The organism is Collimonas silvisoli (genome assembly GCF_018305005.1).
GTDB lineage: Bacteria > Pseudomonadota > Gammaproteobacteria > Burkholderiales > Burkholderiaceae_D > Collimonas > Collimonas silvisoli.
In genome coordinates this window covers 1-54,612 of the sequence record NZ_JAGQEG010000034.1, presented here as the reverse complement: position 1 = coordinate 54,612, position 54,612 = coordinate 1, and the positions used below count along the sequence as shown (strand labels likewise).

The 54,612-nt window shown below is 57.8% G+C and carries 49 protein-coding genes, 2 tRNA genes and 2 pseudogenes; 40 read left to right on the top strand and 13 right to left on the bottom strand.

Translation table 11 applies throughout. The features are described from left to right. The first annotated feature begins 125 nt into the window (after window positions 1–125). The 7 genes from KHU33_RS11555 to rmuC all read left to right on the top strand — a co-directional run bounded on the left by KHU33_RS11555 (window position 126) and on the right by rmuC (window position 9,670). Complete coding sequence (locus KHU33_RS11555; protein WP_211462991.1) at window positions 126–2,012, top strand: MFS transporter; 1,887 nt, start codon at window positions 126–128, stop codon at window positions 2,010–2,012. 68 nt (window positions 2,013–2,080) lie between these two features. Beyond that, the gene (locus tag KHU33_RS11550; protein WP_230414200.1) at window positions 2,081–3,151 is read left to right on the top strand and encodes a nucleoside hydrolase; all 1,071 of its coding nucleotides are present in this window, start codon (window positions 2,081–2,083) and stop codon (window positions 3,149–3,151) included. A 127-nt stretch (window positions 3,152–3,278) separates the two neighbouring features. Beyond that, window positions 3,279–4,370: a chorismate synthase gene (aroC, locus tag KHU33_RS11545; protein WP_211462990.1), complete on the top strand. Its 1,092-nt coding sequence runs from the start codon at window positions 3,279–3,281 to the stop codon at window positions 4,368–4,370. Between the two features lie 205 nt (window positions 4,371–4,575). Continuing rightward, window positions 4,576–5,160 carry a DUF4126 domain-containing protein gene (locus KHU33_RS11540; RefSeq protein ID WP_211462989.1) on the top strand — a complete coding sequence of 195 codons (585 nt, stop codon included), beginning with the start codon at window positions 4,576–4,578 and terminating at the stop codon, window positions 5,158–5,160. Continuing rightward, window positions 5,160–7,661 (top strand): ABC transporter permease, encoded by a 2,502-nt coding sequence (locus KHU33_RS11535; protein ID WP_211462998.1) that lies wholly within the window; start codon window positions 5,160–5,162, stop codon window positions 7,659–7,661. The genes KHU33_RS11540 and KHU33_RS11535 overlap by 1 nt, the downstream gene beginning before the upstream one ends. Before the next feature lie 59 nt (window positions 7,662–7,720). Continuing rightward, window positions 7,721–8,158, top strand: a complete 438-nt coding sequence (locus tag KHU33_RS11530) for a group II truncated hemoglobin (protein WP_211462988.1) — start codon at window positions 7,721–7,723, stop codon at window positions 8,156–8,158. A 39-nt stretch (window positions 8,159–8,197) separates the two neighbouring features. Beyond that, window positions 8,198–9,670, top strand: a complete 1,473-nt coding sequence (gene rmuC / locus KHU33_RS11525) for a DNA recombination protein RmuC (protein ID WP_211462987.1) — start codon at window positions 8,198–8,200, stop codon at window positions 9,668–9,670. 19 nt (window positions 9,671–9,689) lie between these two features. Here rmuC and KHU33_RS11520 read toward each other — a convergent pair whose 3' ends face one another. From KHU33_RS11520 to KHU33_RS11495, 6 genes are all read right to left on the bottom strand, one after another. Continuing rightward, window positions 9,690–11,090 (bottom strand): MFS transporter, encoded by a 1,401-nt coding sequence (locus KHU33_RS11520; RefSeq protein WP_211462986.1) that lies wholly within the window; start codon window positions 11,088–11,090, stop codon window positions 9,690–9,692. A 142-nt stretch (window positions 11,091–11,232) separates the two neighbouring features. Continuing rightward, window positions 11,233–12,054, bottom strand: coding sequence for an ATP-binding cassette domain-containing protein (locus tag KHU33_RS11515; protein WP_211462985.1), 822 nt, complete (start codon window positions 12,052–12,054; stop codon window positions 11,233–11,235). Between the two features lie 30 nt (window positions 12,055–12,084). Then, window positions 12,085–13,194 carry a FecCD family ABC transporter permease gene (locus tag KHU33_RS11510; RefSeq protein WP_211462984.1) on the bottom strand — a complete coding sequence of 370 codons (1,110 nt, stop codon included), beginning with the start codon at window positions 13,192–13,194 and terminating at the stop codon, window positions 12,085–12,087. 4 nt (window positions 13,195–13,198) lie between these two features. Continuing rightward, window positions 13,199–14,158 (bottom strand): heme/hemin ABC transporter substrate-binding protein, encoded by a 960-nt coding sequence (locus KHU33_RS11505; RefSeq protein ID WP_211462983.1) that lies wholly within the window; start codon window positions 14,156–14,158, stop codon window positions 13,199–13,201. Next, a complete protein-coding gene (locus KHU33_RS11500; RefSeq protein ID WP_211462982.1) occupies window positions 14,098–15,192 on the bottom strand; it encodes a hemin-degrading factor in 1,095 nt (364 codons plus the stop codon). The genes KHU33_RS11505 and KHU33_RS11500 overlap by 61 nt, the downstream gene beginning before the upstream one ends. Window positions 15,193–15,243: 51 nt before the next feature. After that, window positions 15,244–17,520: a TonB-dependent hemoglobin/transferrin/lactoferrin family receptor gene (locus KHU33_RS11495; RefSeq protein ID WP_407928273.1), complete on the bottom strand. Its 2,277-nt coding sequence runs from the start codon at window positions 17,518–17,520 to the stop codon at window positions 15,244–15,246. A 531-nt stretch (window positions 17,521–18,051) separates the two neighbouring features. Between KHU33_RS11495 and KHU33_RS11490 the strand changes: the two genes are divergently transcribed. Beyond that, window positions 18,052–18,315 (top strand): hypothetical protein, encoded by a 264-nt coding sequence (locus tag KHU33_RS11490; protein ID WP_211462981.1) that lies wholly within the window; start codon window positions 18,052–18,054, stop codon window positions 18,313–18,315. Window positions 18,316–18,443: 128 nt separating this feature from the next. Here KHU33_RS11490 and KHU33_RS11485 read toward each other — a convergent pair whose 3' ends face one another. Beyond that, window positions 18,444–18,839, bottom strand: a complete 396-nt coding sequence (locus tag KHU33_RS11485; RefSeq protein WP_211462980.1) for a VOC family protein — start codon at window positions 18,837–18,839, stop codon at window positions 18,444–18,446. A 32-nt stretch (window positions 18,840–18,871) separates the two neighbouring features. Here KHU33_RS11485 and KHU33_RS11480 point away from each other — a divergent pair, with 32 nt between their 5' ends. Continuing rightward, complete coding sequence (locus KHU33_RS11480) at window positions 18,872–19,291, top strand: DUF1810 domain-containing protein (protein ID WP_211462979.1); 420 nt, start codon at window positions 18,872–18,874, stop codon at window positions 19,289–19,291. A 37-nt stretch (window positions 19,292–19,328) separates the two neighbouring features. On the opposite strand, the gene moeA is transcribed toward KHU33_RS11480, so the two are convergent. From moeA to KHU33_RS11460, 4 genes are all read right to left on the bottom strand, one after another. Continuing rightward, window positions 19,329–20,660 carry a molybdopterin molybdotransferase MoeA gene (gene moeA / locus KHU33_RS11475; RefSeq protein WP_407928272.1) on the bottom strand — a complete coding sequence of 444 codons (1,332 nt, stop codon included), beginning with the start codon at window positions 20,658–20,660 and terminating at the stop codon, window positions 19,329–19,331. A 4-nt stretch (window positions 20,661–20,664) separates the two neighbouring features. Continuing rightward, entirely contained in the window at window positions 20,665–21,285 is a 621-nt protein-coding gene (mobA, locus tag KHU33_RS11470) for a molybdenum cofactor guanylyltransferase MobA (protein ID WP_230414196.1), read from the bottom strand. An 11-nt stretch (window positions 21,286–21,296) separates the two neighbouring features. After that, window positions 21,297–22,421 (bottom strand): GTP 3',8-cyclase MoaA, encoded by a 1,125-nt coding sequence (gene moaA / locus KHU33_RS11465; RefSeq protein WP_211462977.1) that lies wholly within the window; start codon window positions 22,419–22,421, stop codon window positions 21,297–21,299. A 264-nt stretch (window positions 22,422–22,685) separates the two neighbouring features. Further along, complete coding sequence (locus KHU33_RS11460) at window positions 22,686–25,799, bottom strand: Rne/Rng family ribonuclease (protein ID WP_211462976.1); 3,114 nt, start codon at window positions 25,797–25,799, stop codon at window positions 22,686–22,688. Between the two features lie 603 nt (window positions 25,800–26,402). Here KHU33_RS11460 and KHU33_RS11455 point away from each other — a divergent pair. The 4 genes and pseudogenes from KHU33_RS11455 to KHU33_RS11440 form a co-directional block, all read left to right on the top strand. After that, window positions 26,403–27,503, top strand: a complete 1,101-nt coding sequence (locus tag KHU33_RS11455) for an RluA family pseudouridine synthase (protein WP_211462975.1) — start codon at window positions 26,403–26,405, stop codon at window positions 27,501–27,503. Between the two features lie 95 nt (window positions 27,504–27,598). Further along, a pseudogene (locus KHU33_RS11450) lies at window positions 27,599–28,239 on the top strand (HAD-IIIA family hydrolase). 36 nt (window positions 28,240–28,275) lie between these two features. After that, window positions 28,276–28,647: a Rieske (2Fe-2S) protein gene (locus tag KHU33_RS11445; protein WP_211462974.1), complete on the top strand. Its 372-nt coding sequence runs from the start codon at window positions 28,276–28,278 to the stop codon at window positions 28,645–28,647. Window positions 28,648–28,816: 169 nt separating this feature from the next. Then, a pseudogene (locus KHU33_RS11440) lies at window positions 28,817–29,584 on the top strand (S49 family peptidase); the annotation flags it as partial. A 399-nt stretch (window positions 29,585–29,983) separates the two neighbouring features. Here KHU33_RS11440 and KHU33_RS11435 read toward each other — a convergent pair. After that, on the bottom strand, window positions 29,984–30,736 hold the full coding sequence (locus tag KHU33_RS11435; protein WP_211462973.1) for an SAM-dependent methyltransferase: 753 nt from the start codon (window positions 30,734–30,736) through the stop codon (window positions 29,984–29,986). A 6-nt stretch (window positions 30,737–30,742) separates the two neighbouring features. Continuing rightward, entirely contained in the window at window positions 30,743–31,384 is a 642-nt protein-coding gene (locus KHU33_RS11430; protein WP_211462972.1) for a Maf-like protein, read from the bottom strand. Between the two features lie 136 nt (window positions 31,385–31,520). On the opposite strand from KHU33_RS11430, the gene KHU33_RS11425 reads away from it, so the two are divergent. The 27 genes from KHU33_RS11425 to KHU33_RS11295 all read left to right on the top strand — a co-directional run bounded on the left by KHU33_RS11425 (window position 31,521) and on the right by KHU33_RS11295 (window position 54,599). Beyond that, a complete protein-coding gene (locus tag KHU33_RS11425; protein WP_211462971.1) occupies window positions 31,521–32,021 on the top strand; it encodes a YceD family protein in 501 nt (166 codons plus the stop codon). 189 nt (window positions 32,022–32,210) lie between these two features. Next, window positions 32,211–32,393: a 50S ribosomal protein L32 gene (gene rpmF / locus KHU33_RS11420; RefSeq protein ID WP_014006864.1), complete on the top strand. Its 183-nt coding sequence runs from the start codon at window positions 32,211–32,213 to the stop codon at window positions 32,391–32,393. 150 nt (window positions 32,394–32,543) lie between these two features. Next, a complete protein-coding gene (gene plsX / locus KHU33_RS11415) occupies window positions 32,544–33,659 on the top strand; it encodes a phosphate acyltransferase PlsX (RefSeq protein WP_211462970.1) in 1,116 nt (371 codons plus the stop codon). Continuing rightward, entirely contained in the window at window positions 33,656–34,642 is a 987-nt protein-coding gene (locus KHU33_RS11410) for a beta-ketoacyl-ACP synthase III (protein WP_211462969.1), read from the top strand. The genes plsX and KHU33_RS11410 overlap by 4 nt, the downstream gene beginning before the upstream one ends. An 82-nt stretch (window positions 34,643–34,724) precedes the next feature. Further along, window positions 34,725–35,657 (top strand): ACP S-malonyltransferase, encoded by a 933-nt coding sequence (gene fabD / locus KHU33_RS11405; protein ID WP_211462968.1) that lies wholly within the window; start codon window positions 34,725–34,727, stop codon window positions 35,655–35,657. After that, complete coding sequence (fabG, locus tag KHU33_RS11400; RefSeq protein WP_211462967.1) at window positions 35,654–36,424, top strand: 3-oxoacyl-ACP reductase FabG; 771 nt, start codon at window positions 35,654–35,656, stop codon at window positions 36,422–36,424. Before fabD ends, fabG begins: the two co-directional genes overlap by 4 nt. A gap of 180 nt (window positions 36,425–36,604) precedes the next feature. Next, window positions 36,605–36,847, top strand: coding sequence for an acyl carrier protein (gene acpP / locus KHU33_RS11395; protein ID WP_011871492.1), 243 nt, complete (start codon window positions 36,605–36,607; stop codon window positions 36,845–36,847). Window positions 36,848–36,877: 30 nt separating this feature from the next. Continuing rightward, window positions 36,878–38,119 carry a beta-ketoacyl-ACP synthase II gene (gene fabF, locus KHU33_RS11390; protein ID WP_211462966.1) on the top strand — a complete coding sequence of 414 codons (1,242 nt, stop codon included), beginning with the start codon at window positions 36,878–36,880 and terminating at the stop codon, window positions 38,117–38,119. A gap of 64 nt (window positions 38,120–38,183) precedes the next feature. Next, complete coding sequence (locus tag KHU33_RS11385) at window positions 38,184–38,687, top strand: flagellar hook-length control protein (RefSeq protein ID WP_211462965.1); 504 nt, start codon at window positions 38,184–38,186, stop codon at window positions 38,685–38,687. Window positions 38,688–38,768: 81 nt separating this feature from the next. Continuing rightward, a complete protein-coding gene (rpoE, locus tag KHU33_RS11380; protein WP_014006857.1) occupies window positions 38,769–39,371 on the top strand; it encodes an RNA polymerase sigma factor RpoE in 603 nt (200 codons plus the stop codon). A gap of 55 nt (window positions 39,372–39,426) precedes the next feature. Further along, window positions 39,427–40,056, top strand: a complete 630-nt coding sequence (locus KHU33_RS11375; RefSeq protein WP_211462964.1) for a sigma-E factor negative regulatory protein — start codon at window positions 39,427–39,429, stop codon at window positions 40,054–40,056. A gap of 1 nt (window position 40,057) precedes the next feature. Continuing rightward, window positions 40,058–41,092 carry a MucB/RseB C-terminal domain-containing protein gene (locus KHU33_RS11370; RefSeq protein ID WP_211462994.1) on the top strand — a complete coding sequence of 345 codons (1,035 nt, stop codon included), beginning with the start codon at window positions 40,058–40,060 and terminating at the stop codon, window positions 41,090–41,092. A gap of 12 nt (window positions 41,093–41,104) precedes the next feature. Beyond that, the gene (locus tag KHU33_RS11365; RefSeq protein WP_407928274.1) at window positions 41,105–42,595 is read left to right on the top strand and encodes a DegQ family serine endoprotease; all 1,491 of its coding nucleotides are present in this window, start codon (window positions 41,105–41,107) and stop codon (window positions 42,593–42,595) included. A 93-nt stretch (window positions 42,596–42,688) separates the two neighbouring features. Beyond that, window positions 42,689–42,967 carry a glutaredoxin family protein gene (locus tag KHU33_RS11360; protein WP_211462963.1) on the top strand — a complete coding sequence of 93 codons (279 nt, stop codon included), beginning with the start codon at window positions 42,689–42,691 and terminating at the stop codon, window positions 42,965–42,967. A 361-nt stretch (window positions 42,968–43,328) separates the two neighbouring features. Continuing rightward, window positions 43,329–45,122 (top strand): translation elongation factor 4, encoded by a 1,794-nt coding sequence (gene lepA / locus KHU33_RS11355; RefSeq protein ID WP_211462962.1) that lies wholly within the window; start codon window positions 43,329–43,331, stop codon window positions 45,120–45,122. Then, on the top strand, window positions 45,119–46,036 hold the full coding sequence (lepB, locus tag KHU33_RS11350; RefSeq protein WP_211462961.1) for a signal peptidase I: 918 nt from the start codon (window positions 45,119–45,121) through the stop codon (window positions 46,034–46,036). The genes lepA and lepB overlap by 4 nt, the downstream gene beginning before the upstream one ends. A 19-nt stretch (window positions 46,037–46,055) precedes the next feature. After that, window positions 46,056–46,424 carry a DUF4845 domain-containing protein gene (locus KHU33_RS11345; protein WP_211462960.1) on the top strand — a complete coding sequence of 123 codons (369 nt, stop codon included), beginning with the start codon at window positions 46,056–46,058 and terminating at the stop codon, window positions 46,422–46,424. A gap of 62 nt (window positions 46,425–46,486) precedes the next feature. Beyond that, window positions 46,487–47,518: a ribonuclease III gene (gene rnc, locus KHU33_RS11340; protein ID WP_211462959.1), complete on the top strand. Its 1,032-nt coding sequence runs from the start codon at window positions 46,487–46,489 to the stop codon at window positions 47,516–47,518. Continuing rightward, window positions 47,515–48,435 (top strand): GTPase Era, encoded by a 921-nt coding sequence (gene era, locus KHU33_RS11335; RefSeq protein ID WP_211462958.1) that lies wholly within the window; start codon window positions 47,515–47,517, stop codon window positions 48,433–48,435. Before rnc ends, era begins: the two co-directional genes overlap by 4 nt. 27 nt (window positions 48,436–48,462) lie before the next feature. Continuing rightward, window positions 48,463–49,332 (top strand): DNA repair protein RecO, encoded by an 870-nt coding sequence (gene recO, locus KHU33_RS11330; RefSeq protein WP_211462957.1) that lies wholly within the window; start codon window positions 48,463–48,465, stop codon window positions 49,330–49,332. A 51-nt stretch (window positions 49,333–49,383) separates the two neighbouring features. Further along, window positions 49,384–50,142 carry a pyridoxine 5'-phosphate synthase gene (pdxJ, locus tag KHU33_RS11325; protein WP_211462956.1) on the top strand — a complete coding sequence of 253 codons (759 nt, stop codon included), beginning with the start codon at window positions 49,384–49,386 and terminating at the stop codon, window positions 50,140–50,142. Window positions 50,143–50,153: 11 nt separating this feature from the next. Continuing rightward, window positions 50,154–50,546 carry a holo-ACP synthase gene (gene acpS, locus KHU33_RS11320; protein WP_211462955.1) on the top strand — a complete coding sequence of 131 codons (393 nt, stop codon included), beginning with the start codon at window positions 50,154–50,156 and terminating at the stop codon, window positions 50,544–50,546. After that, complete coding sequence (nagZ, locus tag KHU33_RS11315) at window positions 50,543–51,589, top strand: beta-N-acetylhexosaminidase (protein ID WP_211462954.1); 1,047 nt, start codon at window positions 50,543–50,545, stop codon at window positions 51,587–51,589. Before acpS ends, nagZ begins: the two co-directional genes overlap by 4 nt. Window positions 51,590–51,631: 42 nt before the next feature. After that, on the top strand, window positions 51,632–53,494 hold the full coding sequence (gene uvrC, locus KHU33_RS11310) for an excinuclease ABC subunit UvrC (RefSeq protein ID WP_211462992.1): 1,863 nt from the start codon (window positions 51,632–51,634) through the stop codon (window positions 53,492–53,494). A gap of 127 nt (window positions 53,495–53,621) precedes the next feature. Next, window positions 53,622–54,215: a CDP-diacylglycerol--glycerol-3-phosphate 3-phosphatidyltransferase gene (gene pgsA, locus KHU33_RS11305; protein ID WP_211462953.1), complete on the top strand. Its 594-nt coding sequence runs from the start codon at window positions 53,622–53,624 to the stop codon at window positions 54,213–54,215. A gap of 114 nt (window positions 54,216–54,329) precedes the next feature. Beyond that, window positions 54,330–54,405: transfer RNA gene (locus tag KHU33_RS11300), tRNA-Gly, on the top strand. Window positions 54,406–54,525: 120 nt separating this feature from the next. After that, window positions 54,526–54,599 (top strand) — tRNA-Cys (locus tag KHU33_RS11295). Window positions 54,600–54,612 lie beyond the last annotated feature (13 nt).

Genomic DNA, 54,612 nt, shown 5'->3' with positions numbered 1-54,612 from the left:
CACCACACGTTTTGGTTTGAACGCATCTCCCAAATCATATGTCAACAGGCCCTAGAATAAGCTTCAAAAATACCAAAACAATAATTCGTCGTCGCTGCCCTGGCGCGCTTTCCATTAGCTCATCTATGTCCAAATCCAGCCAATTCACTTTGCTCCGCCAGCGACGCTTCGCTCCTTTCTTCTGGACCCAGTTTCTTGGCGCATTCAACGACAATGTATTCAAGACCGCCTTGCTGACGATTTTGACCTACGAAGCGTTGAGCTGGACCAGCATGGACGTCAATCTGCTGAACAACCTGATTCCCGGCTTGTTCATCCTGCCGTTTGTGGCGTTCTCGGCGACCGCCGGCCAGTTGGCCGACAAGTTCGAGAAATCACGCCTGGCGCGCTACGTCAAAGTGCTGGAAATCATCATCATGGCGGTCGCCGCCGCAGGCTGGATGACGCATACCTTGTGGCTGCTGATCCTGGCAGTGGTCGGCATGGGTGTCCATTCGACCATCTTCGGGCCGGTCAAGTACGCCTATCTGCCGCAGCAGTTGCGCCAGGATGAACTGGTCGGCGGCAACGGCATCATCGAAATGGGCACCTTCGTCGGCATCTTGCTGGGCGAAGTGCTGGGCGCGGTACTGGTGGTGCACAAGCCGCTGGGCATTGAGCTGGTGGCCGGCGGCACGCTGGCGATTGCAGTGCTCGGCTGGCTGTGCAGCCGCGGCATTCCGTTGACGCCGGCAGCCGAACCCGGACTGAAAATCAACTGGAACCCGATCACCGAAACCGCGCGCAACCTGGGCTTTTCCCGCAAGAACCGCCCGGTGTTCCTGGCCATGCTGGCCAACTCATGGTTCTGGTTTTACGGCGCCATCGTGCTGGCGCAGTTTCCCTTGTACGCAAAAAATTATCTGCATGGCGACCATAGCGTTTTTGTGCTGCTGCTGACGGTATTCTCGCTCGGCGTCGGCGCCGGCTCGTTGTTGTGCGAGCGTTTGTCGGGCCACAAGGTGGAAATCGGGCTGGTGCCGTTTGGCGCGATCGGCCTGTCGGTATTCGGCCTCGATCTGTTCCTGGCCAGCCTGGCTTACACCAATACCGCAGCGGTCGACATGGCAGGCTTCGTGCAGCAGCACGGCAGCTGGCGCATCCTGTTCGACTGCGTGATGATCGGCCTGTTCGGCGGCTTGTATATCGTGCCATTGTTTGCGGTGATCCAGACCCGTTGCGACCGCCGGCATCTGTCGCGCACGATTGCCGGCATGAATATCATGAACGCGCTGTTCATGGTGGTGGCGGCGCTGGTGGCGATGGTGCTGCTGCAAGCCGGGTTTACCATCCCGCAGATTTTCCTGGTCACCGCGACTCTCAATGCGCTGGTCGCGCTGTATATTTTCACGGTGGTGCCGGAATATCTGGTGCGTTTCGTGGCCTGGATACTGATTCACACCATCCATCGGGTCCATACCGTCAACCGCGACCGCATCCCGGACGAGGGCGCCGCGGTGCTGGTCTGCAACCACGTCAGTTATGTCGATGCGATCGTGATCATGGCGGCCAGTCCGCGGCCTATCCGGTTTGTGATGGATCACCGGATTTTTAAAATCCCGGTGCTGGCCTGGCTGTTCAAAACCGCCAAGGCAATTCCGATCGCACCGGCCAAGGAAAATCCGGAGCTGATGGAGCGCGCCTTTGCGCAAATCGCTGCGGCCCTCGAAGACGGCGACCTGGTTTGTATTTTCCCGGAAGGTAAATTGACCAGCACCGGCGAAATGAACGAATTCCGCGGCGGCATCAAGAAAATCGTCGAACGCACGCCGGTGCCGGTGATTCCAATGGCCTTGAGCGGCTTGTGGGGCAGCATGTGGACCCGCAGCGCCGGCAATCCTTTCCATCGCTCGTTCAAGCGCGGGCCGCTATCGGCCTTGCAACTGGCGGTGGGCGAGGCGGTCGCGCCGGCTCAGGCGACACCGGAATATTTGCAGCAGCAAGTGCAGACTTTACGCGGCGCCTGGCAGTAAATCGGACAGCCTGCGACTGCCGCCTGTGCCTGAATGCGTTAATCACAGACTTGATGAAAGAACCGAGAATGAAGAAAAGCTCGCTGGAGGAGGGCAGCATGGCTCGCCGTAGTTTCCTGACCCAAGGCGGCAAGCTGCTGAGCGGCGGCCTGTTGTTAAGCGCGATGCCGATGACCTCGGCGCTGGCGGCGCCGGCCGTGTCCGTACCCTTGATTATCGACACCGATCCCGGCGCTGACGATGTGATCGCCTTGCTGCTGGCCTTGTCCGCGCGCGACAAGCTGGACGTGCGGGCGCTGACCACGGTGGCCGGCAATGTCCAGCTGCGCTACACCTCGCGCAACGCGCGCATGGTGCGGGAATGGGCCGATCGTCCGGATGTGCCGGTATATGCCGGCAGTGCCCGACCGATGCTGAGGACGCCTATTTATGCCGCCGAAGTGCATGGCGCTGAAGGCGTTACCGGCGTCCAGATATTCGAGCCGAAACAGCCGCTGGCCAAAGGCAATGCGGTGCGGTACCTGATCGATACGCTGCTGGCGGCCAAGCCGCAAAGCATGACAATCGTGACGCTGGGGCCGCAAACCAACCTGGCCATGGCGCTGATCGAAAATCCCGAGATCAGGCAGGGTGTCAAGGAAATCGTGATGATGGGCGGCGCTCATTTCAACGGCGGCAATATCACGCCGGCGGCGGAATTCAATGTATTTGCCGATCCGCACGCCAGCGACGTGGTGTTCAAGAGCGGCTTGCCGATCACCGTGATTCCGCTGGATGTAACGCACAAGATGCTGACCAGCCCGGAGCGCATAGAGCGCTTGCGCAAGATCGGCAACCAGGCCGGCAAGATCGCCGCCGACATACTCGACGCCTATGTCGAGCACGACATCAAGCAATACGGCCTGCCCGGCGGCCCGGTGCATGACGCCACCACCATCGGCTATCTGCTGCGGCCGGAGCTGTTCAAGGGGCGGATGGTCAACGTCGAGGTCGATACCCGGGAAGGGCCGACTTTCGGCCAGACCGTGGCCGATTATTATCATTCGAGCAAGCGTCCGGAGAATGCGCGCTGGATTACCGAAGGCGATACCCAGGGCTTTTTCGACTTGCTGACGGCGCAATTGGCAAAGCTGCCTTAAGTCCGCCGGCCGGGCGCAGTTGAATCCTGGAATGGCAGAAAAGCAATGATTGCAGCGCCCGACTTACTATCAAGGCTGCGGCGCTGGTAAAATCACATTTTTCAGCCTCTTTCTCTGGATTATCACCATGCCCGGCAATACCTTCGGCAGTCTGTTTAGCGTCACCAATTTCGGCGAATCCCACGGCCCCGCCATCGGCTGCGTAGTGGATGGCTGCCCGCCGGGCCTGGAGCTGTCCGAAGCCGATATCCAGCCCGACCTGGACCGCCGCAAACCCGGCACTTCGCGCCATGTGACCCAACGGCAGGAGCCGGACACGGTGGAAATCCTGTCCGGCGTCTATGAAGGCAAAACCACCGGCACTCCGATCGCGCTGCTGATCCGCAACCAGGACCAGCGCAGCAAGGATTACGGCAATATTGTCGATACTTTCCGTCCCGGCCACGCCGATTTTACCTACTGGCAAAAATACGGCATCCGCGATCCGCGCGGCGGCGGCCGTTCCTCGGCGCGGTTGACGGCGCCTATCGTCGGCGCTGCCGCCATCGCCAAGAAATGGCTGTTGCAGCAATACGGCACGACTTTCAAGGGCTGCATGAGCCAGCTGGGTGAAATCCCTATCGCTTTCGAATCCTGGGAGCATGTGCCCAACAACCCGTTTTTTGCCGCCAACAGCAGCCAGATCGCCGAACTTGAGGCGTATATGGACGCCTTGCGCAAGGATGGCGATTCCTGCGGCGCGCGCATCGATATCGTCGCTTCCAAGGTGCCGGTCGGCCTGGGCGAGCCTTTGTATGACAAGCTGGACGCCGAAATCGGCTACGCCATGATGGGCATCAACGCCGTCAAAGGCGTGGAAATCGGCGCCGGGTTTGCCTCGGTGGCGCAAAAGGGCTCGCAGCATGGCGATGAAATCACCCGCCACGGCTTCCTGACCAACAATGCCGGCGGCATTCTGGGCGGCATTTCGAGCGGCCAGGACATCACCGTATCGATTGCCATCAAGCCGACTTCGAGTATCCGCACGCCGCGCCAGTCGATCGACAAGCAGGGCAATCCGGCTACGGTGGAAACTTTCGGCCGCCACGATCCATGCGTGGGCATCCGGGCGACGCCGATTGCCGAGGCGATGCTGGCTTTGGTGCTGATGGACCATGCCCTGCGCCATCGCGCCCAATGCGGCGATGTGCGGGTCGCGCCGCTGGTCGATTCCAAGTAATCCCAAAATAAATCCAAGATAAATCCACACTGCGCCGCCGGGCTCCGGCGGCGACCTTCTTTTCTTTCTCCTCGCTTCTGTGGCCCCGTGGCCGATTTGGCCGGCGAGACGACTAATCTTGCGCGGCTATTGCAGGTTTACGTTACGCTAGTCACGAGTGTGCTGAAATCTGAACAATGGACCGCATCCGCCGAGAGGGGACATCATGATCGATACACTATCTAGCGCTGCGCTTGCCGGTGGCTTGTCCTGGGCCAGCGGCATCCGCCTATATATGGCGCTGTTCATCGCCGGCTGGTTCGGCCGCCTCGGCTGGATCGATCTGCCGCAGGCGCTGCAAATACTGGAATCGCCATGGGTGATCGGCGTTACCGGCTTGCTGGCCACCATCGAGTTTCTGGTAGATAAGATTCCCGGGCTCGATTCGGTCTGGGACGCGGTCCATACCTTTATCCGGATTCCGGCCGGCGCGATCCTGGCGGTTGCCGCCATGGGCCACATGGACCCTGCCTGGACCACCGTGGCGGCACTGATAGGCGGCACTTTCGCATTGGGCGCGCACGCCACCAAGGCCGGCAGCCGGGCCATGATCAACACCACGCCGGAACCGTTAAGCAACTGGGCCGCCTCGTTTTCCGAAGATGCAACCGTGCTGGGCGCCTTGTGGGCGGCGTTTTTCCATCCCTGGTTATTGTTTGCATTTCTGCTCCTGTTTTTCCTGTTTGCGATCTGGCTGCTGCCTAAACTTTGGCGCGGCCTGCGATGGGTTTTTCATAGGCTCGCCACATGATATTTATGCAGTCTCTACGCATGACCCGGCGCGATTGGCGCGCAGGCGAATTACGTTTCTTGCTGATCGCTTTAATCGTGGCCGTTGCCTCCTTGTCGGCAGTCGGCTTTTTTGTGGACCGGATGCGCGCCGGCCTGAACCGCGATGCGCATCAGTTGTTAGGCGCCGATTTGCTGATCTCTGCCGATCAGCGCATCACCCCAGCCTGGCGCAGCGAGGCTGAACGGCGGCAACTGACCCTGGCCGATACGGTAGTGTTTCCCAGCATGGCCATCGCCGGCGATGGCGACAGCGCCAGATCCCAGCTGGCCTCCTTGAAAGCTGTCACCGCCGGCTATCCCTTGCGCGGCAGCCTGGTGGTTGCTGATCGGCTGGGTGGAACTGACGAAAGCACCCGCCAGATTCCCGCAGCAGGGACGGTATGGCTGGACCCCAATATGCTGACCGCGCTGAATCTGGCGGTGGGCGATCCGCTCAAGCTCGGCGACCGCACTTTCAAGATCGCCAAAGTGCTGGTGGTCGAACCCGATCGCGGCAGCGGTTTCATCAACTTTGCGCCCCGCGTGATGTTGTCCATGGCCGATCTGGCGTCCACCAACCTGATCCAGGACGGCTCACGCGTTACCTATCGCTTGCTGCTGGCCGGCGCATCGCAGCAAGTGCAGGATTTCCAGAAGTGGGTAGAGAGCGATATCGGCCGCGAAAATCTCAAAGGAGTGCGCATCGAGGGCCTGGAAAACGGCCGTCCTGAAATGCGCGCAACGCTGGATCGCGGCCAGCAATTTTTGTCGCTGGTCGGGCTGTTGTCGGCGCTGCTGGCGGCGGTTGCGGTGGCGATGGCGGCGCGCCGTTTCATGCTGCGTCACCTGGATGCTTGCGCCATGTTGCGCTGCCTGGGTTTGACGCAGAACCAGGTGACGCAATTATATTTACTGGAATTCCTGCTGGTCGGCCTGGCTGGCAGCCTGATTGGGGTAGGGCTGGGTTTCGGTGCGCATTTCATGTTGCTCGATCTGCTGGGTAAATTTGTCGCCCGCGATTTGCCGGGCGCCAGCGTGATGCCGGCCCTGCAGGGCTTGATCACCGGCCTGCTGCTGCTGATCGGCTTCGCCTTGCCGCCTATCCTGCAACTGCGCAATGTGCCGCATAACCGCGTGATCCGGCGCGAACAGGATGCGCCGCAAGCGCTGGTGCTGCTGACCTACCTGCTCGGCACACTGACATTTGTCGGCTTGCTGTTATGGCAGGCGGGCGATGTGAAACTGGGTTTGCTGACGGCGCTCGGGTTTTTGGGCGGCTTCGGTCTGTTCGCCTTGCTGGGCTGGCTGGCGCTGAAAGGTTCGCGTCATGTGCGCAGCTTGTCGCGCCATCCGAGCTGGCGTTTTGCGCTGACCGCGCTGCAGCGGCGGCCGGTGGCAACCATCGTCCAGATCGTCGCCTTGTCGCTGGGTTTGATGGCGTTGCTGCTGTTGACGGTGATCCGCGGCGATCTGATCGGCGCCTGGCGCCAGGCGACGCCGGTCGATGCCCCCAACCGTTTTGTGATCAATATCCAGGACGATCAGCGCGCCGATATTACGCAGCGCTTGCAAGCGATCGGCATCGCCCAGCCGCAGCTGTTCCCCATGATCCGCGGCCGTCTGACCCAGGTCAACGGCAAGCCGATCACCGCCGACACTTATCCCGACGACAGAGCCAAGCGCCTGGTCGACCGCGAGTTCAACCTGTCCACCATGAACCAGCTGCCGCCGCAGAATACGTTGACGGCCGGCCGCTGGCTTGACGATAGCCAGGCCGCCGCCTCGGTGGAAGAGGGCCTGGCCAAGACCTTGAACCTGAAGCTCGGCGACAAGCTGCAGTTCGACATCGCCGGCCAGCTGGTGAGCGCGCCGATCACCAGCTTGCGCAAGCTGGAGTGGGGCTCGATGCGCGTGAATTTCTTCGTCATTCTCAATCCCAGGTTGATGGCCAACATGCCGCAAACCTGGATCACCGCTTTCAATTTGCCGGATGCCCACGCCAATTTCGGTAATGCATTGACACGCGATTTTCCCAATCTGACGGTGGTCGATATCGGCAGCGTCATCAAGCAGATCCAGGGTGTGATCGATCAGGTGGCGGCGGCGGTCGAATTCCTTTTCCTGTTCACCCTGTTATCCGGCGCACTGGTGCTGTATGCGGCCCTGGTCGGCTCGCAAGACGAGCGCACCCGCGAAGCCGGCCTGCTGCGCGCACTGGGCGCCACCCGCAAGCAATTGTCGCAATCGCAATGGATTGAGTTCGGCTTGATCGGCAGTCTCGCCGGTTTCCTGGCAGCCAGCGGCGCTGCGGCAACCGGCTGGGCCCTGGCGCATTATGTTTTCAGCTTTACCTGGACCTTCAGTCCGCTGGTATGGCTGGCCGGGATGGCGATTGGCGCGATTTGCACGTTTGTCGGCGGCTGGGTCGGTTTGCGCCATGTGCTGAATCAACCACCCCTGCAAACCTTGCGTGAGGCCTGATGTCGCGCTCTCCTGCGCCAATTCGGGGATAATGCCGGCTTACGCTATCATTCTTCGCCATGACTACAGAACACACCACCCCCGCCAACGCGCCAGCGGATCAGGCGCAGGCCAGCCTCTACGACATGATAGGCGGCGCCGGCAAGCTGCGCGAACTGGTCGACCGCTTTTACGATCTGATGGATCTGGAACCGCAATTTGCCGTGATCCGGGCCTTGCATCCGACTACGCTCGAAGGGTCGCGCGACAAGTTCTACTGGTTTTTAACCGGCTGGAGCGGCGGCCCCGATTTGTATATAGAACGCTTCGGCCATCCGCGCTTGCGCGCCCGCCATCTGCCGTATGCAATTGCAACGCCGGAGCGCGACCAGTGGCTGCGCTGCATGGCGCTGGCGATGCAGGATGTCGGCATGGAAGAACGGCTGCAGGAGCATTTGCTGACTTCTTTCTTCCAGACTGCCGACTGGATGCGTAACAAGGCCGACGTCCAGCCGTGATTTTGCAGTAATCCGCAGTTTCAATTTATTTAAGAACACATGACATCATCAGAATTGCTCATCTTGCTCGTCGTTGCCGCCGTCATCATCGTGCTGCAGATTATTGCCATCATGCGTAGTTCGCGAGGCGTAGATCCGGCGCAGCAGCTGACGCAATTGCAAAACGATCTGCAACGCCATCAACAGGATATCGGCGAGCGCCAGCAGCGTGAATTGCGCAGCGAGGTGCAAACCAGTGCACAAGGCATGCGGCAGGAACTGGGCAGCAATTTCGGCCAGCTGCAGCAAACCCTGGCGGCGCAGATGACCAGTGTCGCCACTTTGCAAAACAACCAGATCGATACTTTTGCCCAGCAACTGGTCAAGCTCAACGAAACCAACGCCCAGCAACTCGACAGCATGCGGCTGGCGATGAACCAGCAGGCGCAGACCAACCGCGAAGAACAGGCGCAGTCGCTGAAACGCTTCGGCGATACCCTGAACCAGTCGCTGGCGGCACTCACCGAATCGAATGCGCAACGGATGGCCGAGGTGCGCGCCACGCTGGAAGCCAAGATCACGGATCTGCAAAACGACAACGGTTTGCGTCTGGAAGAAATGCGCAAGACGGTGGATGAGAAACTGCACGCGACACTCGAACAGCGTCTGGGCGAATCGTTCAAGATCGTTTCCGACCGCCTGGAAAAAGTCCATCAGGGCTTGGGCGAGATGCAGCAGCTGGCGATCGGCGTCGGCGATCTGAAGCGGGTGCTGACCAACGTCAAGACCCGCGGCACCTGGGGCGAAGTGCAGCTTGAAATGTTGCTGGAGCAGGTGCTGACGCCGGAGCAATACGCCAAGAATGTGGAAACCGTTCCTGGCAGCGGCGAGCGGGTCGAGTTCGCCATCAAGCTGCCCGGTAACGATGACGGCAATACGCCGGTATGGATGCCGATCGACGCCAAGTTCCCGAAGGAGCAATACGAACGCCTGGCCGAAGCCGCCGACCGCGCCGACGCCGAAGGCGTGGCGCTGGCTTCGCGTGAACTGGAGCGTGCGGTGCGCGGCGAAGCCAAGACGATTGCCGAGAAATATCTGTCGCCGCCGCTGACCACCGATTTCGCCATCCTGTTCTTGCCGACCGAAGGTTTGTATGCCGAAGTCATGCGCCGTCCTGGCCTGGCTGATGAATTGCAACGGGTGCACCGGATCAGCATCGCCGGGCCATCCACATTGTCGGCCTTGCTGAACAGCCTGCAAATGGGGTTCCGCACGCTGGCGCTGGAGAAGCGCTCTTCGGAAGTGTGGCAAGTGCTGGGTGCGGTGAAAACCGAATTCGGCAAATTCGGCGATGTGCTGGCGGCCACCAAATTGACCTTGGAACGGGCCGCCAAGAATATCGATCAGGCCGAAGTGCGCAGCCGCCAGATGGCGCGCAAGTTGAAATCGGTAGAGGCCTTGCCGAGCGAGGCTGCGCAGCGCCTGCTTGGCAAAGAGCCCGAGCCGGAGCTGGCGCCCGACGACGAAGCTTGAGCGCGGACCGCGCTATACCCTAGTCCGCGGACAATTCCTCCAAGGCCATGCCGCGCGTTTCAATCCCCAGGAAAAACACCAGCGCAGCGGCCATCACGAAACATAAGGCGCCGACCGTAAACACTCCGCCCTGGCCCCAGCTCGGCAATACCACGCCGACAATATAAGGCCCCAGCAAGGAGCCGACGCGGCCGATAGCGGAAGCGAAGCCGGAACCGGTGGCACGCACGCCGGTGGCATACAGTTCCGGCGTGTAGGTGTAGAGCACGGCCCACATGCCAAACAGGAAGAACTGCATGCACAGGCCGCTCGCGATCAAGGCATTTTCATGGCCGCTCATCGCGCTTTTTCCATACAGGTAAGCCATCAGCGCGCCGCCCAGGAGCGCTGCTATGCAAGTTGGCTTGCGTCCCCATTTTTCGACCAGCCAGGCAGCAGTCAAAAAACCAGGGATGCCGCCCAGGGAAATCAGAACGGTGTACAGCACCGATTTGGTTACCGCAAAACCGGCTTGCTGCAATAGGGTGCCTAGCCAGGTGGTCAAGCCGTAGAATCCCAGCAGTGCAAAGAACCACAAGCCCCAGATCATGACGGTCCGGCTGCGATGCAGCGGCGACCACAGGGCCATGAAGGAGTTGCTGCGCGCCGCGAGCGGAGCCAGAGACAAGGACCACAGCGGCTCGGGCAGGGTGTCCAGCTTAAGGCTGCGCATCACCTTGCTTTCGAATTTGTGCAATACCGCTTCCGCTTCCTGCTGGCGTCCGGCATGTTCCAGCCAGCGCGGCGATTCCGGAATGTAGCGGCGCACTACCAGCAAGAACAAAGCCGGTACCGCCAGTACCGCAAACACCGTGCGCCAGTTGTAAGAGGACAGCACAAAGTAAGAAACCAGCCCGGCGCAGATAAAGCCCAGCGGCCAGAAACCATCCATCAGCGCCACATATCTGCCGCGCGCTTTGGCCGGAATGAATTCCGACATCAGGGTTTGCGCCACCGGGAACTCCATCCCCATGCCCACCCCTAGCAGGAAGCGATACAAGCCGAGCGTGGTGACATCCGGCGCCGTCGAGCACAAGTAGCTGGATATGCCCCAGATAATCATGCTGACCTGGAATACCGATTTGCGGCCGAAGCGGTCGGCCAGCATGCCCGACATCGCCGCTCCCAGCACCATGCCGACAAAACTCATGCTCGCCAGTGCGCCCGCGGCCTGGGTAGACAGGCCGAATTCGGTTTTGATCGACCCCAGCACAAAGGTCATCATGCCCAGGTCTATCGAATCAAAGAAAAATGCCAGCGCGATGATGAAAAAAATCATCCTGTGATAGCCGCTTACCGGCAAACGTTCAAGCCGCGCTGCCGCTTGTGAACCGCGGGTTGCATCAAATGTTGTATCGAGTGGCCTTGCCGTTCCGTCCATATTGTTCTCCCCGGTGAAGAATATCCTCCCTTGATTCTGTTGCAATCGGGCTGGCGGGGGGCTGCATGGAACGACATTTACGAGCACATATGCGTCGGAAAATATGAAAAATAAGCAAGAGCGGGGAGTCCAGAGCTTGTCGTCAAGCCATGCAAGGCATCGCGAACGGCGGTTTGCCGGCCTGCAGGATCACCTCGACGTCGATCCCAAGGCAAGTCCTGACCACATGCGGCGTCATGCTCAACGTGGGTGTGTCCTGCACCAGCAACGTACCGTCCGCCAGCCAGGCCAGTTGATCGGCATAACGCGCCGCCAGGTTGGGATCGTGCATGATCGCCAGTACGCCGATATTCCATTCTTTGGTCAACCGCCGCAGGGTGCCGAGCAGATGATGCTGATGCGCCAGATCCAGGGCTGCGGTTGGTTCATCGAGCAGCAGATAACGTGCGCCAGGCAGCGACCCGCCGTTGACATGTTGCGGCCGCAATTGCGCCAGCACCCGGGCGAATTGCACCCTTGCCAGTTCGCCGCCGGAGAGCGTGGTGACATCGCGCTCTGCCAACGCAACGGCGCCGGCCAGAGCCAGCGCTTCCATCGCGATCAGGCGATCGTTAAGAGTGCGGCCGCCGCTGTGCGGGTAACGGCCCAGCAAGGCGATTTCCATGGCCGTGAATGGAAAGGAAAACTGCACGCTTTGCGGCAGCACCGCACGCATGCGCGCCAGTTGCTGCGGTGTCAGGCGGACCAGGGGCGTGTCATTGATGGCAATGTCGCCGCCCAGTTGCGCTCCGCTGTTTTGCAGCTTGCCATGGAATTCACCGGACATAGTTTTTAGCAAGCTGCTTTTGCCGGCGCCGTTACGGCCCAGCAAGGCGACAATCTGGCCGGGCTGAATCCGCAAATTCAAGTTGCGCAAGATGGTTTTGCTGCCGCGTCGCAAGGAAAGATCGGTTGCCGTTAACATAGTTGCTTTCCAGATGGTTTAAACATACTGTTATAAGCCCAGCTGGCCGCGTCGCCGCCATAACAGCACGATGAAGAACGGGCCGCCTAGCAGCGCGGTTAGAATTCCCAGTGGCATCTCGGCCGGCGCCGTCACGGTGCGAGCAACCAGATCCGCCGCCAGTGTCAGCACCGCGCCGAACAGCATGGCGCCGGGCAGCACCAGACGTTGGTCGGGACCGCAGGCCAGGCGGATGCAATGCGGCGCCACCAGCCCGATGAAACCGATGGTGCCGGTGCAAGCCACTAGGCCGCCTACGCACAGGGAGCTGGCGATCAGCACTTGGCGTTTGATGCGTTGGACTGGGACGCCAAGGTGCTGCGCTTCCGCTTCGCCCAGCAACATTGCATTGAGGGCGGCTGAGTTACGCGCCAGCGCTGCCGCGCACAGCAGGACTACCGGCGCCGCTACCGCTAGCAAAGACCAGTGGGCGCTGGCCAGGCTGCCGAGATTCCAGAAAGTCAGGGTACGCAGTTGGGCGTCGCCGGCGACATAGCTGAGTAAGCCGATGCCTGCCATCGACATGGCGTTGAAAGCGATCCCTGCCAGCAGCAGTATCGGCAGCGCCAGCCGGCCGCGCGCCGCACCTATGCGGTACACCAGCATAGCGACCGCAAGTGCGCCGCCAAAGGCCGCCAGCATTGGCGCATAGATGCCTGCCAGCTGCAGCGCCGCCGGCCACAATGCGGTGCCGAGCACGATGGTGGTCGCGGCGCCGAGGGCAGCGCCGCTGGAGACGCCGATCAGGCCTGGATCAGCCAGGGGATTGCGAAACAAAGCTTGCAGGGCGCTGCCGGCGGCGCCGAAACCGCAGCCCACCAGAACTGCCAGCAACACGCGCGGCATGCGGATATCGATCAGCACCGCGCGCGCCTGCGTCTGCGCAGCTGAGAGCTCGGCGCCGGGCCATAGCAACAGCGGGATCTGCCACGGATCAATGCGGTACGCGCCTAGTCCTGCGCAAAGCAGTATGGTCGCCAGCAACAGCAATACCAGCCCGACCAGAACTGCACGCTGGCGATGCTGGCGCGCTAACGCCAGCGGCGACTCTGTCATGCTATGCGGCTGTGCCTGGGGAGCTGCGGAATAAGAAGAAGACATACGATCAGTTCACCAGATGATCTGAGAGACGGCGTAAGGCCAGCGGCAGGCGTGGCCCGAAGCCGAGCAGCAACAAGCTGTCCATATCGGCTATCACGCGCCGGTTGCGCACTGCGGGTGTAAGTGCAAGACCTGGTAACTTGAGCAATTGATCCATGCCGCCCATGGCAGCTAGTCCTTCGCTGGTGATCATCAACACATCGGGCGCCGCCGCGATGGCGCTTTCTGCAGTAAGAGGCTTATAGCCTTTGAAGCCGTCCTTGCCTCCTAATGCGTTGGTTGCGCCGGCATAGCGGATCATGGCGTCAGCAGCGGTCTCGCGTCCGGCCACCATCGCCTGCGTGCCGCTATTGCTGAGGATGAACAGCACGCGCGGCGCGGGCTTGCTTGTCGGTTGCTGACGCCTGTTCTGCACCGTGTTTAGAGCAGCCTGCCATTCACTATCGAAGCGTTGCAGCAAGCCGGCGCCGCGTTGCGGAACTCCGAGCGCCGCGGCGGTTCCGCGAATCTTGTCGCGTACCGATTGCACATCATGCTGCTCACCCAGTGTAATGACGGCGACGCCAGCCGCCGCGATTTGTTGCAACGCAGTTGGCGGACCGGCTTCAGCTGAGGCTAGCAGCAAATCCGGATGCAGCGATAGCACGCCCTCTGCCGATAATGAGCGCTGGTAGCCCATCTTGGGCAAGGCCAGCGCTGCGGCCGGATAGGTGCTGGTGGTGTCGGCGCCGATCAGGACTGCGTCGGCGTCCAGCGCATACACCACCTCGGTGATTGCGCCGCCGGCCACCACCACGCGGCGTGGCTGCGTTGCCGATGCGTCCAGAGCGGGCAGGGCGCTCAACAGCAGGCCGGCTGCGCCGCCGCTCAACAGCAAGCGCCGTTGTCTATCGATGTGCGGTTTCACGCTTGCGCCTCCGCCAGACTGGCTGCCAGCGGCAAGTCCAGGACCGCTGCGCGCCATGCGGCCAGCTCGGGCTGGCCCGGTTTGCGAACACCGAACAGCATCGCGATGGTGTTGCCTTCATGGTCGAACAGTTCGAGCGAAGTGATTGCGCCGTCGCTGGTCGGTTTGCTTACCACCCAGCTGGAAGCAATCAGGTCTTCCCGCAAATGCAGGTTGAAGCCTGGGTCCAATATGTTCAGCCAAGGACCCATCACCTTGATGTTGCTCACCGCACCGGAATGAATCTGGATCATGCCGCGGTTGCCGACGAAAACCATGATAGGCAAGGCGCTGGCGGCCGCCTGTTCCAGGATGGTGCGAGTAGCGCTGTTGTCGACCTGGCGCACGAATTGCGGCGGCGCCAGCCGCAGCGCCTGGGTCCGGCTCACACCGAAATCGCGCAGCAGGCCGAAGAACTGATGGGTATCGCTCATGCCTTTCCAGGCAGCGCGGAAGCCGTCGCCGTCGATCTCGGAATCAGGCGTGTCGATGGCTGCCGGCGGCATCGGCTCCACTGTCAAGCCGGGCTGCTGATCCGGATCGCGCCAGCGCGCAACCAGCGCATCGAAGGCATCGTGATTGCTGTGCTCGCGCAAGAACACCTTGTGTACGGCCGCGCCGTGCAAGTCGTAGAACTGCAGGCTTTTTTGCAGCGTCTTTTCAGGGCCGCGCACAACTTCTTCAATCACCGCGCAAGCGAAGCGCCATTGTTTGTAGAAAATCCGCAAATCGATGGCTTCGCCCAGCGCCAGCCCGACCTGATCGTTATGGCTCATTTTTTGATAGACGCCGTCTTTTTCATGCACCGCGCTGTCGTTGCGGGTCAGCGCCATGACCGGGCCGAGCAGCGGCACCTCTTCAAACAGTTCGACAAAGCGCGGTAATAACCTGATTGCCTCGGCGCCTACGCAGGCAGCGAGAGCCTCGCCCTCAGGGACGCCGACCGCGGCGGCGGCATCGCGATTGCGCAGCTTCTGCTCGCGTTTGGCATTTAAAAAGTCCGCGCGCAGTTGTTGCTGGCTGCGTTGTTTGTCATGGCTGGTGATAGACATTGTTTTCTCCTGGTGCGGGAAATGAGAGTGGTGCTGGGATTAATACTGAAATTAATATTGAAACTTCAAGCCGACATTAAAGCTGCGGCCGGGGGCGGTATAAGCATCTTTGACGGTCGAGCTGTCAGCCAGGCCGCGCACGTCCGACCAGTTCCAGTACTGGCGATTGAACAGGTTGCGGATGCCGGCAAACAGCGCGACGTTCTTGCTGATGTTGTAGCCGCCGCGCAGATCCATGACGAAGGCGGCCGGCGGTGCGAAGTCGGTCTGCTTGCTCATGTCGCTGCGGCGTTTGGCGCTTTGGTAGATGAAATCGGTTTGTCCGTACCAGCGTTCGCTGGGTTCGTAGCGCAAGCCGAATACCGCCATGAAGGGATTGACGGTATCTAGCGGCTTGCTGCTGCCGTCGGCGCCTTCGGTATGGCCCTTGGTATACGCCATGCCGGCCTTGAAACCAAGGCCATTGGCCAGTTGCCAGTCGATTCTGGCCTCGGCGCCGCTGATGCGGGCGCGGGCGCGATTGACGTATTGATAAATGGACGGATCGACAAACGGCCGGCCGCTGCCGCTGACTATTTCTTGCGAAATGAAGTTGCTGTAGCGGCCGGTGAACACCGCCATGCTATAGCGCAAGGTGTCGTTGCTGCCGCCCAGTTTGCCGCGCAAACCGAGTTCAAAGGTGTTGCTGGTTTCCGGTTTCAGATCTGGATTGCCGATGGTCGCGTAGCCGTAGATCGGATTGCCGAAACTATTGTTGACCTGGTCCGGCGTCGGCGTGCGGAAGCCGCGTGCGTACTGGACGTAGGGCAGCAGCGCCGGGTTGATTTCGTACATCAGGGCCAGCCGTGGCGATACCGCGTTGCCGCTGGATTTGGTGGCCTTGCCGGTAAAAGACGGATCATTCTGGTCCGGCGTCAAGCGATAACCGTCGAAGCGCAAGCCGGGCGTGACGCTGAGCGCACCGTTTTGCGACAGGCGGATTTCATCCTGGATGAAAGCGCCGAACAATGAGTAATCGGTATTCGGGAAAGCCTTGTTAGGGAACGGCGATTCGCCGACGCCGGGAACGGTGCCGTCGCGCAGTCCGCTGATGCGCGCTGTGCTGAGGTCGAAGCCGTACACCAGCTTGTGCTGCAGGCTGCCGCTGGCGAAGCCGCTTTCCGCCTGCGCCGAGCCGCCGTAAGTGCGCTCCTGGTAAGTGTTGTCGCGGGTGCGATCAACCGCCGGGAATCGATCCTCAAAGGAGAACTGGTGATTCTTGGCGTCCTGGTAGTAGATCTGCGCGTGGGCGTTCTGGAAATAAGGATTGCCGCCATCCTTGAAGTCGTAGGCCAGGCTGTAGCGATTGCGCTCCAGTTTGTCGTTGGCGCGCAGGGCGAGGGTGCTGGCGGTGACGGCTGACAGCACGTTGGAGTCGGTTTTTTGTTCCTGATGGTTGATCGCGGCGGTGAAAGTGTCTTGTGCGCTGGCCTTGAACACCAGCTTGCCGAGCAGCGCATTGCCATGCACGTTTTGCGGATTGGCGGTATCGCGGTTGGGGCCGAGGATATTGCGTGTGCCCTTGGTGTCGACCTCATGGCCATCGCGCTTGTTAGCAATCAGCAAGCCTTCGAAACGCTCACCGCCAAAGGCGGCGACGGCGGTGGTCGAGGTGCTGCCATCGGTCGAATCGTAAGTGGGCTTGATCGAGAAATAAGTCGGTTTGTTGAAAATCTTCAGGAAATCGGAGGGATCCTTGGTGATGAAATTGACCGCGCCGGTCAAGCCGTCGCTGCCATACATGGCCGACGCCGGCCCGCGCAGGATTTCCACCCGCTTGTACATATCCATCTGCACATAGTCGCCGCGGCCCGCTTCCAGCGGCCCGAACGAAAACGCGCTGGGCAGGCGGATGCCGTCTTCCATCAACAAGATCCGGTTGCCTTCCAACCCACGGATATTAATGCCCTCGTTGCCGCCGCGGCCGCCGGCAGCGGCGGCCGACGATGGCCGGTAAGGTCCGCGCCGCACGGTCACGCCCGGCTCGTAGCGCAGCAAGTCCTTGACGTCTCGCGGCTGCTGCTCTTCGATAGTCTCGGCATTGATGACCGAAATGCTGCTTGGCGTCTGCGCCACTGCGGTCTCGCTGCGGGTGGCTGTCACCGATATTTCATCGAATGTGCGGTTGGTGGCGTAGTTGCTGCTTGCCAGTTGCGTCTGGTTGCCGCTGACCTGCGCCAAGACCGGCATCGAGGCCACGGCGAAAGTGGCGAAGGTGGCGGAAATGGCAAGGTTCGCGGCCGTGGGCAATCCCGGTAGCGAAAAGCGGATCGAATATAAATTGTACAAAAGCGTACTCCAAGGTCAATAAAAACTGCTTATTGGCTGGCGACGCGGAACTGGCGGCTGGCTGGAAAGGTGGATGCTTTGTGGGCGGGCGAGGTGATGCTGAGGTATCGCCGAGGGCTTATTATAAATGAGAATAATTATTATTTACAATGGCGGGATTAATAAGCATTGTCCGCATGCTTGTCGGCAAGATGGGAGGGGGACTATCGAGGGCATTCCAGTGATTTTGCGGCAACCGTGCCGAGTGCGATTGCCCCGCTTGGTCGTCAGGAACATGCTGCGGGATAAATCATTTTTTACCACGATTCGTGCTCTTGCCGGCGGGAACAAGCGGCCTGCCAGTTACAACTGGTAGCAACTAAGCATGATGGGAAATAGTGAAGCGATAAGCTCTTGCCTATACTACGGATATATAGCAATGGCAGGCGTGTGGTGTTGAATATCTGCGCATTTGCTTGCGAAAAATAGAAAAATAGAAAAATCGGGGTTCACCGAAGTTCGTTGAACGGAACAGAAAGGAAGGAGCTTGTTATGCGTATGCTCATGTTTTTGGCTGCGATCACTCTGCTGGCCGGTTGTGCGACAGATGCCGAACGTGCCGCACAGGCGCAGCGCGATGTTGACCAGATGATGCGGATTTATGGCCCGGCTTGTCAGAAGCTTGGCTATAAAAGCGATTCCAACGAGTGGCGAGGCTGTGTGCTGCGGCTGGATACAAAAGACAACACCGAACGTTACCCGACGACGACAACTTGCTTTGGCCATCCTGGTTTATTCCAATGCTCGACATTCTGAAGCCAGCGTCTTGTCATAGCTAGAGCCGGATTTTTTGCAGGGCATCAAGCCGTGAGTTGATGTCCTGCTTTAACGTGGCGGCTCTGCATCTATCCTTGATTTTGCTCGCAGCTTCGCAGAGCCAAGCCCTAAGCCGCTGCATCGTGACAGCAAACGCAGAGCTTGTTGCCGTCGGCGTCGCGGAAGTAGGCGCCGTAATAATTTGGATGGTATTCCAGGCGCAAGCCAGGCGGCCCTTCGCACAGTCCGCCGTTGCTCAAAGCGGCAGCATAGGCGTTGTCGACGGCAGTCCTGGTCGGGGCCAGCAGGGCGATCATCTGGCCGTTGCCGGCAACTGCGGTTTCACCATTGTAGGGTGCGCCGATGATGAACAGAGGACGGGCCTTGCCGCTCGTCATCCAGGCCGCCCATGGTTTGTCTGCATCGCAGAATTTGAGCTGCAGATCCAGTTTTTCCATGATGGCGGAATAGAAACCGAATGCGCGCTGAAAATCGGTGACGCCGACAAAGACATGAGAGATCATGGGTTTTCCTTTTCGATATGGGGGAGAAAGACGTGAACGATCAATACAATCTGCAACGCTTCGTGGCTGCGCAACAGCCGATCTTCGATATCGTACGCGAAGAACTGAGCCAGGGCCGCAAACGCAGTCATTGGATGTGGTTCATTTTTCCTCAGATCGAGGGACTGGGCCACAGCGGCATGGCGCACAAGTATGCCATCTCCTCGCTGGCGGAAGCCAGGGCGTATCTGGAGCATCCGCTGCTTGGGCCGCGGCTGCGAGAGTGCAGCCGGCTGGTTGCTGCCGTGGATGAGCGTTCGATAGAAGAGATTTTCGGTTACCCGGACTATATGAAATTTCAATCGTCGATGACCTTGTTCGCCCAGGCTGCGCTCGACAATCAAATATTCAACCAGTGCTTGCAAAAATACTTTGACGGAGAACCTGATGCGTCCACGCTTTCCCGCTTGTGATCATCTGGCTCGACACGCGCGACCTGAGATTGCAGGTTTAGACCAGGCCGTCAAACAGAATCACTTCAACCGCGTCGCCGCTGGCCACATCGCCTTGTTCATGCGCCAGCACGATCATGCAATTGGCTTCCGCCATCGAGCGCAAGATGCCCGAGCCTTGCGCTGCGGTCGGGCGTACGCTCCACTGGCCATCGTTCATGCTGAGAATGCCGCGTTGATATTCGGTGCGGCCCGGCCGTTTGCGGATGCCGACGGCTGCGGTAGCGCGCATCAGCGGCAATGGCGCGGCTTGCGCGCCCATCATTTGCAGCAGGGCCTCGCGCGCGAAAAAATAAAACGACACCATGACCGCCACCGGATTGCCGGGCAGGCCGAAGAACAGTGCCTGTTTGCCGCCCGACGTAATGCTGCCGAATGCCAGCGGGCGGCCGGGGCGCATGCCGATTTTCCAGAAGGCGACGTCGCCTAGCTGCGCCATCATCTGTTTGGTGTGATCGGCGTCGCCGACCGAGACGCCGCCGGAGGTGATGATGGCGTCGGCATTTTCGCAGGCGCTGCGGAAAGCGTTTTCCAGCGCTTGCGGATCGTCGCCGACTACGCCCATGTCGATGATGTCGCAACCTAACCGTTGCAACATGCCGTACAAGGTGTAGCGATTGGAATCGTAGACGCAGCCGGGATCCAGCGCTTCGCCGACCGAGCGCAGTTCATCGCCGGTCGAGAAAAATGCTACGCGCAGCCGGCGCCTTACCGGGATTTCGGCGATGCCCAGCGAGGCCAGCAGACCGAGATCGGCAGGACGCAGGATGCGGCCCTGGCTGATGGCCGCTGTGCCGGCTTGCAAGTCTTCGCCTGCGAGGCGGCGATTGGCGCCTGGCTTGACGGCTGCCGCCGGGATGGTGATGAAAGCGGCCTGGCTGCCGGCTGGGATGCTTACAAATTCCTGCGGGATCACGGTATCGGCTCCGTCCGGCATCAGGGCGCCGGTCATGATCCGGATCGCCTGGCCGCTGGCGAGCGCTCCCTGGTAGGCGCGGCCGGCGTGGGCGGTGCCGGCGACGGTCAGCACGGTGTCTGCATCGTGGCGCAGATCGGCGGAGTTGAAGGCATAACCGTCCATGGCCGAGTTGTCATGCGCTGGGACGTCGATCGGCGAGATGATGTCGCTGGCCAGCACCCGGTCGAGGGCGCTGCGCAGCGCAACTTTTTCAATCGCATTGACCGGCGTGATGCAGGCGCTAATGATGGCCTGCGCCTGCTTGACCGGCATCGCATGCGGATCGTAGTCCGACATGCAACTGGTCAGCGCGGACAAGGACGGCTGGGCTGGACGGGCATTCGAATTGGTTATTTCACTCATTGCACGCATCGCATTATCGTTGTTGTAGCTGTTCTCGGGTATTGATGTTACGGAAGGCGTCGGCATCGGTAAACAAGGTTTCGCAGTAATTCAGGCGGCGATACCATGTCTCCATCTTACGTCCGCCACCTTGCAGGTAGTCATTGAGATTGGTCAATAAACCGGTTTTCAGCAGCATGAATACCGGTTGCGGCCGGATTGTCTGATAGTGGTCTTCGCTAGTGCTGGCCACCGCCAGGTCGGTATCTGCGCTGACCAATGCTTGTGCCAGGTGTTGCACCAGATCGTGCGGCAGATAGGGGGAATCGCAGGGCGCGGTGACCAGGTAGGGGCTGGTGCAATGCTGCAGGCCGGCCTGCAAGCCTGCCAGCGGGCCGGCAAAATCGGCTTGCTCATCTGCCCAGACCGGATGCCCGAACGCCGCGTAGCTGTCCTGATTGCGGTTGGCGTTGATGATCAAACTGCTGACCTGCGGCGCCAGGCGCGCGATGACATGCGCCACCATCGGTTTATCGCCGAGCAGAACCAGGCCCTTGTCGGCACCATCCATGCGCGTGCCGCGGCCGCCTGCCAGTATCAAGCCGGTGATATTTAGCGCAGTGGGAGCGGGGTGGGTTTGCATGGCGTGGCTCATGTGCAATTTTCTCAACCGCCTATGTAGGACATTTCCACTTTCTTCCTGGCTGGTGTCAAACCTTCGGTATTTTGCGTCCGCAATTCAGAGTAACGATCATCGCGCGCGCGCCACAGCTGGCCGATCACGCTGGAGATTTCGCGGTCGCTGCATTCGCTGCGCAGCAGGGCGCGCAGATCGTGGCCGGCGCTGGCGAACAGGCAGGTGTAGAGCTTGCCTTCGGTCGACAGGCGGGCGCGCGAACAGTCGTGGCAAAAGGCCTGGGTGACGCTGGAGATCAGGCCGATTTCGCCGACGCCGTCGGCATAGCGCCAGCGCTGTGCGGTTTCGCCCAGGTAGTTGGCGGCTAGCGGCTGCATCGGCAGTTCCGAAAGAATCCGTTGCGCGACTTCGGCAGAGGGCACCACTTCATCCATCTTCCAGCCGTTGGAGGCGCCCACGTCCATGTACTCGATAAAGCGCAGGATATAGGGCGTGTTCTTGAAGTGGCGCGCCATCGGCAGGATTTCCTGATCGTTGACGCCGCGCTTGACGACCATGTTGACCTTGATCGGGCCGAGCCCGACCTGATGCGCAACCTCCATTCCATGCAATACCTCGGCCACCGGGAAATCGGCGTCGTTCATGCGCTGGAAGATGTTTTCATCGAGTGCGTCGAGCGAGACGGTGACGCGTTTCAGGCCGGCGTCTTTCAGCGCCTGGGCTTTTTTCGCCAACAGCGAACCGTTGGTGGTCAGGGTCAGGTCGAGCTCTTTGCCGTCCGGCGTTTTCAGGGCGCTGAGCATGGCGATCAATGTTTCGATGTGCTTGCGCAGCAAGGGCTCGCCACCGGTCAGGCGGATTTTATGGACGCCGTGGGCGACGAATAAACCGGCCAGGCGGGTAATTTCTTCAAATGACAGCAAAGCGGTGTGCGGCAAAAATGCATAATCCTTGTCGAACACCGCGCGCGGCATGCAGTAGATGCAACGGAAATTGCAGCGGTCGGTGACCGAGATGCGCAAGTCGTGCAGCGGCCGGCCCAGCTCATCGGCGATCAGGCCGGTCGGCGTTTCCAGGATGGAGGGCAGGGTCGGTGGCAAGGACGGCGGCAAAAAACTGCGGCTATCGATCAGCGGGATGACTTTTCTAGTCATGGTGTGTGTCTGGGAAAATGTGCAATGCCTTGCATCTGTATATATGGCAACTAAGAGGTGACAACTACGGGGTAACAACTCTTAGAAGATACCATGAGCGTCATTTTTTAGCTCAAGAAGTCTGCTGAAGCGCAGCAAGCGCGGCAGTTCTCGCAATTCTGAACATATCGTCCGCGCCAGACGTGACAAAGGGAGTCTGGGACTCCCTTTGTTGTATTGCTTTCAACTACTACGCCACTCAGTGGCTGCGCCCAGCTTACTGTCTTATTGTTGCGAGCGCTGGGTTTCGACTTGCACCAGCGGTTCGCTGGATTGCGCCGGCAAAGGCTTGCGTTCGCGCGGTACACGTGGCGCCGCGACGATGTTGGCGGTTGCTTCCTGTGCTGCGCGCAGTTTGCTTGGGTCGGTCGCTGCCAGGGTCAAGCCTGCTGCCGCCAGCACGCTTTGCAGATCTTCCACCTTTGGCGATGCGCTTGGCACGGCGGTCTTGATCACTGCTGGCGTTTCTACCGCCGGTGCAACTTCCCGCACAGTTGCCGGAGCTACCGTTTCAGCAACCACTGGCGCTGCTGTAATCAACGGCGCTGGCGCTGCGATTTGCGGCTCTGCTGCCGGTTGGCTGGCAGCGATAGCGGCTACTTCAGGCAACACCAGTTGAGCCGGTGCGGCTGCTGCCGGGATGGCGGCTGGGGCTGGTACTACAGGCTCGGCAACAACCGGTGCGGCTACTGGCGCTGTAACTACCGGTGCTGTAACTACCGGCGCCGGGGCCGATACCGGCGTCACTTCGACTGCGACCGCAGCGGCTTCAGCTTGCGGTGCAACTTGCTGTGGCGCCAACGGCGCCGCGATCGCGTTCGACAGCACGGTCGGCGCCGGCGTTGCTTCAACTGCCGGAGCGGCTGCTTCTTGCTCCACTGGAACTGCTGAAGCCATCATCGGTACGCTGCCGCTGACCGGGCTGGCGGGTTCTGCTTGAACCGGAGCGCTGACTGGTGTTGCTTCCGGAGCAACTGCATCGCTGCCGACCGCTGCCACATCTGCTGCTGCAGTGGTTTCACCTGCTTCGCTGTCGTCACTTGTACCTTCGGTTGTGCCTTCGGCGCCGTCACGGTCGCGACGATTACGGTTACGGCCACCGCGGCGACGGCGACGACGTGGTTCTTCGTCTTGCTCACCGGCTTTGGTTTCGACTCGTCCGCTATCGATTTGCGCCGGTTCTGCAGCTTCGGCAACGCTGGCTACAGCGACGCCGGCAGCAGCTACTACGCCGCCCTTGAGCAAGGTTTCATCGACTTTGACTTCGCTCAGGTTTTCCTTGCGCTCTTCGCGCGGCGGACGCGGTGGGCGTTCGCTGCGTTCGCGCCGGCCTTCATTGCGGCTCTCCGATTTATTCTCGACGGCTTCGCGTGGTTCTCTCTGCTCTTTAGGCTCGCGCGGAGGACGTGGCGGACGCGCTTGCTGGGTCTTGGCTTCTACTGCTTCAACCAGCGGTTTCTTGGCGTTGTCTTCGCGTCCTTCCTGAGCGCTGCCATCGCGATTGCGGCCGCCGCGGTTACGACCGCGCTGACCACGATTGTTGCGGTCGCCACGGTCGCCGCGTTGCTGCGGACCCTTGGCTTCTGCCGTAGCGGCAGGGGCAGCCGCCGGAGCAGCCGGTTTGCTGAAGAAGAAGCCGAAGATCTTGCTGAGGAAACCCGCTTCTGCCGGGCTGGTAGCAGCAACCGCTGCCGGACGTGCTTCGACCGGCTTGCGCTCGACGATAGGCGCCGGCTGGTCTGGCGTAATACCCTTGACCACGGCTTCCTGGCGCGGTTTGCCTTCTTCCTTCTGGGTCTTGCTGTAACCGATGTCGGTATCGGCTTGCTCTGCCATGGCATAGCTGGCCTGGGTTTCTTCCAGGCGCGGATCGTCGTGCTTCAGGCGTTCCAGCTTGTAGTGCGGGGTTTCCAGATGCTTGTTCGGGATCAGGATGATGCCGACCCGGTGACGGGTTTCGATCTTCAGGATCTCGCCACGCTTTTCGTTGAGCAGGAAAGCGGCGACGTCGACTGGCGCCTGGACGTGGATCGCCGCCGAGTTCTCTTTCATCGCCTCTTCCTGGATGATGCGCAGGACTTGCAGGGCGGACGATTCGGTATCGCGGATATGGCCGGTGCCGTTGCAACGCGGGCAAGTCACATGGCTGCCTTCCGACAGCGACGGACGCAGGCGCTGGCGCGACAATTCCATCAGGCCGAAACGCGAGATCTTGCCCATCTGGACGCGCGCGCGGTCATAGCGCAGGGCATCTTTCAGACGGGTTTCGACTTCGCGCTGGTTCTTCGAATTCTCCATGTCGATGAAGTCGATCACGATCAGTCCACCCAGATCGCGCAAGCGCAATTGACGGGCGACTTCTTCCGCTGCTTCGCAATTGGTATTGAAGGCGGTGGTTTCGATGTCGCCGCCGCGGGTCGAGCGCGCGGAGTTGACGTCGACCGAGACCAGCGCTTCGGTATGGTCGATCACGATGGCGCCGCCGGACGGCAACGGCACGGTGCGCGAATACGCGGTTTCAATCTGGTGTTCGATCTGGAAGCGGGAGAACAGCGGTACATCGTCGCGGTAACGTTTTACGCGGTGCACCATGTCGGGCATGACGTGGGCCATGAACTGCTGGGCCTGGTCGTGGATTTCGTCGGTATCGATCAGGATTTCGCCGATATCCGGTTGGAAATAATCGCGGATCGCGCGGATCACCAGCGAAGATTCCTGATAAATCAGGAAAGCGCCATTGCCGGTCTGGCCGGCGCCTTCGATGGCGCGCCAGAGTTGCATCAGGTAGTTCAAATCCCATTGCAATTCGTCAACGTTGCGGCCGATGCCGGCGGTACGGGCAATCACTGACATGCCGTTCGGCAGGTCCAGCTTGTCCATGGTTTCGCGCAGTTCCTGGCGATCTTCGCCTTCGACCCGGCGCGAGACGCCGCCACCGCGTGGGTTGTTAGGCATCAGGACCAGATAACGGCCAGCCAGTGAAACGAAAGAGGTCAGGGCCGCGCCTTTATTGCCGCGCTCTTCCTTTTCGACCTGCACCATGATTTCCTGGCCTTCGCGCAGGGCATCCTTGATCGATGCGCTGCGGACATCTACACCTTCTTTAAAGTAAGTGCGGGCAACTTCCTTGAACGGCAAAAAGCCATGACGCTCTTCACCGTAGTTGACGAAACAGGCTTCCAGCGACGGCTCGATACGGGTAATCACACCTTTGTAAATATTGGACTTGCGTTGTTCGCGTCCGGTGGTTTCGATATCGATGTCGATGAGCTTTTGCCCGTCAACAATAGCCACGCGCAGTTCTTCTTGCTGCGTGGCATTAAACAACATGCGTTTCATTTTTCGCTCCGTGACCCTTGGGTCAATGCAATGGCGCTTAAAGATTGCTGTTCTTCAGCATTTCTGTCAGCGACAAAAAGTACAAGGATGTACGCGAGAACGGAGTGTCAGGGGGGAGAGAATTGCCTTGGTGTGCCAGCGCCTAATCTACCAGGTAGGGCGCTGTGCACAGGCGCGGATATAGTGCTGTCGTTTTACAGAGTGCTACCAGCGTGCACCGGTACAGCGTCTTGCGGTTCGCGGAACGCGAGCACGACGCCTGGCGGTGAGCAGTTTGATAGCGCCAAATAAAGCATTGGTTTCAGTAAGTATGCGACAAATTTAAAACACCACATCAACCGGCGAGCTCGTCGCGATCGTTTTGATCGCATCGGGCTCGCCGGACTTTATCCTAATCATCCAGACATTCTTGTTCAGCATCCGTGCGCGTTATCCGATGACAACAACGGTGCGACCTTGACTCGCGCAGGGGTGATGCGTACACATTTCCCATCAAATTTGCAAATTGGCGAGGCTGATGGGGACGCCCCTGTGTAGAATGGTCTTTTTATTCTTACACCAGCAACTGTTTTTTAACAATTGCGGAACAATTATATATTCAAAATGAAGGACTTAGCGAGATTTTCTGGAGGACGAGCTGAGACTCGTCCCAAGGCGCGGACACAGGCCGCGCCCAAGCATAAGGCCCAACTCAATGTAGCCTTGGAGCAAGAGGCGCCGTCATCGCCAGCGCAGCCGCCCCTTGCCGTTCAACTATTGACTATTGCGGAAGAGGATGCCGGTCAACGCATCGATAATTTTTTATTGCGTATTTGCAAGGGAGTGCCCAAGAGCCATATTTACCGCGTGCTGCGTTCTGGCGAGGTCAGGGTCAATAAAGGCCGCATCGATCAGACCTACCGCTTGGTGGAAGGGGACGTAATCCGGGTGCCGCCGATTCGAATTGCCGAAAAGCAAACGCAAGTGGTGCCGGGAGCGGAGTTTAAAATACTGCTCGAAGACAATCATCTGCTGGTGATCGACAAACCTGCCGGGGTTGCCGTGCATGGCGGTTCCGGCGTCAGCTACGGTGTTATCGAGCAACTTCGGGCTGCTCGCCCGCAAGCCAAATTCCTGGAGCTGGTGCACCGGCTGGATCGCGATACTTCGGGTATCTTGTTGCTGGCGAAGAAACGTTCAGCACTGACCAATCTGCATGAACAAATGCGCGACGGCGATACCGACAAGCGTTACCTGGTGCTGGTGCATGGCGATTGGCAAAACGAACGTCAGCATATCAAGCTGCCATTGCATAAATATACGGCGGCCGACGGTGAGCGCCGCGTGCGGGTGCAGGCTGACGGCCAGGCGTCGCATACGATTTTCAACCTGATCCGGCGTTACGGCGATTACGCTTTGCTTGAGGCTGAGCTGAAGACCGGCCGTACCCATCAGATCCGGGTCCATCTGTCATCCAGCGGTTTTGCGATTGCCGGCGATGACAAATATGGCGACTTTGCGTTGAATCGGGCTTTGCAAAAGGCTGACGGCCAGCGCATCGCGCTGAAGCGGATGTTTTTGCATGCTTATCAAATCACCTTCGCCCATCCCGAGACAGGCAAGCCGGTAACCCTCAAGGCGCCGTTGCCGCCGGAATGCGAAAAATTCCTGCAAAGCCTGCCAAAAAATATCCCGTCAGCAACGATGGAAGCCGAGGGCGATTAGAATAATATCAGTTAGTATTTGTTTATCGGTTTGCCGATTTCCCGATCGGCAGGCCAAACCCAATAACAGGAGCTGGCAAGGTATTGCCAGGCAATATGGCGCGAAAGAATTTTGACTTAATCGTATTTGATTGGGATGGTACCTTGATGGACAGCACGGCCATCATCGTGAAATGTATTCAAGCCGCCGCCAGGGATCTGGGGCTGGCGATTCCGGACAACAAGGCCGCCTCGCATGTGATCGGGCTGGGTTTGCGATGCCGGGTTTGGAGCCTGGCCAGTATCCGCGGGTGGTGGAGCGCTATCGCTATCATTACCTGGCGCAAGACCAGGATCTGACCTTGTTCGACGGCGTGCGCGAAATGCTGGCAGACTTGTCGCAGCAGGGTTATTTCCTGGCGATTGCCACCGGCAAGAGCCGGGTCGGACTGAATCGCGCCTTGCATGAGACCAAGTTGCTGTCGGTGTTCGACGCCACCCGCTGTGCCGACGAAACCTTCTCGAAACCGCATCCGGCCATGCTGCAGGAGTTGACGCGGGAATTGGGCCAGGACCTGAAGCGCACGGTAATGATCGGCGACACCACGCATGATCTGCAGATGGCGATCAATGCCGGTGCAGCGGGTATTGCGGTTCAGTATGGCGCGCATCCGGCGCATGAATTGAATGTGTTGAAGCCGCTGTTCAATGCGACCTCGACGGTGCAACTGCATGCCTGGCTTAACGATAACGCCTGACCCAGGACCCCGGACCACACTGCTGTGAATGACGCGATGAATAAAATTCGCATCCCCATCTGTGCTTCTTCCGCGCTGGCAGAGCGCGGCAAAGGCGTGCGCTTTGCGGTTACCGCCTGGGGTGAAGATGCGGTTGCATTCGCCATACGCCACCACAATATCGTCCATGCTTACCTGAACCGGTGCGCGCATATTTCGTTGGAACTGGATTGGAATGAAGGCGAGTTTTTCGAGTCCAGCGGTTTGTATCTGATGTGCGCCACGCACGGCGCGGTATATGAACCGGAAACCGGGAAATGCGCCGGCGGCCCATGCCGCGGTGGACGTTTGCATAAGATTTTGGTTGAAGAAAGCAACGATCAGGTGTTCTGGATCCCTGATGAATACGTGCGCCCGGCAGTCGCCTGAGATTGCACGGCCGGCGTATTCAATAACGATTTCGGATAAACGAAGTGAGTGAGCACCATGAGCAATAACGAATTTGATAACGTGGAAACTGTCATGCCCGCCAAAAAAGAAGGCTGGTTTCGCGTTTTGGTATGGCGTGAATTACGAGAGTTCCGATACGCAAACCGTCGGCGCGCATACTGCGCTGGTCAAGATCAATGGCGCCATCGAATCGGAAGGCAACGGCTCAGCTGCCGTGGTCGTGCCGGCGCTTGACAATGCTTTTGCCGCGGACGATTCGGTCGGTGTGATATTGCGCATCAACAGCCCTGGCGGCAGCCCGGTGCAAGCCGGCATCATCAATGATGAAATCACGCGTCTGCGCAAGGAGTATCCGAACAAGCCGCTGTATGTGGTGGTCGATGAAATGTGTGCGTCGGGCGGTTATTACATCGCCGCGGCGGCCGACAAGATCTACGTCAACAAAGCCAGCATCGTCGGTTCCATCGGTGTGTTGATGGATGGTTTCGGCTTCACCGGCTTGATGGATAAGGTTGGAGTTGAGCGGCGCTTGCTGACTGCCGGCGACAACAAGGGTTTCCTTGATCCCTTCAGTCCGATGAGCGCTACCCAGAGAGGTTATGCGCAAACCATGCTGGCGGAAATCCATCAGCAGTTTATCGATGTTGTGCGCAAAGGTCGCGGTGCGCGTCTGAAAGAAACTCCCGAGACTTTCTCGGGCCTGTTCTGGAGCGGCTCCAAGGCGGTCGAGATGGGCCTTGCAGACGGTTATGGAACAGTCGATAGCGTTGCGCGCGATGTTCTGAAGCAGGAAGATATTGTCGATTACACCAAGAGCGAAGGCTTGCCTGAACGCGTGTTGAAAAAATTTGGCGTGGCGATGGGCGCCGGCGTGGTGCAATCGCTGGCGAATGATGTGAAGCCAAGCTTGCGTTGAATTTTATTCAAGAGCCCGCGCGCAGCACACCGCATGCGGGCTCTGAAGTAAATGTCAAAGCGGAAATCGGCGAAACCGGCATATCGTAATACCTTAATTCGCCTTGTATCTTCGCGATCCTGTCGTATATTAAAGGTACCTGAGGAATAGCGAACAGAGGAGGCGATTATAGATATAGCAAAATCGTTGGCCACCCGGTTTCAATTGTTTCGGTAGCAATAAGGCACTCCATCGCAATACAACCCCTTGTTTTGGAGTAGTGCATTGACTACTGAACAAACCCCCGCATCGAGGATGCGGCACCGAGAAGTTTTCGACTTCTCAACATAATGTCTTTCGGGACAGGCAAATTCGGCGACGGCGCAACACCGTCGCCGTTTTGCGTTTTGCGCGAAGACGTTATTGCGCCAGGAACAGGAACACGGTTGGCTTCTTATGGAAATCAGGGTGATTGCCGGCCGCCAGGGCCGTCTTCCATTTGGCCGCAGTCTGCGTTTTGATGGTCTCGGATGGCAAGGTCAGATCGGTGGCTACGCAAATCAGCGTATTGGCTTGGCAATTGCTGGCCAACGCTTCCAGAAAAGCACTGTTCCGATACGGCGTTTCGATGAATAGTTGCGTCTGCTGTTCCTGGCGCGAACGCAATTCCAATGTCTTGATACGTTTGCTGCGTTGTTCCGCATCGGTGGGCAGGTAGCCGTTGAAGGCGAAACTTTGACCGTTAAGGCCGCTGCTCATGACGGCCAGCAGCAGCGACGACGGGCCGACCAGAGGCCGTACCTGAATCCCGTGAGCGTGAGCCAGCCGCACCAGATTGGCGCCAGGGTCGGCGACTGCAGGTACGCCCGCCTCGGAGATCAGGCCGGCGTCTTGACCGGACAGAATCGGCGCCAGCAAGGCCGGCAGGGCGGCGCTGGCGGTGTTGACATTAAGTTCGGCGATGTGAATTTCTTGCAACGGTTTGGCCAGCGGTTGGACGGCGGCGACCAATTTTAAAAAGGCGCGCGTGGTCTTTGCATTTTCTGCAATGAAGTAATCCAGCCTGGCGGTGAGCGCTTGTACCTCGAACGGAATGACGGCCGCCAGCGGCTGCGATGATCCGGCCTCGCTGTGGCCTAGTGTGTTGGGAATTAAATACAGGATGCCTGGCATGTCGGTTTATTTTATGAAGAATGGTAGAGCGGCGCGGCGCAGCATACCGGTCAGCGCGATTAATGGCAAACCGGTCAGGGCAGTAGGATCGGTGCTTTCGATTTTTTCCAGGATGGCGATGCCCAGTCCTTCATTTTTTGCGCTGCCGGCGCAATCGTAAGGCTGTTCAATCCGCAAGTAGGCGTCCAGTTCGGCATCGGGCAGGTCGCGGAAGGTGACAAAGGTTTGGATATTTTCTATCTGAGCGGCTTGTTCGGCCTGGCTCTGCCGGCTATCCCACAGGCAGAGGGCAGTGTGGAAAATGACGCGGCGGCCGCGCATTTTCTGAAGCTGAGCCAAGGCATTCTGGTGATTGCCTGGTTTGCCGATCTGCTCGCCATCCAGCGTAGCCACCTGATCCGAGCCGATCACCAGCGCATTTGGCGTCGCCAGCGCCACTGTGCGTGCCTTTTCCAAAGCCAGGCGCAATGCGGTGGCTTGCGGGGTTTCGCCGGGATGGGGCGTTTCGTCGATATCCGGCACGATCACTTCAAACGGAATCTGTAGTCGGGAAAGTAATTCTTTGCGGTATCTGGAACTGGAGCCGAGGATCAGGCGCGGCTGGGGCGAGGATGCTATGGGGGACGTCGTCTGTTGTAAAGAAGCCATGATTTCCGTTGTTTGAACGATTGCCGAGCGATAAAATTTGAATAAAACCCGGATAGAGCGTGGAAAACGCGCTAACACTTTGACGAGTAAGGGAAAAGGCTGTTATTATCGCAGGTTTTCCGGGTTCGGCTTGACTATGAGTGCTTTTGTCATCGACGCGTTTGAGTATGCGCGCCATAAAGAGCGCCGTGAAGGCGACACGCTGGTGGCTGATCTGAGCCGCCTTGCTGCTGAGTCTGCAGATCGTTCCGGTGCTCTGCATTGGGTTCTGGTTGGCGGCGCCGATCAGTTAGGGCATCCGCAATTGACGCTGACGGTAACTGGCTCGACCAAGATCATGTGTCAACGCTGTTTGACGCCGTTTGCCTTCGATATCGATTCGGAATCGGTATTGGTATTGGCAAAAGATGAAGAAAGTGCAGATGAAATCGATGCGCTTCTGGATAATGACGAGATTGACGTCATCGTCGGCACTAAATCACTGAATATCGTTGAATTGGTTGAGGATGAGGCTTTGCTGGCCTTGCCGCTGTCGCCGAAGCATCCGGTTTGCCCGGATCAGTCCGCGCTCGATGGGCTGGAAACTGCAAAAAAAGAATCGCCTTTCGCGATGCTAAAGAATTTGAAGCAGCAGTAAAAATAAAGAATTAATAAAGAATTGCGGTAAATTTGTCGCGCTGATTTTCACATGAGTGTGATTCCGTGTGACTAAGGTGTGGCAATGGTAGTAAAATCCGCGCACAAACGCGGCAGGAATATCCAGCCTTTCCCTGTTCTGAGGGTTGGATATGTTAAACTTTAAGATCTTAAGAAAGCAGGAGTTATCATGGCAGTTCAGCAAAATAAAAAGACCCCATCCAAGCGCGGCATGCACCGCGCCCACGATTTTCTGGTTGCACCTCCGCTGGCTATCGAGCCAACAACGGGTGAAACACATCTGCGTCACCACATCAGCCCAAATGGCTTTTACCGTGGCCGTAAAGTGTTGAAGACCAAGAACGACGAGTAATACTTAATTGTTCTTGCGATGCAGGTTGAAGGCGGCGCGATGAGTTTCTCAGCAGCGCCGTTTTTGTATGCAGAATAAATCATTGCGTCATTTTGAATCGCGCCCAATCTGCCTCATAATATGGCTTAGAGTAGGCACTGAATCAAAACAATGACAATCAAAATTTCTATCGACTGCATGGGCGGTGATCACGGCCCATCGGTTACCGTTCCTGCTGCTATTTCATTTGCCAATCGCGAGCCTGAGGCCGAGTTGGTGCTGGTTGGTCTTGAAGAAGAAATTCGAGCACAGCTGAAAAAGCACAAGGCCAGTTCCCATCCGCGCTTATCGGTGCAGCATGCATCCGAAGTGGTGACGATGGATGACTCCATCGAAACGGCATTGCGCCGTAAAAAAGATTCCTCAATGCGTGTCGCCTTGCGTCTGGTCAAAGACCAGCAAGTGCAGGCGTGCGTCTCGGCCGGCAATACCGGCGCCTTGATGGCGGTTTCCCGTTACTTGCTGAAGACCTTGCACGGCGTTGACCGTCCTGCGATCTGCACCATTCTCCCCAATCAAAAAGACGGTCCGACTTACATGCTCGATTTGGGCGCCAATGTCGATTGCGAACCGTTGCATCTGCATCAGTTTGCCTTGATGGGATCGGCGCTGGTGTCGGCCATGGAAGGCAAGCCGAGGCCGACGGTCGGTTTGCTGAACGTCGGCGAAGAAGATATCAAAGGCAATGAAGTGGTCAAGCAAACGGCGGAATTGCTGCGTGCGGATCACGAAAAGGGTATCCTGAATTTTTACGGTAATGTCGAAGGCAACGATATCTTCGAAGGCACTACCGACATCGTCGTTTGCGACGGTTTTGTCGGCAATGTCACGCTCAAGGCTTCCGAGGGCCTGGGCCGTTTCGTCAAGACTGTATTGACGACGGAATTCAAAAGCGGCATTTTGAATATGCTGGGCGCGGTCATCGCCCGCGGTGCGATCAAAGCCATTTCGCGCCGCCTGAATCCTTCGCGTTATAACGGCGCCAGTCTGCTGGGCTTGCGCGGACTGGTTTTCAAGAGCCATGGCGGGGCTGACGCCTATGGCTACGAATGGGCTATACAGCGCGCCTTCGATGCGGCTAAATATGATGTATTGTCTCGTATTGCGACCACGATTGCGGAGTTTATGCCGCACGCCGACGTCGCCTCCAAGCCTGCTGACGCTGCTGTGGATGGCGCCCCCGGCGAAATCGTTATTACTGAATCAACCCAACAAAAGACAGCATGACTACATATAGCAAAATTGTCGGTACCGGCAGCTATTTGCCGCCGAAACGGGTCACCAATCAAGAGCTCACTGTGCAACTCGCCGAGAAGGGGATCGAGACATCGCATGAGTGGATTTTTTCCCGTAGCGGCATCGCCGCGCGCCACTACGCTGAAGCGGATGTGCAATCCAGCGATCTCGCTGTAGCCGCGGCCAGGCAGGCGCTGGATATGGCGCGCATGCAGGCTGGCGATATCGATCTGGTGATCGTCGCCACTTCAACTCCGGACTATTTCGGCGGCTTTCCCAGCACGGCTTGCGTCGTGCAGCAAAAGCTCGGCATCGCCAACGGCGGCGCGGCCTTTGATGTGCAGGCAGTGTGCAGCGGTTTTGTGTATGCAGTGTCAATTGCCGATAGTTTCATCAAATCCGGCGCGCACAAGAACGTACTGGTGATCGGCACCGAAGTTTTTTCGCGGATTCTGAATTTTGACGACCGCACCACTTGCGTGCTGTTCGGCGACGGCGCCGGTGCAGTAGTGATGACCGGTTCTGCCGAACCCGGCATTCTTGCCACCAAACTGCATGCCGATGGCCGTCATAAAGACATCTTGTGCGTTCCCGGCAAGATGAATGCCGGCGTGGTTGAAGGCAGCGCCTTCTTGTATATGGATGGCCAGGCAGTGTTTAAGCTGGCGGTGTCGGTATTGGAGAAAGTCGCCAACGAAACCTTGCAGATCGCCGGCATGACCGCATCCGAGATTGACTGGCTGATTCCGCATCAAGCCAATATCCGCATCATGCAAAGTACCGCGCGTAAGCTTGGGTTGGATAACGAGCGCATGGTGGTGACGGTGGACCAGCATGGCAATACCTCGGCGGCGTCGATTCCGCTGGCGCTGGACCAGGCGGTGCGCGATGGCCGCGTCAAGCCCGGCCACAATGTCATGATGGAAGGCGTAGGCGGCGGCTTCACATGGGGCGCTATCCTGGCGCGCATGTAAAGAGACTTCTAAAAAGAGACCTCTAAAGATTTAGAGGCCTTCTGAACCTTTAATAAATTTAATAAGCGGTTAGGTAAGGGGCATGAATAAATTCGCATTTGTTTTTCCGGGCCAGGGTTCGCAAGCCATTGGCATGTTGAACGGTTTTGCTGATAATCCGGTGGTAAGGGATACCGTTGCAGAAGCTTCAGAAGCGCTGCAATTCGATCTAGGTAAACTGATTGCCGAGGGGCCGAAAGAAGAGCTGGATCTGACGGCCAACACGCAACCGGTCATGTTGACTGCAGCAGTCGCCTGTTATCGGGCCTGGCTGGCGGCAGGCGGCAAGGCGCCGGCTCTGGTGGCAGGTCACAGCCTGGGGGAGTACTCGGCCTTGGTCGCCGCTGGCGTGATTGCATTTAAAGATGCGGTGCCATTGGTCCGTTTTCGCGCACAAGCCATGCAGCAAGCGGTGCCGGTCGGGCAGGGCGGCATGGCCGTCATTCTCGGTTTGTCGGATGACGATGTGCGGGCGGTCTGCCTGGCGGCGGCCCAGGGCGAAATCGTTGAAGCGGTGAATTTCAATGCGCCGGCACAGGTGGTGATTGCCGGTCATAAGGCAGCCATCGAGCGTGCTTGTGTCGCGGCTAAAGAAAAAGGTGCGAAACGTGCCTTGCCATTGCCGGTATCGGCCCCATTTCATTCATCGTTGTTAAAGCCGGCGTCGGATCGTTTGCGCGAATACATGCAAGACCTGACGTTCGCGGCACCGCAGATTGCGCTGATCAACAACGTCGACGTGGCTATCGTCAATGATCCGGAAGCCATCAAGAATGCACTGGTGCGGCAGGCGGCCAGCCCGGTGCGCTGGGTGGAAACCGTGCAGAAAATTGCTGCAGAAGGCGTCACTCATGTGGTTGAATGCGGTCCGGGCAAGGTTCTTGCTGGTTTGACCAAGCGTATTAACGATAGCTTGATCAGCGACATGATTGTCGATCAGGCGTCGCTGGATAAAATATTGGAGACATTCAATTGACTTTACAAAGTACGGATTCACAGAATTTAACCGGCCAGGTAGCTTTGGTCACCGGCGCATCGCGTGGAATCGGCCGCGCTATTGCGTTGCAATTGCTTCAGCGCGGCGCCAAAGTCATCGGTACCGCAACCTCCGAGGCAGGTGCGGCGGCGATCACCGAATACATGGAGGCCAGCCAGCCGGGCAATGGCCGCGGTATCGTGCTGAATGTGAATGATGCTGCCGGCTGTGCGGCAGCGGTTGAGCTGGCGCAGAAGGAATTCGGCGGCTTGTCGATCCTTGTCAATAATGCAGGCATTACCCAGGATCAACTGGCAATGCGTATGAAGGATGAGGAATGGGACGCCGTTATCGCCACCAATCTGACCGCTGTGGCGCGTTTGTCGCGCGCTGTCTTGCGTGGCATGATGAAGGCCAAGCATGGCCGCATCATCAATATCACTTCGGTGGTCGGTTCGGCCGGCAATCCGGGGCAAATGAATTATGCTGCCGCCAAGGCTGGCGTAGCCGGCATGAGCCGTGCGCTGGCGCGTGAAATCGGCAGCCGCAATATTACGGTCAACTGCATTGCGCCGGGTTTTATCGATACCGATATGACCAAGGCCCTGAGCGAGCAGCAGCATGCTTCATTGCTGCAGCAAATCCCGCTGGGACGGCTGGGCGCCGCCGACGACGTGGCGGCGGCCGTGGTGTTCCTGGCTTCGCCGCAAGCCGGCTATATTACGGGCAGCACTTTGCACGTCAACGGCGGCATGTATATGAGCTGAAACATGGGCTGAAGCAAGTCCGCAGTTCCAGGCTTATTTTAGAGTTGAATGTAAGTAATACCAATTTAGAGGCTTTTGACATAGTTTTATTAAATATTAAAGACTAATGTCGAAAGTAAATTTTCAATGCGCAAACCTGCTAAAATGCGCGCACTTTCTGTAACCTAATGGAGGCATCACATGTCCGATATCGAACAACGCGTTAAAAAAATCGTCGCTGAGCAACTGGGCGTCGCAGAAGCTGACATCAAGATCGAGTCGTCGTTTGTTGACGATCTGGGTGCTGATTCACTCGACACAGTTGAGCTGGTGATGGCACTGGAAGATGAGTTCGAAATGGAAATCCCTGACGAACAAGCTGAAAAGATCACTACAGTGCAGCAAGCTATTGATTACGCTAAGGCCCACGTTAAGGCGGCCTAAGCAAGCTTTGAATGTATCCAGGAGAACCGCTTGAGCCGCACACGTGAACGCCGCGTTGTGATAACTGGCCTGGGTTGCATTTCACCGGTCGGCAATACGATTGCCGATGCGTGGAGTGCGATTATCTCAGGCAAATCAGGGATCGCAGCCATCACTAAGTTTGACGCCACCGCTTTTTCCACGCGTTTTGCGGGGGAAGTGAAGGGTTTCAATATCGAAGATTACATTCCTGCCAAAGAAGCACGGCATATGGATACTTTTATCCACTATGGCATGGCGGCGGGGATGCAGGCGATGCAAGATAGTGGCCTGGAAGTAACTGAAACTAATGCTGAGCGGATAGGCGTCATCATCGGCTCCGGCATTGGTGGCTTGCCGTTGATCGAAGAAACCCATGCTGAATTGACTAGTCGCGGCCCGCGCCGGATTAGCCCGTTCTTCATCCCGGCATCGATCATCAACATGATTTCCGGCAATCTGTCGATCAAATACGGTCTGAGAGGACCGAATCTGGCGATCGTCACTGCTTGCACCACAGGTTTGCACTGTATTGGCGCAGCCGGCCGCATGATTCAGTACGGCGACGCCGACGTGATGATTGCCGGCGGTGCTGAATCCAGCGTGTCTCCGCTCGGAGTCGGCGGCTTTGCGTCGGCGCGTGCCTTGTCGGCGCGTAACGACGATCCGGCCACCGCCTCACGTCCGTGGGACAAGGATAGAGACGGGTTTGTATTGGGCGAGGGCGCCGGTGTGCTGGTGCTCGAAGAATACGAACACGCCAAGGCGCGCGGCGCCAAGATTTACGCGGAACTGCTTGGCTTCGGCATGAGCGGCGACGCTTACCACATGACGGCGCCAAGCCTGGACGGCCCGCGCCGTTGCGTAGGCAGTGCCCTGCGCGACGCCGGCGTCAACGCCGACCAGGTGCAATACCTGAACGCGCACGGCACCTCGACGCCGTTGGGCGACAAGAATGAAACGGAAGCGATCAAGGCAGCTTTTGGCGACCACGCGTATAAGCTGGTGGTGAATTCGACCAAGTCGATGACCGGGCATTTGCTGGGCGGCGCCGGTGGCCTGGAGTCGGTGTTTACTGTGCTGGCTCTGCATAATCAAATCTCGCCGCCGACTACCAATATTTTCAATCAGGATCCGGAATGCGATCTTGATTACTGTGCCAATACCGCACGGGACATGAAAATAGACATCGCAGTCAAAAACTCATTCGGCTTTGGCGGCACGAATGGCACCCTGGTTTTTGGCAAAATCTAAATTTTTGCAACAGGCTTCGAACCGGTCTCCGCGGACGCCGGTTCGATATTCGTTTTAAGCTGCCATGATGTCGATCGCCCTGTCTGCCGTGATCCGGCCTTCCAAGGTCTTGTCAGCGATGGTGGCCTTGCAGTGCCTGCTGGCCGGCTCGATTGGCATCCTGATTGCCATTGGCGCTGTCGGTAACTTGCCGTTGCCCGAGCGCCTTGCTCTGGCTGGATTGTGTTTATTCGCCGCCATGTACGGAATAACGCGCTACTATCGCAGTAGGCAAGCAGTTCAAATCGATATTTCCGGAAGTGGCCGCATCAGAATTGCCGAGATGGCAACGGCACAAGTTCTGCCCGCCGCGAAACAGATACCATCAACAGCGAAGTTGCTTGAGGGTACTACTCTCTGGTCACATTTACTGCTGCTGCGCCTTCGATTGGATAGCGGCTCGGTCAGAACAATCGCTATACTGCCTGATTGTGTTTCCAACGATACTTTCAGAAATTTATCCGTGGCATGTCGCTGGATTGCCTCGCGGACGAATAAAACGGGATCCGCTGGATTGAATAATGAATAAGCATTTTCTTAGATTTTTATTATTGCTTACCATTTATTTCCGCGCCCGCATGCAAGTTGCAACAAAACAAGGGAATGGGGATTGACGACAGAACGCGAAATTGATCAACTGCTTGTCGAGCGCGTACAGCGTGGCGATAAGAAGGCGTTCGAGCTCTTGGTTATTAAATACCAACGCAAGCTGATGCGTCTTGTTTCGCGGCTGGTGCGCGATCAGGCAGAAGCTGAGGATGTTGTGCAGGAAGCCTTTATCAAAGCTTACCGGGCGCTGCCTCAGTTTAGGGGCGACTCTGCCTTCTATACCTGGCTGTATCGGATTGGCATTAATACTGCTAAGAACTATTTAGTCACCCAGGGGCGCAGAGCTCCCACCTCAACCGAGGCAAATTCAGAGGAAGCAGAAACTTTTGACGACGGCGAGCAACTAAGGGATATAAACACCCCCGAATCTTTGCTGGCCACCAAGCAGATAGCGCAAACCGTGAATACTGCGATGGAGGCTCTGCCGGCAGAGTTGCGTACGGCGATTACCTTGCGCGAGATCGAGGGCTTGAGTTATGACGAAATTGCTGAGGCAATGGGATGTCCGATAGGAACGGTGCGCAGTCGGATATTTAGGGCACGGGAAGCTATCGCAGATAAGTTGAGGCCGTTGCTGGATACGGCCATCGACAAACGTTGGTAAAAAAAGATAGTGGTTTTTCGGGAACGAAGGGGTTGGCCAGGTTTTAAGGTGACTTATGAATACCAAAGATATGACCCAAGAGCAGATTTCTGCCTTGGCTGATGGGGAGTTATCCAGTGCCTATGTGGATATGGCGCTGGCGGCTTTGCGTCAAACGGAAGGTCGCGACACATGGGACGTCTATCACCAGATAGGCGACATCATGCGCTCGGACGATATGGCGCTGACCATGAGTCCGGATTTTTTCAGCCGCATGACGGCGCGGCTGGACGCTGAGCCGACTATCATTGCAGCACCTTTGGCCGCCACCTTGCAGCCTTCCGAGCATATCGCTGTGGGTGGCGGCCAGCCTCTGCGCGTCGGTGTGGCGGGCGTCAGACATTCCATCAGGCGCTTTGCCTTGCCGGGAATGGCGGCCGCGGCAGTAGCGGCTGCGGCGTTTATCATTACGCCGCAAACGATGGTAGTCCGCGGTCCGGCGCCTACTGTGGCGGCAACGCCGCAACTGGCCCTGGCGTCTGCGTCAGCGGTCGGTGACGATCATGTCGTCACGCATGCCGGAGATGTGTTACGGGATTCGCGAATGGATGAATACCTGACGGCGCATCAACGTTTTTCTCCTTCTCTTTATAGCGCTGCGCAATACGCACGGCCGGCTACATTTGCACCTGATGCTGATAACTAATATGCGGCAGACGCGGGTTTTGCTGGGAGTTGCTCTGTCGCTGGTCATGGTGCTTTCCGCGAGTGCGGAAAGCATGGATTCCGTAAATGCGGCTGACAAGCAGGAGGCGCAGACGCTGCTGAAAAAAATCCAGTCGGCCGCGCAGAGACTGAATTATTCCGGGACTTTCGTCTATCAGCAGGCGAATCAGATACGTACCTCGCGTATCACACATGTGCTTGAGGGCCGGAACGAAGTAGAGAAGCTAGAGATTCTCGATGGCCAGCCGCGCGAATATATCCGGCGTAACGAGGATGTCACCTGCTATATGCCGGAGACTAAAACCAAGATAGTCGAGAAGCGCGTCACGCAAGACGGTTTTCCTGCCATTCTGGCGGCGCTGCCGGCCGATTTGACCGATTATTACAATGTGAAAATGGGCGAGACCGGGCGCGTCGCCGGTTTCGATTGTCAGGCTGTGCTGCTGGAGCCCAAGGACAATATGCGCTATGGCTACAAGCTGTGGGCAGAAAAAAATTCCGGCTTGTTGCTGCGGGCGCAAACCTTGAACGGCAAGAATGAAATCGTCGAGCAGATTTCGTTTACCCAGATTGGCATAGGTAATGTCGATCACAGCCACCTGAAGCCGAGCTTTGGCAATACCAATAGCTGGCATACGGAAAGTAGCGTGATCAATCCGGCCAATCTGAACGAGTGGACGGTGACCGGCATGCCTGCCGGCTTCAAGAAAGTGCGCGAACTCAAGCGTATGGTGGCCGACGCGCCGCCCGCGAAGAGCGCCGCAGGCTTGTCGGCAGTGCCTGTAACGCCAGCGGTGCGACGTGAAGTTTCGCAGCTGATTTTTTCAGATGGACTGGTGGCGATTTCCATATTTATCGAACCTGGCAATCAAAGTCGTACCGAGGGATCTTTGCAGCAGGGAGCGTTAAATATCGTCGGTAAGCGGCAAGGTGATTATTGGCTGACGATTGTCGGCGATGTGCCGCCGGCGGCGATGAGGCAGGTGGCAAATTCGATTGAACTCAAAAACAAATAAAACTCTATGACTATGAAAACGCCAGGTCCGGTTAGTTACGTTTTATCTGCAATGGTTGTCAGTGCGACAGCCGCTTTTTTTGTTCCCGCCATGATGGGTGCCGGCCCGCAGGCAATCGCGGCGTCGGTATCCGGATTGCCGGACTTTACCGATATCGTCGAAAAAACCGGCCCTGCCGTGGTCAATATTCGTACCACTGAAAAAATCAAGGCCGGTTCCGGGCAAAGCGATTCAGGCGATCCTAGCGACGATGAAATGCAAGATTTCTTCCGCCGTTTTTTCGGGGTCCCGGTACCAAATGTGCCGCGCTCGCAAATTCCGGGTCAGCGTGGCCGCAAGGCTGATCCCAAGCAGCAGGAAGAAGTGCCGCGCGGCGTCGGTTCCGGTTTCGTGATTTCGGCCGATGGCTATGTCATGACCAACGCCCATGTGATCGACGGCGCCAGCGAAGTGTATGTGACGCTGACCGACAAACGCGAATTCAAGGCCAAGGTGATCGGCGCGGACACCCGCAGCGATGTCGCTTTGTTGAAAATCGACGGCGCCAATTTGCCGCGCTTGACGATCGGCGATTCCGACAAGATCAAGGCTGGTGAGTGGGTGCTGGCGATCGGCTCGCCGTTCGGCCTGGAAAATACCGTAACCGCCGGCATCATTTCGGCGAAAGCGCGCGATACCGGCGACTACCTGCCTTTGATCCAGACCGACGTTGCAGTCAACCCAGGCAATTCCGGCGGCCCGCTGATCAATATGCGCGGCGAAGTGGTTGGCATCAACTCGCAAATCTATAGCCGCTCGGGCGGCTTCATGGGGATTTCGTTTGCGGTGCCGATCGACGAAGCCATGCGCGTGTCGGAGCAGTTGAAAGCATCGGGTAAAGTGACCCGTGGCCGGATCGGCGTGCAGATCGGCGAAGTAACCAAGGACGTGGCTGAATCTCTGGGCCTGCCTAAGGCCGAGGGGGCATTGGTCGCCAGGGTTGAGGCTGACGGACCGGCTGCCAAGGCTGGCTTGCAGGCTGGCGACATCATCTTGAAATTTAACGGCGTGGCAATTGAAAAGGCTAACGATCTGCCGCGCTTGGTCGGCAATACCAAGCCGGGAGCACGCGGCACGATCAGCGTCTGGCGCAAGGGCAGCAGCCGCGACTTCCCGATCACGATCACGGAATTGGCGGCAGACAAAGTTGCCGCGGATGATGAGGCCAAGCCGAAGAAGGAGCAGGTTGCCAATGCGCTTGGTCTGACGGTCAGCGATTTGAGCGAAGCCAAGAAGAAAGAGCTGGGCATCGATGGCGGCGTGGTGATCGAGACTGCAGATGGTAGCGCCGCGCGAGTCGGTCTGCGTGCCGGCGACGTGGTGCAACGCTTGAATAATACCGATATCAAGGACGCCAAGCAGTTCAACGCCCTGGTTGCCAAGCTTGAGCCGAAAAAAATGGCGGTGCTGCTGGTGCGTCGCGGCGAGTCGTCGCAATTCGTGCCGCTGCGTCCAAATAACTGATTGGGCTGATCGCTGTTGTCCGGAGCTGCAGACCGTCGAGGTCTGCAGCTTTTTGTTTTTGCCGGCCATGTCTTCGGAGGCCCAGGAGTATCCATGTCAAAATCTCACTTCACTCTGTACGGCCGCTCTTACTGCCATCTCTGCGAAGACATGTTGCAGGCGCTGCTGGTTTTGCAGGCGCCCGATGAAAATGCTGTGGACCGCTTCAGCGTTGAATTGATCGATGTCGACGCGGATCCTGAACTGGTGGCTAGATATGATGAGTTAGTCCCCGTGCTTGTAGGAAGCAAGGACGGTCAGGCGTCGATGCAACTTTGTCACTATTTCCTTGATGTCGAGCTGGTGCAGAAATTTTTAGGCGAGGGCGATTGAGCCGAGCATTCCTGGGCATCAGGAAAAATGTGGATATGGCAAATTCATTTGCTATTTGGAAATAATATTTCACATACTCCTGCCAGAAAATATAAAAAGAGGCCCTCACGGCTCTCTGTTTAAGGTGTTTTTAAGATACTTGTAGGAGTATGTTGATAAATCGCTTTCCTTGCTATACTGGAAGGCAATATCTTCAGGCCTTTGATTTGTCGGTTTTCCCCTCTGAAATCCGGTAAAATGGCGGCACTGAATAACCTGTCATAAAAGGCGCTCGCCTGGGACACAAGTGCAGTGTTTCGTCAAATACGAAGCATTGCACTGAGCCCGGCTCAGAGCGCCTTTTTTGTAATCGCGTCTGTCAATGAACAACATCCGTAATTTCTCCATCATCGCCCACATCGACCACGGTAAATCTACCCTGGCGGACCGCATCATCCAATCTTGCGGCGGCTTGTCTGATCGTGAAATGGAAGCCCAGGTACTCGACTCAATGGATATTGAGCGCGAGCGCGGCATCACGATCAAGGCCCAGACCGCGGCGCTGTCCTACAAGGCGCTGGATGGACAGATCTACAATCTGAACCTGATCGATACTCCGGGCCACGTCGATTTCAGCTACGAAGTCAGCCGCTCGCTGTCCGCCTGCGAAGGCGCGCTGCTGGTGGTCGACGCCTCGCAAGGGGTGGAAGCCCAGACCGTGGCCAACTGCTATACCGCGCTCGATCTCGGTGTCGAAGTAGTGCCGGTATTGAACAAGATCGACCTGCCTTCGGCCGATCCTGACAACGCGATTGCCGAAATCGAAGACGTGATCGGGATCGACGCCCACGACGCCGTGCATTGCTCGGCCAAGACCGGGCTCGGCGTGCGTGAAGTATTGGAGTCGCTGATTATCAAAGTGCCGCCGCCGAAAGGCGATCCCGACGCACCTTTGCAAGCCTTGATTGTCGATTCCTGGTTCGATAATTATGTCGGCGTCGTCATGCTGGTGCGTATCAAGAACGGCACTTTGCGACCGAAGGACAAGATCCTGCTGATGGCTACCGGCTCCCAGCATCTGACCGAAAGCGTCGGCGTGTTCACGCCTAAATCGCAGTCGCGCGAATCGCTTTCCGCCGGCCAGGTGGGTTTCATCATTGCCGGCATCAAGGAATTGAAAGCGGCCAAGGTGGGCGACACGGTAACGCTCGCTTCCAAGCCTGCGGCCGAAGCCTTGCCCGGCTTCAAGGAAGTGCAGCCGCAAGTGTTTGCCGGCCTGTTCCCGGTCGAAGCCAACCAGTACGATGCGCTGCGCGACTCGCTGGAAAAACTCAAGCTGAACGACGCTGCCCTGCAATATGAGCCTGAAGTATCGCAAGCGCTGGGCTTCGGCTTCCGCTGCGGCTTCCTCGGCTTGCTGCATATGGAAATCGTCCAGGAGCGCCTCGAACGCGAGTTCGATATGGACTTGATCACCACGGCGCCTACCGTGATCTACGAAGTGGTGAAGCGCGACGGCAGCATCATGCTGGTGGATAACCCGTCGAAGATGCCCGATCCGTCGAATATCGAAGAAGTGCGCGAGCCTATCGTCACGGTCAATCTGTACATGCCGCAAGAGTATGTGGGCTCGGTGATCACGCTGTGCACCCAGAAGCGCGGGCAGCAGGTCGACATGAGTTATCACGGCAAACAGGTCAAGCTGACCTATGAAATCCCGATGGCCGAGGTGGTGCTCGATTTCTTCGATCGCCTGAAGTCGACCTCGCGCGGTTATGCCTCGATGGACTATGAGTTCAAGGAATATCGCTCAGCCGACGTGGTCAAGGTCGACATGCTGATCAATAGCGAAAAAGTCGATGCGCTGGCGATCATTGTGCACCGCGCCAACAGCCAGTACCGCGGCCGCGCGGTCGCCGCCAAGATGCGCGAACTGATTCCGCGCCAGATGTTCGACGTCGCCATCCAGGCGGCAATCGGCGCCAATATCATTTCGCGTGAAAACGTCAAGGCCCTGCGCAAGAACGTGCTGGCCAAATGCTACGGCGGCGATATCAGCCGTAAGCGGAAATTGCTGGAAAAGCAGAAGGCCGGTAAAAAGCGGATGAAGCAAGTGGGTTCCGTCGAGATCCCGCAAGAAGCATTCCTGGCAATTTTACAAGTGGATGAAAAATGACATTGCAATCAATCTTAGGAAATTTCGCGTTAATTCTGTTTGTCTTGACGGTTGTCACCGGCGTCATCTGGTTTTTTGACCGCTTCTACCTGAGCGCGCAACGGCGTGTCAAAGCCGATGCAGCGCTGTCCGAGTTCGACGCCCGCAACGCCAAGCTGAGCGCCGACGGCATCAAGCTTGAAAACAGCGGCCGCGCCGTGCTGGAAGCAAACCTGTTGCGCCAGCCGACCTGGGTTGAGTATTCCGGCAGCTTTTTCCCGGTGATCGCCATGGTGTTCTTTTTGCGCTCGTTCCTGTATGAGCCGTTCAAGATCCCATCCAGTTCGATGGTGCCGACGCTGCTGGTGGGCGACCTGATCCTGGTCAACAAGTTTACTTACGGCGTCCGTCTGCCGATCATCAATAAAAAAGTGATCGAAATGAATCATCCGCAGCGCGGCGACGTCATGGTGTTCAAATATCCGAAGGATATGTCGCTCGATTACATCAAGCGCGTGGTTGGGGTGCCCGGTGATAAAATAACCTACCGAAACAAGCGCTTAACAATTAACGGTCAAGCTCTTTCTTATGCGCCATTGCCGGATTATCTGAATGAAGACAGCCTGGATTACTCCCAGCAATTCACGGAAAACCTGTCAAACGTGCAACATACGATCGCTGTGCGCAATGGCCGGCCGCCGATTTCGCTGGAGGGGGTCATGGATTTCCCTAACAAGGATGCCTGTTCCTATAACCCGGAAGGCTTTACCTGTATCGTTCCTGCTGGAAATTATTTCATGATGGGGGATAATCGGGATAACAGCGAAGACAGCCGTTACTGGGGATTTGTACCGGATGAAAATATTGTTGGAAAAGCATTTTTAGTCTGGATGAATTTGGGTAATTTCAAACGTATCGGCACTTTCTTTAAATAAACCAAAGATGGAGTCAGGGATGACAAGAATTTCCGGATCAACACGGAAGCAGCAAGGCATTACATTATTCGGCTTGATCGTTGTTCTAGCGGTTCTCGGCTGTATTGGCGTGCTGGTGGCCAAGGTGACGCCGACTACGATCGAATATTTTTCTATCAAAAAAGCGATAGCCAGCGCCAGAACGGCCGGCACCACGGTACAGGAAATTCAGAACGCGTTTAACAAGCAGGCCGAGGTTGGCTATATCGATGCGATTTCAGGGAAAGACCTGGAGATTACCAAGAACGGCGACGATATCCAGATCAGCTTTGCGTACCAGAAAAAAATCCCGCTGGTCGGACCAATCAGCTTGTTGATCGATTATGCGGGCAGCACCGCCAAGTCTTGAGAGGTGTTGAACCAGGTGTTGAACAATCACAGCGGACGACAACCGTAAACGTCGACGAAAAAATGGACCTCATGTTATTGCAAAATCGGCTAGGCCACACTTTTAAGGATGCTACTTTATTGCAGCAGGCCTTGACGCATCGCAGCCATAGCACCTTGCATAACGAACGGTTGGAATTCCTCGGCGATTCGATTTTGAACTGCGTCGTCGCGTCATTATTGTTTGACCGCTATACCAAGATAGACGAAGGTGATTTGTCGCGTGTGCGCGCGAATCTGGTGAAGCAGCAATCGCTGTATGAAATTGCGCAAAGGCTGGAATTGTCGCAATTCCTGCGGCTGGGTGAGGGCGAGTTGAAATCCGGCGGCTTTCGCCGGCCTTCGATCCTGGCCGATACGCTGGAAGCGCTGTTCGGCGCGATTTTCCTGGACGCCGGTTTTGATGCAGCGCGCGATGTGATCCGCGCTTTATATATCCCGATCCTGGATACCGTCGATCCCAAGACCCTGGGCAAGGATGCAAAAACCCTGCTGCAGGAATACCTGCAAGGGAAGAAAATCGCCTTGCCGCAATACAATGTCGTGGCTACCCACGGCGCTGCGCACAATCAGGAATTTGAAATCGAATGCCTGGTGCCGAAGCTGGATATCCAGGTATTCGGCAATGGCGGCAGCCGTCGCGCGGGCGAGCAGGCGGCGGCCAAGCTGGCGCTGGAAGCGGTGCAAAAAGCATTTGTGAAAGCACCTGCGGCGCCACGCAAAGCCAAGCCGCGCACGGCGCAACTGAAATTGAGCGGGATTGCGACGATTCAACCGGATGCACCCGAGGCCGCGCCGGATGAAGCAGCGAAACCTGTGGCGCCGCTCAAAGACAAGGGCCCGGCTGAGGTAGCGACGGTGGCGACAGCCAAGGCAGCAGCCAAGGCGCATGTGCCGGCAGTCAACGGCAGCGCTGAATTAGCCGCCCCAGCCGCTCCGTCCAAGCTCAATAACGCGGCCAGCTCCGCTGCAGAAACCGTAGTCGCCGGCAGCGCCGCCGCTGTAACTTCTTCTAATGCAACACCCCATACCACGAGTAAATCGAAAACCGCATGACAGACTCTACACCCCAGGCATCGACTGATGCCGCAGCTGATTTCCGTTGCGGCTACATAGCTATTGTCGGTCGCCCCAACGTAGGCAAGTCGACCTTGATGAACGAATTGATAGGCGCCAAGGTCAGCATTACCTCGCGCAAGGCGCAGACTACGCGCCATCGGATTACCGGGATTCAGACCGTGGCCGACACACAGTTTGTGTATGTCGATACGCCCGGCTTCCAGACCCGGCATTCGAATGCCCTGAACAAAACCCTGAACCGCACCGTGACCACGACGCTGACAGCGGCCGACGTCATTTTGTACATCATCGAAGCCGGTACCTTTGGTCCGGCCGATCAGCAAGTGATGGCTTTGTTGCCGGCCAATGTGCCTTGCATCCTGGTCATCAACAAATCGGATCGGGTCAAGGACAAGGCCGTATTGCTGCCGTTTGCCCAAAAAATCGCCGCCATGCGCGATTTCGCCGCGGTGGTGCCGGTGTCGGCCAAGCTGCGCTTCCAGCTGGATAATCTGCAAGGCGAAATCCGCAAACATCTGCCGGCAAATCCGCCCATGTTCGGTGAAGACGATATTACCGATCGCAGCGAGAAATTTCTCGCCGCCGAGATCGTGCGCGAAAAAGTATTCCGTTTTGTCGGCGATGAATTGCCTTATACCAGCACGGTACTGATCGAGAAATTCGAGCTTGAAGGCAATCTGCGCCGTGTGTTTGCGGCGATCCTGGTTGAGCGCGATACCCACAAGTCGATGGTGATCGGCCAGAAGGGCGCCCGCCTGAAGGACATTTCAACCCAGGCGCGGCTGGATATGGAACGCCTGTTCGGCGGCCCGGTGTATCTGGAAATCTGGGTCAAAGTGAAATCCGGCTGGGCCGATAACGAAGCCGGATTGCGCGCCTACGGCTACGAATAAGCCCGAATCTATACTCCACCACTGAGCATGAGCGTCATCATCGCAGACGATACCGCCGGAGAAGCAGCCATGCCGGCCACCGTGGTTGAGGAGCAATTGATCGCGGTCATCAGCGATGCTGCCGATGCTATCTCTGCTTCTACCCCTGGCTCTGCCAACCCGCCAAAACGCCGGGCTCGGCCACTCGATACCCGCGTCACGGCCCAACCCGGTTTCGTGCTGCACAGCTACCCGCACCGCGAAACCAGCCTGATCATCGATGTCTTTAGCCGCGATTACGGCCGTATCGCCCTGGTTGCCAAGGGCGCCAAACGTCCTCTGTCAAAATTGCGCGGCGTACTGCAAACCTTCCAGCCGCTGTCGCTGAGCTGGAGCGGCAAATCCGAAATCCGCACCTTGATCGCCGCCGAATGGGTAGGCGGCTTGCTGCCGCTGGAAAAATCGGCATTGCTGTGCGGTTTTTACTTGAATGAACTACTGGTCAAGCTGGTGGCGCGCGACGATCCGCATCCGGCATTGTTCGACCACTACGTCACCACACTGAATCAGCTGGCGCATCAGGAACCCGCGCCTATCGTCCTGCGCCAGTTCGAAAGAGCGCTGCTCAAGCAGACCGGGGTCGCAGGCGATTTCACCAGGTGCACCAGCAGCCGCCAGCCGGTCGATCCCGCCGAGAGTTACGTGGTCGATCCCGAACGCGGTCCGCGTCTTGCCCGAGCCGCCGATTCGTGGCCGCGCGTCAGCGGCAAGACCTTGCTGGACATGGAGCGGGAAGATTACAGCGATGCCGTCACCCAGGCCCAGAGCAAGGTGCTGATGCGCTTCCTGCTGGCTTATCATCTGGGCGGCGCGCCATTGAATACACGGCAGATTCTGATCGACCTGATGCAGCTGTAAGGGTGCAGATGACTGCCGCCGATAAAACCAACTCCACTACCTGAGCATACGATGAGCTATCTCAATCCTACATCGTCGATCATCGACCTTGGCATCAATATCGATCACGTCGCCACTTTGCGTAATGCACGCGGCACCACTTACCCCGATCCGCTGCAAGCCGCATTGCAGGCCGAAGAGGCGGGCGCCGATGCGATCACTTTGCACTTGCGCGAAGACCGGCGCCACATCAAGGATGCCGATGTCGAACAGATCCGGCCGCTATTGCGCACACGGATGAACCTGGAAGCGGCGGTGACCCAGGAAATGATCGATTTTTCCTGCAAGATCAAACCGCAGGATTCTTGCCTGGTGCCGGAGCGCCGGCATGAAATCACCACCGAGGGCGGGCTGGATGTCGTCAAATATTTCAGCCAGGTGCAGGCGGCGGTGCGTCAATTGCAGGCGGAAGGCATCCGTGTCAGCCTGTTCATCGACCCTGAAGCCGATCAGATCCAGGCCGCGGCAGAAGTCGGCGCGCCGGTGATCGAACTGCACACCGGGCGTTATGCCGAAGCGCATGACGAAGCCGAACAACGCAGCGAGCTGGAGCGGGTGCAAATCGCGGTACAGGAAGGCGTCAAACGCGGCCTCAAGGTTAACGCCGGGCATGGCCTGCATTACACCAACACCCAGGCAATTGCCGCGATTCCCGATATCGCCGAGTTGAATATCGGCCACGCCATCGTGGCGCATGCGGTGTTCGTTGGCTGGAAAGCCGCGGTCAGCGAAATGAAAGCCCTGATGGTGAAAGCGCGTGTGGGTAAATAGAAAGGCTTGCGATGATTTACGGCATCGGCACCGACATCATTCAGATCCCCCGGATAGCGGCGGCGCTGCAGCGTAACGGCGATCGTTTTGCGGAGAAAATCCTGGGTCCTCAGGAAATGCAAAAATACCTGCATCGCAAGGCCAAGGTAGAGGCGCTCGGGATTCGTTTTCTGGCGACACGCTTCGCCGCCAAAGAAGCGTTTTCCAAAGCGCTCGGGCTGGGCATGAAGATGCCGATGACCTGGCGCGCCATGCAAACCTTGAATGCGCCCAGCGGCAAGCCGATCGTGGTGGTCAACGCCGCGCTGGAAGAATACATGCAAAAGAACGGCTTGACCGCTCAGGTATCGATTACCGATGAGGTGGAATATGCGGTCGCCTTCGTCATCGTGGAGAAAACATGAGTAGTAACGGCAGCACCCAAGCGCCACTCGGTCCGGTCATGCTGGACGTGGCCGGCGCCAGCCTGAGCGCCGACGATATCCGTCGGATTCAGCATCCGCTCACCGGCGGCGTGATTCTGTTCACGCGCAATTACCAGGACCGAGCCCAGCTTACCGCGCTGACGGCGGCGATTCATGCGGCGCGGCCAGGCATATTGATTGCGGTCGATCATGAAGGCGGGCGGGTGCAGCGTTTCAGGACCGATGGTTTCACCCGTCTGCCGGCGATGCGCGTGCTCGGGCAAGAATGGGATCGCGATGTGCTGGCCGCGACCAAAGCGGCAACCGCGGTAGGTTTCGTGCTGGCAAGCGAGTTGCGCGCCTGCGGCGTCGACCTGTCGTTTACGCCGGTGCTTGATCTCGATTTCGGCGGTTCCAGCGTGATCGGCGAACGCGCTTTCCATCGCGATCCGCGCGTCGTCGCTTTGTTGGCGAAGAGCTTGAATCACGGCCTGGCGCTGGCCGGCATGGCTAATTGCGGCAAGCATTTCCCCGGCCATGGTTACGTGCAGGGCGATTCGCACGTCTCGCTGCCGGTCGACGAGCGTAGTCTGGCGCAGATCATGGAAGAAGATATCAAACCTTATGACTGGCTCGGCATGAGTCTGGCGGCGGTAATGCCGGCGCATGTGATTTATTCGAAGGTGGACCAGCACTCAGCCGGTTTTTCCAAAAAATGGCTGACCATCCTGCGCCAGGACATCGGTTTCAACGGCGTGATTTTCAGCGACGATCTGAGCATGGAAGCTGCCGCTTCGGCCGGCGGTGTGCTGGATGGCGCCAAGGCGGCATTGGCAGCCGGTTGCGATGTGGTCCTGATTTGCAATTCGCCGGATAAGGCGGACCAGCTGCTGGCCGGCTTAAATATTGCCGGCGACGATGCCGCCGCATCCCGCGCACGCCTGACGGCTCTGCTGCCGCAAACAGCCGCATTGGAGTGGGACGCACTGCAAGCGGATGCGCGTTATCTGGCCGCCAGATCGTTGCTGCAATCATTGCTATGATGGATGGATGATTGAGAGCATTGCATCATGACTGAAGCTGAAATCGCCGATATTCCCGATCCGCGCACTGTGGTGCTTGAGACCGTCGCCAAGTTGCCGAATCTGCCCGGCGTGTATCGCTATTTCGATGCCGCCGACAACATCCTGTATGTCGGCAAGGCGCGCGATCTGAAGAAACGGGTATCGAGTTATTTTCAAAAGAATCTCGCCAGCCCGCGCACCGCCATGATGGTCGAGCGCATCGCCCGGCTGGAGACCACGGTGACGCGCAGCGAGGCGGAAGCCTTGATCCTGGAAAGCAATCTGATCAAGTCTTTGCAGCCACGCTACAACATTCTTTTCCGCGACGATAAATCCTATCCCTACCTGAAAATCAGCGGCCAGGAATATCCGCGCATGGCCTACTACCGTGGCGCCGTCGATAAAAAAAATCAGTATTTCGGGCCGTTTCCGAATGCCTGGGCGGTCAAGGAGTCGATGCAGATTTTGCAGAAGGTGTTTTTGTTGCGGACCTGTGAAGACAGCGTCTTCGCGAATCGCACCCGGCCCTGTTTGCTGCACCAGATCCAGCGTTGCAGCGCGCCCTGTGTGAATCTGGTCAGCCATGAAGATTACCTGACCGATGTCGATAACGCCGCCAAGTTTTTGCGTGGCCGGCAAACCGAGGTATTGACAGCGCTGGAGCAAAAGATGCACGCCTTTGCCGCCGAGCTGAAATTCGAACAGGCGGCGGCGGTGCGCAATCAGATCACCGCGCTGTCGCGGGTGCTGCATCAGCAAAGCATGGAAACCGTGGGCGACAGCGATATCGATATCGTCGCCGTGATCGTGCAGGGCGGACGTGCCTGCGTCAACCTGGCGATGGTGCGCGGCGGCCGCCATCTGGGCGATCGCGCCTATTTTCCGAGCCACGTCGAGGGCGCGCTGTCGAATCCGGAAGAAGTGCAGGGCGAGTCGATTGAAATTGCCGTGCTCAAGGCTTTTCTTGCACAGCACTACATCGATACTTTTATTCCCGGCACCTTGATCCTGAATATCGAATTCGACGAGCCGGCCCTGATGGTGGCGCTGATGGAGCAATGCGGCCATCGCATCAACCTGCTGTTCCAGCCGCAAGGACAACGCCGCCAATGGCTGGAGATGGCGCACAAGGGCGCTGAAATTTCGCTCGCCAGATTGCTGTCGGAGCAGGGCTCGCAACAATCCAGGACGCGCGCGCTGGTCGAGGTGCTCGGTCTTGAGGTCGAGGATATCGACAGTTTGCGCGCCGAGTGTTTCGATATCAGCCATACCTCGGGCGAGGCGACCCAGGCGTCTTGCGTGGTGTTCCATCATCACACCATGCAAAACGGCGAATACCGGCGCTACAACATCAAGGACATCACGCCCGGAGACGATTATGCAGCGATGCGCCAGGTGTTGATGCGGCGCTACGAGAAAGTGGCTAACGGCGACGGCGTGATGCCCGATATCGTGCTGATCGACGGCGGCAAAGGCCAGGTTGAAATGGCGCGCCAGGTGCTGGCTGAGCTCGGGCTGGATATCAGCCTGATTGTCGGTGTCGCCAAGGGCGAGGGGCGCAAGGTCGGGCTGGAAACGCTGATCTTCGCTGACGGCCGCGCCGCACGCGAGCTGGGCAAAGAATCTGCGGCGCTGATGCTGATCGCGCAGATTCGCGACGAGGCGCATCGCTTTGCCATCACCGGCATGCGCGCCAAGCGGGCCAAGGCGCGCCAGAGTTCACGGCTGGAAGAGATTGAAGGGATCGGCGCCAATCGCCGCCAGAAGCTGCTGGCGCGCTTTGGCGGCCTGCGTGGAGTGGCGGACGCCAGCATTGAAGATATCGCCTCGGTCGAGGGAATTTCGCGGCTGCTGGCGGAGGAAATCTACAAGCAGCTGCACTGAGTGCTGCAGAATGTTGCATGCGCGCTCTTTGCTTGTCGCTTTTGCAGGTTTTGTTTCCCAACTGCGGCATACTCCTAGATAATTAGAAGAGCTGTTCTCTTACCGATAAAACTATTCATGCCTTTTTATGCCCTTTAATATTCCGATTTTACTGACCTGGTTGCGGGTTGCATTGATCCCGTTGGTGGTCGGCGTTTTCTATCTCCCTGATCTCGGTTTTTCAACATTGCAGTTGGGCTTGATTTCCAGCGTCATTTTTATCGTTGCCGCAGTGACCGACTGGTTCGACGGTTTTCTGGCGCGGCGCTGGAATCAGACTTCGGCTTTCGGCGCTTTCCTGGACCCGGTAGCAGACAAGCTGATGGTCGCCGGCGCCTTGCTGGTGCTGGTGCATCTGGGCCGGGTCGATCCCATCATCGCGTTTGTGATCATCGGCCGTGAGATCGCGATCAGCGCCTTGCGTGAATGGATGGCGCAGATCGGCGCGTCGAAATCGGTGGCGGTCAGCTCCATCGGAAAAATTAAAACCACCGCACAGATGGTCGCGATCCCGATGTTGTTGTATTATGGCGGCCTGCTTGGCATCGATACCCGTTTTTGGGGGCAGGTGCTGCTGTTGATAGCTGCGGTTTTGACGGTGTGGTCCATGTTTTATTATTTGCGCAAAGCCTGGCCGCTGATCAAGGAAACTACCGCTGCAAAAGAAAGCAACAAGCAGTGAAGTGAAGGTCGGTGTCTTGAAAAAAATCTGATGAATATTTTTCGAAATTATTGACAAGCGCTGTAGAACAACTATAATGTCGTCTCTGTTGTTGATGCAGAACAAGAAGTAAATGCGGGAGTAGCTCAGTTGGTAGAGCGCAACCTTGCCAAGGTTGAGGTCGAGAGTTCGAGACTCTTCTCCCGCTCCAGATTCAAAAAAGGAAGCTGGAACAAGCTTCCTTTTTTTATGTGAAATCAGTAGCTGATCGATTGCCTAGTTGATGTTAGTCTAGCCAATGCTGCTTTGATTTTACGGCAGGTACACCCCAGGCGGGGTAGCAAAGTGGTTATGCAGCGGCCTGCAAAGCCGTTTACGCCGGTTCGATCCCGACCCCCGCCTCCAAAAAATAAAGCCC

What these genes read in the sequence shown, in the direction of transcription:
- rnc (WP_211462959.1), top strand. Translation starts at nt 46,487, where the DNA reads ATGGACCTCATGTTATTGCAAAATCGGCTAGGCCACACTTTTAAGGAT.
- KHU33_RS11460 (WP_211462976.1), bottom strand. Translation starts at nt 25,799, where the DNA reads ATGAAACGCATGTTGTTTAATGCCACGCAGCAAGAAGAACTGCGCGTG.
- moeA (WP_407928272.1), bottom strand. Translation starts at nt 20,660, where the DNA reads ATGCGTGCAATGAGTGAAATAACCAATTCGAATGCCCGTCCAGCCCAG.
- KHU33_RS11385 (WP_211462965.1), top strand. Translation starts at nt 38,184, where the DNA reads ATGATGTCGATCGCCCTGTCTGCCGTGATCCGGCCTTCCAAGGTCTTG.
- KHU33_RS11455 (WP_211462975.1), top strand. Translation starts at nt 26,403, where the DNA reads ATGAAGGACTTAGCGAGATTTTCTGGAGGACGAGCTGAGACTCGTCCC.
- KHU33_RS11530 (WP_211462988.1), top strand. Translation starts at nt 7,721, where the DNA reads ATGACTACAGAACACACCACCCCCGCCAACGCGCCAGCGGATCAGGCG.
- KHU33_RS11555 (WP_211462991.1), top strand. Translation starts at nt 126, where the DNA reads ATGTCCAAATCCAGCCAATTCACTTTGCTCCGCCAGCGACGCTTCGCT.
- rpmF (WP_014006864.1), top strand. Translation starts at nt 32,211, where the DNA reads ATGGCAGTTCAGCAAAATAAAAAGACCCCATCCAAGCGCGGCATGCAC.
- acpP (WP_011871492.1), top strand. Translation starts at nt 36,605, where the DNA reads ATGTCCGATATCGAACAACGCGTTAAAAAAATCGTCGCTGAGCAACTG.
- KHU33_RS11375 (WP_211462964.1), top strand. Translation starts at nt 39,427, where the DNA reads ATGAATACCAAAGATATGACCCAAGAGCAGATTTCTGCCTTGGCTGAT.
- KHU33_RS11445 (WP_211462974.1), top strand. Translation starts at nt 28,276, where the DNA reads ATGAATAAAATTCGCATCCCCATCTGTGCTTCTTCCGCGCTGGCAGAG.
- KHU33_RS11430 (WP_211462972.1), bottom strand. Translation starts at nt 31,384, where the DNA reads ATGGCTTCTTTACAACAGACGACGTCCCCCATAGCATCCTCGCCCCAG.
- KHU33_RS11550 (WP_230414200.1), top strand. Translation starts at nt 2,081, where the DNA reads ATGAAGAAAAGCTCGCTGGAGGAGGGCAGCATGGCTCGCCGTAGTTTC.
- era (WP_211462958.1), top strand. Translation starts at nt 47,515, where the DNA reads ATGACAGACTCTACACCCCAGGCATCGACTGATGCCGCAGCTGATTTC.
- acpS (WP_211462955.1), top strand. Translation starts at nt 50,154, where the DNA reads ATGATTTACGGCATCGGCACCGACATCATTCAGATCCCCCGGATAGCG.
- nagZ (WP_211462954.1), top strand. Translation starts at nt 50,543, where the DNA reads ATGAGTAGTAACGGCAGCACCCAAGCGCCACTCGGTCCGGTCATGCTG.
- KHU33_RS11435 (WP_211462973.1), bottom strand. Translation starts at nt 30,736, where the DNA reads ATGCCAGGCATCCTGTATTTAATTCCCAACACACTAGGCCACAGCGAG.
- KHU33_RS11360 (WP_211462963.1), top strand. Translation starts at nt 42,689, where the DNA reads ATGTCAAAATCTCACTTCACTCTGTACGGCCGCTCTTACTGCCATCTC.
- KHU33_RS11510 (WP_211462984.1), bottom strand. Translation starts at nt 13,194, where the DNA reads ATGTCTTCTTCTTATTCCGCAGCTCCCCAGGCACAGCCGCATAGCATG.
- KHU33_RS11425 (WP_211462971.1), top strand. Translation starts at nt 31,521, where the DNA reads ATGAGTGCTTTTGTCATCGACGCGTTTGAGTATGCGCGCCATAAAGAG.
- KHU33_RS11520 (WP_211462986.1), bottom strand. Translation starts at nt 11,090, where the DNA reads ATGGACGGAACGGCAAGGCCACTCGATACAACATTTGATGCAACCCGC.
- KHU33_RS11410 (WP_211462969.1), top strand. Translation starts at nt 33,656, where the DNA reads ATGACTACATATAGCAAAATTGTCGGTACCGGCAGCTATTTGCCGCCG.
- KHU33_RS11515 (WP_211462985.1), bottom strand. Translation starts at nt 12,054, where the DNA reads ATGTTAACGGCAACCGATCTTTCCTTGCGACGCGGCAGCAAAACCATC.
- moaA (WP_211462977.1), bottom strand. Translation starts at nt 22,421, where the DNA reads ATGACTAGAAAAGTCATCCCGCTGATCGATAGCCGCAGTTTTTTGCCG.
- KHU33_RS11505 (WP_211462983.1), bottom strand. Translation starts at nt 14,158, where the DNA reads ATGGCGCGCAGCGGTCCTGGACTTGCCGCTGGCAGCCAGTCTGGCGGA.
- KHU33_RS11485 (WP_211462980.1), bottom strand. Translation starts at nt 18,839, where the DNA reads ATGATCTCTCATGTCTTTGTCGGCGTCACCGATTTTCAGCGCGCATTC.
- plsX (WP_211462970.1), top strand. Translation starts at nt 32,544, where the DNA reads ATGACAATCAAAATTTCTATCGACTGCATGGGCGGTGATCACGGCCCA.
- KHU33_RS11540 (WP_211462989.1), top strand. Translation starts at nt 4,576, where the DNA reads ATGATCGATACACTATCTAGCGCTGCGCTTGCCGGTGGCTTGTCCTGG.
- lepB (WP_211462961.1), top strand. Translation starts at nt 45,119, where the DNA reads ATGACATTGCAATCAATCTTAGGAAATTTCGCGTTAATTCTGTTTGTC.
- recO (WP_211462957.1), top strand. Translation starts at nt 48,463, where the DNA reads ATGAGCGTCATCATCGCAGACGATACCGCCGGAGAAGCAGCCATGCCG.
- pgsA (WP_211462953.1), top strand. Translation starts at nt 53,622, where the DNA reads ATGCCCTTTAATATTCCGATTTTACTGACCTGGTTGCGGGTTGCATTG.
- KHU33_RS11365 (WP_407928274.1), top strand. Translation starts at nt 41,105, where the DNA reads ATGAAAACGCCAGGTCCGGTTAGTTACGTTTTATCTGCAATGGTTGTC.
- KHU33_RS11490 (WP_211462981.1), top strand. Translation starts at nt 18,052, where the DNA reads ATGCGTATGCTCATGTTTTTGGCTGCGATCACTCTGCTGGCCGGTTGT.
- fabD (WP_211462968.1), top strand. Translation starts at nt 34,725, where the DNA reads ATGAATAAATTCGCATTTGTTTTTCCGGGCCAGGGTTCGCAAGCCATT.
- lepA (WP_211462962.1), top strand. Translation starts at nt 43,329, where the DNA reads ATGAACAACATCCGTAATTTCTCCATCATCGCCCACATCGACCACGGT.
- KHU33_RS11345 (WP_211462960.1), top strand. Translation starts at nt 46,056, where the DNA reads ATGACAAGAATTTCCGGATCAACACGGAAGCAGCAAGGCATTACATTA.
- mobA (WP_230414196.1), bottom strand. Translation starts at nt 21,285, where the DNA reads ATGAGCCACGCCATGCAAACCCACCCCGCTCCCACTGCGCTAAATATC.
- KHU33_RS11500 (WP_211462982.1), bottom strand. Translation starts at nt 15,192, where the DNA reads ATGTCTATCACCAGCCATGACAAACAACGCAGCCAGCAACAACTGCGC.
- rmuC (WP_211462987.1), top strand. Translation starts at nt 8,198, where the DNA reads ATGACATCATCAGAATTGCTCATCTTGCTCGTCGTTGCCGCCGTCATC.
- aroC (WP_211462990.1), top strand. Translation starts at nt 3,279, where the DNA reads ATGCCCGGCAATACCTTCGGCAGTCTGTTTAGCGTCACCAATTTCGGC.
- pdxJ (WP_211462956.1), top strand. Translation starts at nt 49,384, where the DNA reads ATGAGCTATCTCAATCCTACATCGTCGATCATCGACCTTGGCATCAAT.
- KHU33_RS11370 (WP_211462994.1), top strand. Translation starts at nt 40,058, where the DNA reads ATGCGGCAGACGCGGGTTTTGCTGGGAGTTGCTCTGTCGCTGGTCATG.